Source organism: Sphingobium sp. MP9-4, assembly GCF_005281675.1.
GTDB classification, from domain to species: Bacteria; Pseudomonadota; Alphaproteobacteria; order Sphingomonadales; family Sphingomonadaceae; genus Sphingobium; species Sphingobium yanoikuyae.
The window spans coordinates 1-57,527 of record NZ_LUFI01000022.1 but is presented as its reverse complement, the minus strand read 5'-3'; the positions used below and the strand labels follow the sequence as shown (position 1 = coordinate 57,527).

Annotated in this window: 52 protein-coding genes and 1 pseudogene (1 of these 53 running past the window's edge); 33 read left to right on the top strand and 20 right to left on the bottom strand. The window is 61.0% G+C overall.

Annotation, left to right across the window (positions count from 1 at the left end):
• The 5 genes in view from A0U87_RS05620 to A0U87_RS05600 are tightly spaced (at most 57 nt apart) and all read left to right on the top strand, a layout consistent with a single transcriptional unit that may run on beyond the window.
• Positions 1-641: the 3' portion of a YncE family protein gene (locus A0U87_RS05620; protein ID WP_010335878.1), read on the top strand. It extends 376 nt beyond the left edge of the window; only the last 641 of its 1,017 coding nucleotides appear in the window; its start codon lies beyond the left edge, outside the window; its stop codon occupies positions 639-641.
• 27 nt (positions 642-668) lie between these two features.
• On the top strand, positions 669-1,424 hold the full coding sequence (locus tag A0U87_RS05615) for a phosphatase PAP2 family protein (RefSeq protein WP_017183063.1): 756 nt from the start codon (positions 669-671) through the stop codon (positions 1,422-1,424).
• Complete coding sequence (locus A0U87_RS05610) at positions 1,414-1,941, top strand: sigma-70 family RNA polymerase sigma factor (protein ID WP_010335880.1); 528 nt, start codon at positions 1,414-1,416, stop codon at positions 1,939-1,941. The genes A0U87_RS05615 and A0U87_RS05610 overlap by 11 nt, the downstream gene beginning before the upstream one ends.
• Positions 1,942-1,998: 57 nt before the next feature.
• Complete coding sequence (locus A0U87_RS05605) at positions 1,999-2,946, top strand: FecR domain-containing protein (RefSeq protein ID WP_017183064.1); 948 nt, start codon at positions 1,999-2,001, stop codon at positions 2,944-2,946.
• On the top strand, positions 2,852-5,239 hold the full coding sequence (locus A0U87_RS05600; RefSeq protein WP_234781520.1) for a TonB-dependent receptor: 2,388 nt from the start codon (positions 2,852-2,854) through the stop codon (positions 5,237-5,239). Before A0U87_RS05605 ends, A0U87_RS05600 begins: the two co-directional genes overlap by 95 nt.
• On the opposite strand, the gene A0U87_RS05595 is transcribed toward A0U87_RS05600, so the two are convergent.
• Entirely contained in the window at positions 5,211-6,269 is a 1,059-nt protein-coding gene (locus tag A0U87_RS05595) for an endonuclease/exonuclease/phosphatase family protein (RefSeq protein WP_037509330.1), read from the bottom strand. The two genes, A0U87_RS05600 and A0U87_RS05595, sit on opposite strands and share 29 nt — an antisense overlap.
• Positions 6,270-6,411: 142 nt before the next feature.
• On the opposite strand from A0U87_RS05595, the gene A0U87_RS05590 reads away from it, so the two are divergent.
• The 14 genes from A0U87_RS05590 (at position 6,412) to A0U87_RS05525 (ending at position 23,244) form a co-directional block, all read left to right on the top strand.
• Positions 6,412-7,185 (top strand): hypothetical protein, encoded by a 774-nt coding sequence (locus tag A0U87_RS05590; protein WP_037509331.1) that lies wholly within the window; start codon positions 6,412-6,414, stop codon positions 7,183-7,185.
• Complete coding sequence (locus A0U87_RS05585) at positions 7,182-7,925, top strand: polysaccharide deacetylase family protein (RefSeq protein ID WP_037509333.1); 744 nt, start codon at positions 7,182-7,184, stop codon at positions 7,923-7,925. The genes A0U87_RS05590 and A0U87_RS05585 overlap by 4 nt, the downstream gene beginning before the upstream one ends.
• A gap of 7 nt (positions 7,926-7,932) precedes the next feature.
• Positions 7,933-9,096 (top strand): glycosyltransferase, encoded by a 1,164-nt coding sequence (locus A0U87_RS05580; RefSeq protein WP_051887075.1) that lies wholly within the window; start codon positions 7,933-7,935, stop codon positions 9,094-9,096.
• A 41-nt stretch (positions 9,097-9,137) separates the two neighbouring features.
• Positions 9,138-10,094, top strand: a complete 957-nt coding sequence (locus A0U87_RS05575; RefSeq protein ID WP_230588555.1) for a hypothetical protein — start codon at positions 9,138-9,140, stop codon at positions 10,092-10,094.
• Positions 10,091-10,594 carry a DUF2141 domain-containing protein gene (locus tag A0U87_RS05570; protein WP_037509337.1) on the top strand — a complete coding sequence of 168 codons (504 nt, stop codon included), beginning with the start codon at positions 10,091-10,093 and terminating at the stop codon, positions 10,592-10,594. The genes A0U87_RS05575 and A0U87_RS05570 overlap by 4 nt, the downstream gene beginning before the upstream one ends.
• A 3-nt stretch (positions 10,595-10,597) precedes the next feature.
• Complete coding sequence (locus A0U87_RS05565) at positions 10,598-11,770, top strand: glycosyltransferase (protein WP_037509339.1); 1,173 nt, start codon at positions 10,598-10,600, stop codon at positions 11,768-11,770.
• 388 nt (positions 11,771-12,158) lie between these two features.
• The gene (locus A0U87_RS05560; RefSeq protein ID WP_010338368.1) at positions 12,159-12,698 is read left to right on the top strand and encodes a phosphatase PAP2 family protein; all 540 of its coding nucleotides are present in this window, start codon (positions 12,159-12,161) and stop codon (positions 12,696-12,698) included.
• Between the two features lie 109 nt (positions 12,699-12,807).
• Positions 12,808-13,800 (top strand): hypothetical protein, encoded by a 993-nt coding sequence (locus tag A0U87_RS05555; protein WP_010338369.1) that lies wholly within the window; start codon positions 12,808-12,810, stop codon positions 13,798-13,800.
• A complete protein-coding gene (locus A0U87_RS05550) occupies positions 13,800-16,919 on the top strand; it encodes an efflux RND transporter permease subunit (protein WP_010338370.1) in 3,120 nt (1,039 codons plus the stop codon). Before A0U87_RS05555 ends, A0U87_RS05550 begins: the two co-directional genes overlap by 1 nt.
• A complete protein-coding gene (locus A0U87_RS05545; RefSeq protein WP_029547837.1) occupies positions 16,916-18,322 on the top strand; it encodes an efflux transporter outer membrane subunit in 1,407 nt (468 codons plus the stop codon). The genes A0U87_RS05550 and A0U87_RS05545 overlap by 4 nt, the downstream gene beginning before the upstream one ends.
• A gap of 8 nt (positions 18,323-18,330) precedes the next feature.
• Positions 18,331-19,005 (top strand): response regulator transcription factor, encoded by a 675-nt coding sequence (locus A0U87_RS05540; protein WP_010338372.1) that lies wholly within the window; start codon positions 18,331-18,333, stop codon positions 19,003-19,005.
• Positions 19,005-20,333, top strand: coding sequence for an ATP-binding protein (locus A0U87_RS05535; RefSeq protein ID WP_010338374.1), 1,329 nt, complete (start codon positions 19,005-19,007; stop codon positions 20,331-20,333). Before A0U87_RS05540 ends, A0U87_RS05535 begins: the two co-directional genes overlap by 1 nt.
• 128 nt (positions 20,334-20,461) lie before the next feature.
• On the top strand, positions 20,462-22,648 hold the full coding sequence (locus tag A0U87_RS05530) for a TonB-dependent siderophore receptor (protein WP_037509342.1): 2,187 nt from the start codon (positions 20,462-20,464) through the stop codon (positions 22,646-22,648).
• A gap of 2 nt (positions 22,649-22,650) precedes the next feature.
• Positions 22,651-23,244, top strand: coding sequence for a type IV toxin-antitoxin system AbiEi family antitoxin domain-containing protein (locus tag A0U87_RS05525; protein WP_037509343.1), 594 nt, complete (start codon positions 22,651-22,653; stop codon positions 23,242-23,244).
• A gap of 55 nt (positions 23,245-23,299) precedes the next feature.
• Here the strand turns inward: A0U87_RS05525 and A0U87_RS05520 are convergent, their stop codons facing one another.
• Positions 23,300-24,103, bottom strand: a complete 804-nt coding sequence (locus tag A0U87_RS05520) for an alpha-hydroxy acid oxidase (RefSeq protein ID WP_137405280.1) — start codon at positions 24,101-24,103, stop codon at positions 23,300-23,302.
• 189 nt (positions 24,104-24,292) lie between these two features.
• Here A0U87_RS05520 and A0U87_RS05515 point away from each other — a divergent pair, with 189 nt between their 5' ends.
• Positions 24,293-24,925, top strand: a complete 633-nt coding sequence (locus A0U87_RS05515) for a tyrosine-type recombinase/integrase (RefSeq protein ID WP_010338379.1) — start codon at positions 24,293-24,295, stop codon at positions 24,923-24,925.
• Between the two features lie 135 nt (positions 24,926-25,060).
• Positions 25,061-25,315: pseudogene (locus tag A0U87_RS26645) on the top strand (hypothetical protein); the annotation flags it as partial.
• Here the strand turns inward: A0U87_RS26645 and A0U87_RS05505 are convergent.
• The 9 genes from A0U87_RS05505 to A0U87_RS05465 are packed head-to-tail and all read right to left on the bottom strand — an operon-like array spanning position 25,307 to position 32,216.
• Entirely contained in the window at positions 25,307-25,411 is a 105-nt protein-coding gene (locus A0U87_RS05505; RefSeq protein WP_080572849.1) for a DUF2474 family protein, read from the bottom strand. The pseudogene A0U87_RS26645 and the gene A0U87_RS05505 sit on opposite strands and share 9 nt — an antisense overlap.
• Positions 25,411-26,409 carry a cytochrome d ubiquinol oxidase subunit II gene (gene cydB, locus A0U87_RS05500; RefSeq protein WP_010338381.1) on the bottom strand — a complete coding sequence of 333 codons (999 nt, stop codon included), beginning with the start codon at positions 26,407-26,409 and terminating at the stop codon, positions 25,411-25,413. The genes A0U87_RS05505 and cydB overlap by 1 nt, the downstream gene beginning before the upstream one ends.
• Complete coding sequence (locus A0U87_RS05495; RefSeq protein WP_010338382.1) at positions 26,406-27,800, bottom strand: cytochrome ubiquinol oxidase subunit I; 1,395 nt, start codon at positions 27,798-27,800, stop codon at positions 26,406-26,408. The genes cydB and A0U87_RS05495 overlap by 4 nt, the downstream gene beginning before the upstream one ends.
• A gap of 12 nt (positions 27,801-27,812) precedes the next feature.
• On the bottom strand, positions 27,813-28,598 hold the full coding sequence (locus A0U87_RS05490; protein WP_010338383.1) for a sulfite exporter TauE/SafE family protein: 786 nt from the start codon (positions 28,596-28,598) through the stop codon (positions 27,813-27,815).
• Positions 28,599-28,601: 3 nt separating this feature from the next.
• Positions 28,602-30,185: a bifunctional protein tyrosine phosphatase family protein/NAD(P)/FAD-dependent oxidoreductase gene (locus A0U87_RS05485; RefSeq protein WP_029547838.1), complete on the bottom strand. Its 1,584-nt coding sequence runs from the start codon at positions 30,183-30,185 to the stop codon at positions 28,602-28,604.
• 37 nt (positions 30,186-30,222) lie between these two features.
• Complete coding sequence (locus tag A0U87_RS05480) at positions 30,223-30,633, bottom strand: DUF6691 family protein (protein WP_010338385.1); 411 nt, start codon at positions 30,631-30,633, stop codon at positions 30,223-30,225.
• Entirely contained in the window at positions 30,630-30,836 is a 207-nt protein-coding gene (locus A0U87_RS05475) for a DUF2892 domain-containing protein (protein WP_010338386.1), read from the bottom strand. Before A0U87_RS05475 ends, A0U87_RS05480 begins: the two co-directional genes overlap by 4 nt.
• Positions 30,837-30,852: 16 nt before the next feature.
• A complete protein-coding gene (locus A0U87_RS05470) occupies positions 30,853-31,302 on the bottom strand; it encodes a YeeE/YedE thiosulfate transporter family protein (RefSeq protein ID WP_063976448.1) in 450 nt (149 codons plus the stop codon).
• Positions 31,299-32,216, bottom strand: coding sequence for an MBL fold metallo-hydrolase (locus A0U87_RS05465; RefSeq protein ID WP_010338389.1), 918 nt, complete (start codon positions 32,214-32,216; stop codon positions 31,299-31,301). Before A0U87_RS05465 ends, A0U87_RS05470 begins: the two co-directional genes overlap by 4 nt.
• Positions 32,217-32,303: 87 nt before the next feature.
• Here A0U87_RS05465 and A0U87_RS05460 point away from each other — a divergent pair, with 87 nt between their 5' ends.
• On the top strand, positions 32,304-32,927 hold the full coding sequence (locus tag A0U87_RS05460) for a peroxiredoxin (RefSeq protein WP_010338390.1): 624 nt from the start codon (positions 32,304-32,306) through the stop codon (positions 32,925-32,927).
• Positions 32,924-33,316, top strand: a complete 393-nt coding sequence (locus tag A0U87_RS05455) for a metalloregulator ArsR/SmtB family transcription factor (protein WP_010338391.1) — start codon at positions 32,924-32,926, stop codon at positions 33,314-33,316. The genes A0U87_RS05460 and A0U87_RS05455 overlap by 4 nt, the downstream gene beginning before the upstream one ends.
• Positions 33,317-33,436: 120 nt before the next feature.
• On the opposite strand, the gene A0U87_RS05450 is transcribed toward A0U87_RS05455, so the two are convergent.
• On the bottom strand, positions 33,437-34,129 hold the full coding sequence (locus tag A0U87_RS05450; protein WP_010338392.1) for a VIT family protein: 693 nt from the start codon (positions 34,127-34,129) through the stop codon (positions 33,437-33,439).
• A 205-nt stretch (positions 34,130-34,334) separates the two neighbouring features.
• On the opposite strand from A0U87_RS05450, the gene A0U87_RS05445 reads away from it, so the two are divergent.
• The 7 genes from A0U87_RS05445 (at position 34,335) to A0U87_RS05415 (ending at position 42,564) form a co-directional block, all read left to right on the top strand.
• Entirely contained in the window at positions 34,335-35,015 is a 681-nt protein-coding gene (locus A0U87_RS05445) for a response regulator transcription factor (RefSeq protein ID WP_010338393.1), read from the top strand.
• Entirely contained in the window at positions 35,009-36,022 is a 1,014-nt protein-coding gene (locus tag A0U87_RS05440; RefSeq protein WP_010338394.1) for an ATP-binding protein, read from the top strand. Before A0U87_RS05445 ends, A0U87_RS05440 begins: the two co-directional genes overlap by 7 nt.
• Before the next feature lie 48 nt (positions 36,023-36,070).
• A complete protein-coding gene (locus A0U87_RS05435) occupies positions 36,071-37,180 on the top strand; it encodes an efflux RND transporter periplasmic adaptor subunit (RefSeq protein WP_036530305.1) in 1,110 nt (369 codons plus the stop codon).
• Positions 37,181-37,189: 9 nt separating this feature from the next.
• The gene (locus A0U87_RS05430; protein ID WP_036530303.1) at positions 37,190-40,279 is read left to right on the top strand and encodes a CusA/CzcA family heavy metal efflux RND transporter; all 3,090 of its coding nucleotides are present in this window, start codon (positions 37,190-37,192) and stop codon (positions 40,277-40,279) included.
• Complete coding sequence (locus A0U87_RS05425) at positions 40,272-40,571, top strand: DUF3240 family protein (RefSeq protein WP_010338397.1); 300 nt, start codon at positions 40,272-40,274, stop codon at positions 40,569-40,571. Before A0U87_RS05430 ends, A0U87_RS05425 begins: the two co-directional genes overlap by 8 nt.
• Positions 40,568-41,833: a TolC family protein gene (locus tag A0U87_RS05420; RefSeq protein WP_010338398.1), complete on the top strand. Its 1,266-nt coding sequence runs from the start codon at positions 40,568-40,570 to the stop codon at positions 41,831-41,833. Before A0U87_RS05425 ends, A0U87_RS05420 begins: the two co-directional genes overlap by 4 nt.
• A gap of 65 nt (positions 41,834-41,898) precedes the next feature.
• Complete coding sequence (locus A0U87_RS05415) at positions 41,899-42,564, top strand: cytochrome b/b6 domain-containing protein (RefSeq protein ID WP_036530300.1); 666 nt, start codon at positions 41,899-41,901, stop codon at positions 42,562-42,564.
• A gap of 70 nt (positions 42,565-42,634) precedes the next feature.
• Here A0U87_RS05415 and arsH read toward each other — a convergent pair whose 3' ends face one another.
• Together arsH and A0U87_RS05405 are read right to left on the bottom strand one after the other, a co-directional pair.
• Entirely contained in the window at positions 42,635-43,375 is a 741-nt protein-coding gene (arsH, locus tag A0U87_RS05410; RefSeq protein WP_036530299.1) for an arsenical resistance protein ArsH, read from the bottom strand.
• Entirely contained in the window at positions 43,372-43,806 is a 435-nt protein-coding gene (locus A0U87_RS05405; RefSeq protein ID WP_010338401.1) for a GNAT family N-acetyltransferase, read from the bottom strand. Before A0U87_RS05405 ends, arsH begins: the two co-directional genes overlap by 4 nt.
• A 36-nt stretch (positions 43,807-43,842) precedes the next feature.
• Between A0U87_RS05405 and A0U87_RS26425 the strand changes: the two genes are divergently transcribed.
• Positions 43,843-43,989, top strand: a complete 147-nt coding sequence (locus A0U87_RS26425) for a hypothetical protein (RefSeq protein ID WP_155276474.1) — start codon at positions 43,843-43,845, stop codon at positions 43,987-43,989.
• A 93-nt stretch (positions 43,990-44,082) separates the two neighbouring features.
• Here the strand turns inward: A0U87_RS26425 and A0U87_RS05400 are convergent, their stop codons facing one another.
• Positions 44,083-44,487, bottom strand: coding sequence for a hypothetical protein (locus tag A0U87_RS05400; protein WP_036530295.1), 405 nt, complete (start codon positions 44,485-44,487; stop codon positions 44,083-44,085).
• Positions 44,488-45,052: 565 nt separating this feature from the next.
• Here A0U87_RS05400 and A0U87_RS05395 point away from each other — a divergent pair.
• Complete coding sequence (locus A0U87_RS05395) at positions 45,053-46,444, top strand: hypothetical protein (RefSeq protein ID WP_137405279.1); 1,392 nt, start codon at positions 45,053-45,055, stop codon at positions 46,442-46,444.
• 20 nt (positions 46,445-46,464) lie between these two features.
• On the top strand, positions 46,465-46,674 hold the full coding sequence (locus A0U87_RS05390; protein ID WP_137405278.1) for a hypothetical protein: 210 nt from the start codon (positions 46,465-46,467) through the stop codon (positions 46,672-46,674).
• A gap of 98 nt (positions 46,675-46,772) precedes the next feature.
• On the opposite strand, the gene A0U87_RS05385 is transcribed toward A0U87_RS05390, so the two are convergent.
• The 5 genes from A0U87_RS05385 to A0U87_RS05365 form a co-directional block, all read right to left on the bottom strand.
• The gene (locus A0U87_RS05385) at positions 46,773-49,724 is read right to left on the bottom strand and encodes a hypothetical protein (RefSeq protein WP_206366581.1); all 2,952 of its coding nucleotides are present in this window, start codon (positions 49,722-49,724) and stop codon (positions 46,773-46,775) included.
• A 588-nt stretch (positions 49,725-50,312) separates the two neighbouring features.
• Positions 50,313-52,382, bottom strand: a complete 2,070-nt coding sequence (locus tag A0U87_RS05380; protein WP_063141537.1) for a hypothetical protein — start codon at positions 52,380-52,382, stop codon at positions 50,313-50,315.
• 146 nt (positions 52,383-52,528) lie between these two features.
• Entirely contained in the window at positions 52,529-55,579 is a 3,051-nt protein-coding gene (locus A0U87_RS05375) for a P-loop NTPase fold protein (protein WP_063141535.1), read from the bottom strand.
• 457 nt (positions 55,580-56,036) lie between these two features.
• On the bottom strand, positions 56,037-57,230 hold the full coding sequence (locus A0U87_RS05370) for an IS91 family transposase (RefSeq protein ID WP_137405276.1): 1,194 nt from the start codon (positions 57,228-57,230) through the stop codon (positions 56,037-56,039).
• Positions 57,231-57,234: 4 nt separating this feature from the next.
• Positions 57,235-57,527, bottom strand: a 293-nt coding sequence (locus tag A0U87_RS05365) for a tyrosine-type recombinase/integrase (RefSeq protein ID WP_170978358.1), incomplete at its 5' end; no start/stop codon positions are given.

Genomic DNA, 57,527 nt, shown 5'->3' with positions numbered 1-57,527 from the left:
CCCACGATGGCAAGCGCGCTTTCGTCATGAATGCGACAAGCGGCACGATATCGGTCGTCGATGTCCAGAGCATGAAAATCGAAAGAACAATCAAGGCGAAACCGGGCCTGGAATATGCGGTACTCGACCGGACCGGCACCATGTTCGTCAATAACGAGGATTTCAGCGAGATCGAACTGCTCGACACCATCACGGGAAAGATGGGACAGTCGATCCCGCTTCCTGGATGCGAGGGCCCCAGCGGCCTTGCTCTCGACGGGAAGTCTACCCGACTGATCGCCGCCTGCGCCAATGGCAAGGCCGCGATAGTGGATGCGCGAAGCCGCCGCTTGGTCAAGCTTGTAGACATTGGGCGGGGACCTGACGCAGTCCTGATCGACGAGACCCATAGACTGGCCTTCATTCCTTGCGGCAAGGATGGGGTACTCGATATCTTTTCGCTCGAGGGCCCTGAGGTCCGCAGGATTGGCCGCGTGGAAACCGAAATTGGCGCGCGCACCGGCGCGATAGATCCGGCCACGGGGACGATCTATCTTCCGGTCGCCAACATGGTATCGCCGCCGAGCGGCAGCGGACCTCTGCAGCCCATGCCAGGCAGTTTCCATGTGCTTGTGATATCGCGCCGCCAAATTGCGGGTTGATCGTCAAATACCTCAGCGAGGAACCTCATGCCCTCTGTCCTGCAGAAATTATCCGCCAGGCATCGTATCGACAGCTATATACTGGTCATGTTCCTTGCGGCAGCAGCGGGCATATTGCTCTTCCTGAAGCTTGGATCCGAAATATTGGAGGGCGACAGCTTCGCGATAGACCGATATCTTCTCCAGTGCCTGCGTCGCAGTTCGGATAGCGCAATTCCGATCGGCCCCGCCTGGCTCCGATCGGCAATGGTGGATATTTCCGCGCTGGGTGGCATCAATCTGCTGACGCTCATCACCCTGTTGGCATCGGGCTATCTTCTTGCTGCGCGAAAGCAGGTAACCGCCCTCTTTCTCCCGATCTCCATTGCGGCTGGCGCCGCGATGAGCGCGCTTTTCAAAATTGAATATGCAAGGCCGAGACCGGATATCGTCAAGCATCTGGTGGAGGTCAGCTCTGCCAGCTTTCCCAGCGGGCACGCGATGAACTCCGCTATCGTCTATCTTACGGTCGGCGCCTTGCTGGCCAGAGCCGAGCAGGCTCCTCGAGTACGGATCTACATCATCTCCGTGGCAATCTGCCTCACCCTGGCGATCGGCAGCTCTCGCATCTACCTGGGCGTTCACTGGCCGAGCGATGTGGTAGCGGGATGGTGCGTAGGAGCGAGTTGGGCGGCCATGGCGTTGCTGATCGCACATCGGCTGCCGGGCGCCAGAGCAGGCGTTGGGCCAGAATCTCTTTCCGGTTCGTCCGTTTATCTGTCAAATCGCGATCATGAGTCTTAGCGACGATAGCGATCTTGAGCTCATTTATGGCGTTCATCGTGCTGATTTACGTCGCTTTCTGATCGCGCGCGTCGGAGATGCTGCCGAAGCAGATGATCTGCTTCAGGAATTGTGGGTGCGTGCCAGGAATGTGGCGGCAGGGCCGATCGGCAATGGTCGCGCCTATCTTTACAAGATGGCCCAGAATCTCGTTCTTGATCGACTTCGCGAGCAGCAGCGGCGCATGGCTCGGGAGCGGCGCTGGAACGATCAGGAAACCGATTTCACGGCACCGGGCATCGACCCGGTCGATCGGTCGCAAACCGCCGAGGACCAGATCATCGCGCGCGAGGAAGTGCAGCGCATCAAAACGGCGCTCGAGACGCTGCCGGAAGGGGCAAGAAGGGCATTCGAACTGCACAAGCTTCGAGGGCTGACACATGGCGAGGTGGCTGCGCAGTTGGGCATCAGCAAGAGCGGCGTCGAAAAACATATGGCCGTCGCCATGAAATATCTTCGCCGCGCGCTCACGGACTGAGGTAATGCCGTCACGATATCGTCACACAGTGATCAAACAGGTGGAAGGGCAATCGCCATGACGGCGCGTGCGGATTTTGACGAAGCGATGCTTGACCAGGCGATTGCCTGGCAGGCGGCGCTCGAGCACGACGATGCGGATTGGGACGGCTATCTCGCGTGGCTGGAGGCAAACCCCCGGCACCGGGAAGCCTTTGATTCGATTGCCCTGGTCGATGCTGCTGTCCGCGAACATCGGGACGTTCTGAGCCATGAGCCTTCTCCTCCTGTCGCCGAAATCGATCCAAGACACCGTTGGAAGCCGAGACTGGTGATGGGCGGTGCTCTCGCCGCTTGCCTGGCGCTTGCCGTTGCGCTCCCGACATTCTGGCAGACATCCAGACCCATTGCCTACAGCAACGAAGGCTCGGCGCCGCGCATGATCGCTCTGGCCAGCGGCACCAGCGTCACCCTGTCGCCGGGAAGCGCCATTCTGGTATCGGCAAAGAATGACGGGCAAATCGAGCTTGCGAAGGGGGAGGCCTATTTTGACGTCCGCCACGATCCCTCGCGCGTCCTGACCGTATCGGCCGGCAACTATCGCGTTACCGATATTGGCACCCGCTTTTCGGTCAATCTTGCAAACTCTGCCTTGCGGGTCGGTGTCGCACAGGGGGCGGTTTCCGTCGCCGGCGCGCAGACCGCTTCGGCAGTCAGGGTCGATGCCGGCCATCAGTTGGTCGGCAAGGATGGTCTATTGACACTCAGCACGGTAGAGCCCTCCCAAGTGGGAAGCTGGCGCAGTGGCCGGCTGACCTATACGAATGCGCCGCTTGCAATGGTGGCTGGCGACATCGAACGATATTCGGGCAAGAGGATTTCTGTCGATTCCGCGCTGGAGAACAAGCATTTTTCGGGCATTCTTGTCATCGGTGACGGATCGAAACTTGCCAGCGACCTGGCGGCCGTCATGGGGCTCGAAGTGCGTCAGCAAGGCGATCTTGTGCATATTGCTGCTGGCCGGTGAGATTGGCCCGGAAACGGTTCTTGCACGCGCACCGGTAGTCAGTCTCGATATCGCGCCCGGGCCGCTCATGGCCGCGATGGACAAATTCTCCGCCTCGACGGGTATCTCCATCGGCTTCAAGGCCAATGTCACACAACTGAAAACGCGTGGTGTGAAAGGGCGCTTGTCGCCCGAGGAAGCCCTGGCGCGGTTGCTCGAAGGAACCGGACTTCAAGCGCTCAGGATCGGTGATCGCCTCTATCGTATCGAGCCCAAGCCGGCGGTAATCGCAGTCCGACAATCCCCTCGCACGCCTGCCCCCACAGTGGCGCCTGCGGCAAGTGAAATCATCGTGACCGCGCAGAAGCGGCCACAGCCGCTCGCGAATATCCCCTTATCAGTATCCGTGCTGTCGCTTGATCCGCTGGGGGGAGCGAGAAGTCCGACGTCCCGCGACATCAGCCTCGACATGGAAGGCCTGGCCATGACCAACATGGGACCAGGGCGTAACCGACAGTTTATCCGCGGGGTTGCCGACAGCCCATTCAACGGCCTGAGCCAATCGACGGTTGCAGTCCAGGTCGATGAGGCAAGGGTGACATTCAATGCGCCGGATCCCGATCTCCGGCTCATCGATGTCGATCGGATCGAAGTCCTCAAGGGACCGCAAGGGCCGCTCTATGGTTCGGGCGCACTGGGTGGCATCTATCACATCGTCACCAGAAAGGCCGAACTGGATGACAGCTATGCCCTGGCGCGACTGTCAGCTCAGGCCGTTCAGCATGGCGAATTGGGCACGGGCGCCGAGGGCATCATGAACCTGCCTGTCGTCGATGGCCGCCTGGCATTACGCGCCGTGGGCTATCGTCTTCTGGAAGGCGGCTGGATATCCAATGATGGTTCCGACAAGGCGACCAATTCAACGGAGACCGTCGGCGCGCGGATAGCGCTGCGATGGCAGCCCTCAGAGCGATGGACGGTCGATGCAGGCTTCATGCTGCAGGACATCAATGCGCGCGACAGCCAATATGTGCTTCAATCCGACGAAATGCTGTCGCGTGATCATCCCATTGCCGAGCCCACCGACAATGATTTCAAGCTGTGGCATGGCACCGTCAAAGGCAATATCGGTACGCTGGAACTGACGTCGGCGACCAGCTATGTCGAGCATGGTTTCGACTATATTCTCGATGCCAGCAGCGCTGCCGACCAGTTCGGATTGACGGGCCAGGTCCGGTTCGACGATGATCGTCGATATACGGTGCTGAACCAGGAACTGCGCATCGCACCTCAAGGCGAGCAGCATTGGCTTGCTGGCCTTTCCTACCTTCGGGCGACCACTCGAGGGGAGGCTTCCGTCACCCCGGAAGGGGGCGATCCCGCCATAGTGGAAATCTACGATCGGCAGGTTGTCGAATATGCGATATTCGGTGAAGCGACCTTGCCGCTCTTCAATCGCCTGGATGCGACGATCGGCGCGCGCCTGTTTCAGAGCATCACGCGCGATGGAACCGGTGACGAACCCAGGATCACGCCCGTTCGTGCGCGCAAGACCATCCTGTCTCCCAGCGCTGCAATCTCCTATCGATTGAACGGATCAGGTATTGTCTATCTCCGCTATGCAAGGGCGATGCGTCCTGGAGGTCTGGCGCCTGCGGAAACCACGTCGGCGCGCCAATTCGATGCGGACGAATTGAGCACCTTCGATCTTGGCTTTCGCAAGACTGCCTTTGATGGTCGCTGGTCCCTTTCAGCTAGCACCTATTACACGCTCTGGAACGACATCCAGTCGGACTATCTGCTCGAAGATGGGCTGGTCTCTACCCGCAATGCAGGCAAGGGACGGATCATCGGAGCCGAGATCGCTCTGGATTGGAATCTGGGCAATGGCTTTACCATTTCCGCCGGTGGCAGCGCGCAGTCGGCCTTGCTCACGCGTGCGGCCGATGGCGTCAAGCTCGATGATCGCAGCCTTCCCATAGCCCCGGCCTTCGCTGGCCGGGCATCTTTTGGCAAATCCTTCGCCTTGGCCGGTGGCTGGCAGGCCAGGACCGGGCTGCAGGCCAATTATATCGGGAAAGCAAGATTGTCCTTCGACGATGATCTGGACCGAAGCATGGGCAATTATGCGACCGCGTCCGCCCATGCAGAGGCGACGCGAGGCCACTGGACCCTCAGCGTCAATATGGACAATCTGTTCGATATTCGGGGTGACAGCTTCTCCTTCGGCAATCCTTTCGCGATCCGGGAGGAAGCGCAATATACGCCAATCCGACCTCGCACCCTTACACTCGCCCTGGCGCGATCCTGGTAAGAGGCTGGCGATTGCGCAATTGATAGGTCGCAGAATAACCCACATGGTCAGACAGCATGGTTCCGTCCGGTTCATGGCCGAACGGGACATCGATGCTGCTCAACTCGAGGTCGGTACGTCGGCCAGGTGTGAAAAACTGCCAGTCGCGGGCGCGCTTCCTTGAAAAACGCGCATCGGCCGAAAGAGCGATGCCACGACGGGCCGCTTCTCCATAGGCGTCGTCAATATCGCCATCCTGACACCATCTGGACTGAGCCCTGGAGAGCAGCATTTGCTTGCGCGCTGGAACGCTGCCCACATTAAAGTCCCCAGCAACGATCAGGGGCCGCGATGGATCATGCGCGCTCGTAATGAAGTTGGTGAGATAATCGACCTGCAATCGGTAGGCGGCCAGCGATCGGTCATCCTGGACCCGTGACGCACGCCTGCTGTTCAGATGCGTCGTGACGATATCGACCCTGTCCCATTGCCCGGGGAGAGCGACGCTGACCAGCAGCGCGCCCTTGTTTGCCAGACAATCAAATCCTGCACAGGCAAAGGCCGGGAAGGCCATTTTCCGGACGCCCGCAATCGGATAATCGGACAGGATCTGAAGCCCGCTTCCGACATATTTGCCGAGCGTTTCACCATGATACCATGCGGCAGCGTCTGTCAGAGCATGCGAGCCGGACGGCAGATTTCCCTGTCCAGGCATCTGCGCGCCCGGACCTTCCACTACATATCGGTAGCCCGCTGCCCGGCCGATCGCCCGAGCGTCAGTCGTAAAGGCTTCCTGCAGAACGATGATGTGAGGTTGCGTCCCATCCTCGCGCATGGTCCGCAAATGCTGCACAATCTGCGCGAATGCCTGTGTCCGCCCTCTTGCGACGGGCCAGGGCAGACCATGGATATTATAGGTCAGCACGGACAAATGCCCGTCGAAAGGCAGCGGGAGCCTGGGCGTCAGATCCGGCGATGACGGGGTCGGTGCCGCAGCGCCGAGCATGCCCATGAGCGAAGCTGCGATCAGAACTGCCTTCGAGGTCCGCAAATTGTGTCTCCCGTATTCGCCGCCTGCGACGATGCGAATGCACGGGCACCTCAGTTTCCATCACGGAAAAAATTGCTGGGCTTGAAGCTGAGGTCTCCATCTCACCACGCCGTCGAGGCACGCAACGGGGAGATGTGAGCTGATGATTATATCTGCGCATCATGCGTTCGGGATCGTGACGCTGGTCTTATTCGGAGCTTTTGAAGCCATGCCGGCTCGAGCCGCCAATGAAGATCCACGCTATGCTCCCCTACTGGTAGCGAGCAATGCCAGGCTCTTGCACGGGATACCGGTTGCGCACGCCCCCAAGACCTACGCGCTTGCCGTCGCGACGCCCACCGATCATTTCGATCTGGCACGGGTCAGATCCCGTTCGCTCAATCTGCTGCTTGGTCCTTCCAGCCTGCGTCTGTCCGCCAACCGTGCCGCATCCTTTGTTCATCAGGATGGAAGCGCTGATCAGGATCGCTGGTCCTTGAGAAGCATATCCTTCAATGCGGCCATACCATTGATGGATATGCTGAACCTGTCGCTGAACGGGGATTACGCGCATATGGGGCGACGCCTCCATGTCGTGGAGATCAACCCCCGCCGGTTGTCGACCAATATTGCCAGTATCGGGCTTGCCATCGACGATGCGCGGGGCTCTCGCCTTTCCTTGGACTATCGGTCCATCTCTCGCCCGTCACGGCATGATGCCCTTACTCGCCTGGCGGAGACGCTGGGGGGCGCCCCATTGACCGGTTCTGGCCCTGAGCTTGCCCTTGCCAGTCCGGCACCGGGGGTCTCCGGATCGATCGATTGGCGCCTTTGCGTCAGTGACATGCGTCGCCCCGCAATGGATCTCACCGGCCTGGAGGGATCAGCCATTGTCAACGATGCGCGCGCCCTGGCCAGCTTTCGCTATCATCTATGAAAGAGAAGCGACTTCTATTCTCGATCCACGACGTCGGACCAGCTTTTGAGGGCCAGGTGGATCGCCTCGTCGATCATGTCGCCCCCTATGTGCGGCTTGACCGGACCGCGATGCTGGTGGTCCCCAACCATTGGGGCGATCATCCTATTTCGGCGCGCTCACCCTTTGCTGGCCGGGTTCGCCGATGGGCGGAAAGCGGCGCGGAGATTTTCCTGCATGGCTGGTTTCACCGTGACGGAGCCAGCCACGGCGGCCTTGGCGCCCGGTTCAAGGCTCAGCACATGACAGCTGGCGAGGGAGAATTTCTCGGACTGGATCTCGCCACGGCCCGTCAGCGGCTTGCAGACGGGCGGGCCCTGATCGAGGAGATTACCGGTCAACCGATTGCCGGCTTTGTTGCGCCGGCCTGGCTGTATGGAGAACCCGCCCTGACAGCGCTTGAGGAACTCGGTTTCCCAATTGCGGAAGATCATATGAAGATTTGGTCACCCATGACTGGGCAAACTCTGGCGCGTGGACCGGTCATGACATGGGCCAGCCGGAGCAAACTCCGCATGGCATCATCCCTGGCGGTCGCATATCTCCTACCGCCGCTATTGCACCGGTCGGAGAATTTCAGGGTCGCCGTCCATCCCGGTGACACGACCCAGCCGGCTATCATGCTCAGCATCAATGATGTTCTGCAGCGGGCGGTCCTGACCCGCCGGCCGAGCCGCTATGGGCATTTGCTGGACGATTGAACCGAATATGCGCGTGCTGACATTTCTTCACAGCTTCGAAGCCGGCGGCGTGGAACGTATCGCGCTGCGTCTTGTCCGCGCCTGGCGGGGCGCCGGTATTGAAGCCCCTCTCTTCATGGGTCGGTCCGATGGCCCGATGCGGAACGAACTCGCCCGCGCGCTCGAATTCCATCAGCCACGCCAGCCCCCCTTTTCCACCAGGCGGTTCGAGACGCTGTGGATGATGATTACCCTGCCGGCCGTCATTCGGCGGCTCCAGCCTGATCTGCTATTTTGTGCCGGCAACAGCTACACGGTCGTTGCGCTGGCGATGAAATTGCTGCTTGGCAGGCGTTGTCCCCCTATTGTCGCCAAGATCAGCAATGATCTCGAGCGCAGGGATATGCCCATGCCGATCCGCACGCTGTATCGGCTATGGGTGCGCCTCCATGCCCGGTTCATCGATCATTTCGTGGGTATGGAACATGCAATGGAAAGGGAGATATCCTCCGCCATCCACATCCCATCGAGATGCATCTCCATCATAGCCGACCCTGCGATCGACCAGCGCCAACTCGAGACTTTACGAGCCGGTGCCACTGGCCGTCGACGGCAGGAAAATGAGGGCCTTCAATTCGTGGCGGTCGGAAGGCTTGTCCCGCAGAAGAATTTCGGGCTCATGCTTCGCGCCTTCGCCGTCGCTGCAACAACGCGCGATTGCCTGACGATATATGGAGACGGGCCGGAGCGCGAACGCCTGGCTGCGCTGGCCCTGCAACTAGGCATAGAAGATCGGGTTCGTTTCAAGGGCCATGTGCCCGATCCGGCGAGGCACCTCACCGGATTCGATATTTTCTTGCTATCGTCCAATTATGAGGGCGTACCAGCGGTGATCATCGAAGCGCTCGGCGCCGGACTTCCGATCATCGCGACCGATTGCAGTTCCGCCATGTCCGAACTCACGCAACATGGACGTCTGGCGACGCTCGTCCCTGTCGGCAATCTCTATGATCTGGCTGCTGCGATCGCTGCAGCCCGCCGCATGGATCAATGCGAGGATGCCAGCTATTCCCAGGCGAAACGTTTCACGATCGAACAGGCATGTGGCGATTATATCACCTGTTTTAAACATGTTACATACAACTCTATCTCCGAAAATAATTGCCATCCGCAAGCTGAGGTTCGGTCCTGAGTGCGCCGTCCCATGGGTGACGCAACTATCAAGAGACGATCATGACGGACCCGAATTCAGGTGGTTCAGTCCTTTCCTCAAATCTCGTTTTCCAGCCCACGGTGCCAGCCATTGGCACCATGATCTCGCCAGAGCCGCTGATACGGACAGGGCGCAACTGGACGATATGGGCGGGGCCGATCATCTCGCTGCTGATCCTGCTGGCGGTCCTGCAGCAGTTCAGGGGCCTGGACACGGCCCACCTCCTGCAGCTTCTGCCGACAACACCCATATTCTGGACCGCGTTCGCCGCCTATTATCTTGCCGGCCCGATCTCGGAATGGGTCATTTTTCGGCGACTCTGGCATATTCCAGCGGCGGGCTTCGGCGCGCTTCTTCGCAAGCTGGTGAGCAACGAGATTCTGCTGGGCTATCTTGGCGAGGTCTACTTTTACGCATGGGCCAGGCGTAGCGCCGACATCAGGTCCGCACCCTTTGCGGCGCTCAAGGACGTCACCATCCTGTCTGCGCTCGCCGGCAACGTCGTGACGCTGATCATGATGATCTTCGCCTTCCCGCTTCTGGGCAGCGGCGTCGCGGGGATTGGCAGATGGGAGATATCGGGATCCATCTTCTTCGTCCTGCTGACGTCCATGCTTGCCATGCTTTTGCGCAATCGGCTGTTCGCGCTGCCTCGGCACGAACTGTGGCTGATTTCCGCCATTCACGTGCTGCGTATCCTGGCCACGACATTGCTGGCCGCCATGATGTGGCACCTGCTGCTCCCCTCGGTGGACCTGAGCATGTGGATCATCCTTGGAACGATCAGACAGTTGCTTTCCAGGCTGCCCCTGCTTCCCAACAAGGACGTCGTCTTTGCGGGTGTGGCCGCTTTCTTGATCGGACGGGACAGCGACATTGTTTCGGCGATGGCTTTGATGGCCACGCTGATTCTTGCCGCGCATCTTGTTGTCGGTCTGCTTCTGGGAATGAACGGCCTGATCAAGGATCGGACATGATCCTGTTTGCCATGATGTCCGCTGCGCCGATCCCTTCATCGCCAGATCTGGGCAAGGCTGAGGGGCTCTGTCGGCCAAATGAAAGCGGGTCAGCCTTTCTCGTGTCGGTCGAGGGACTGAAGGACCGCAGGGGACGCCTCAAGCTTGAGCTCTACCCAGCAAATGACGCCGATTTTCTCGCCGACGACAATATCCTGATTTCGGAAGGTAAGGTGTTTCGGCGGGTCGAGGAAACCGTCCCCTCCCAGGGGTCAGTGACGCTGTGCATCCGGGCACCAGGCCCCGGCGTCTACGCGATCAGCTTGATGCATGATCGCGATGCCAACCGGAAATTCTCGCTCTCGATCGACGGCGTAGGTTTTGCGGGCAATCCCAAACTCGGATTGTCGAAACCGTCAGCGGCAAAGGCATCGGCGCGCGTAGGCGCCGCTCCGGCCCATATTCCCATCAGGCTCAATTACCGGCGCGGCCTGTTTTCCTTCGGACCTTTGGAGCGCTAGCCCATGCGAATTGTCGACGTTTGCGCTTTTTATGCGCCGCAGGGCGGCGGGGTTAAGACCTATGTAGAGCGGAAACTGCATGCCGGCGCAGCGGCGGGGCATGACATAATCATCCTTGCGCCGGGCGAGAAACTGGCGCGGCGGCCTGCGCGCGGCGGGAGCGTCGTGACCATTCCAGCCAAGCGTTTTCCGCTGGATCGGCGCTATCATTATTTCGATGATGAGGCAGCGCTGCATCGCATGCTGGACGCGCTTGCCCCCGACCTGGTCGAAGCATCGTCGCCATGGTCGAGTGCCTCCATGGTTGCACGCTGGCGCGGCGATGTCCCGCGCGCACTGGTAATGCATGCAGATCCTCTGTCGGCTTACGCCTATCGCTGGTTCGGCAATGTTGCGCCGCGGGCAGCCATCGACCGGGGCTTTGACTGGTACTGGCGACATTTGCGACGGCTCGGACAGGCTTTCGACATGGTCGTGAGCGCAAATGACAGTCTTTCCGCGCGCCTGCGCGCCGGGGGCGTCGGTTCGGTCTGTACCGTCCCCATGGGGGTAGAGCCCCATATTTTTACCCCGTCGCATCGCGACGCAGCTTTGAGGCGGCATCTTCTCGCGCGATGCGGCCTGGATGAAAATGGCCTGCTGCTGATGGGGGTCGGCCGGCATGCACCCGAGAAGCGATGGCCAATGGTCATACAGGCTGCGACGCTCGCCGGTTACCGTCGGCCCGTCGGCCTGGTGCTCCTGGGTGATGGTCGGGACAGCGCGCGGGTGCGCCGTGCAGCCGCGCACAACCCGCATATCCATCTGCTGGCGCCGACGACCGACCGGCGGCGACTCGCGAGCCTGCTGGCAAGCGCCGATGCCCTCGTCCACGGGTGCGAGGCAGAGACCTTCTGCATGACCGCCGCCGAAGCGCGCGCCAGCGGCGTCCCCGTGATCGTGCCCGATGAAGGAGGCGCTGCCGATCATGCGCGTTCAGGAATCGGTCTCCGTTTCCGTGCAGGTGACACGGCAAGTCTGGTTGAAGCGATAGAAAATTTCGCAGCTACCGATCCGGACATTTGGCGTAGTCGAGCCGCAACCGCGGCAGCTTCAGTCACCACGATGGACGAGCATTTTTCTTGGCTGTTCGAGGCCTATTCCTCGCTGCGAACTGCTGTGCGCCATGCAGCCTGAAACCTCCGCATCGAAAATGGCGCCCTTACCCGGCCAACCGCCCGCACAGCGCGGCCGCCTCCGCCGCAGAAATCTTGTGAGGTTCGATGTGGAACCCGAAAAGAAGCATCCCGTCCTATCTTCCCTCGAACCCGCCTTCCAGCGCCAATGCACCTGTCGGTGCTGGCCCCTCATGGTCAGGATCATATGGTGGGCGCTCAGAAACGATCGTTGATAGCGTAGGGCAGGAGAGGGGGATGGCGCCCTCCAGATCGTTATCGGACCATTAGTTTCAACGAGCGCAACAGCATTTCCCATAATTTTCGCTGCACAGGCATTTCTCGACTGAGGCACCCCTTGGATGACGCCGTCCTGCCGGCACGGGCATCCAGCCTGGCAGGGGATCTTCATGCGGCTTTTCATCGTAATTGCAGTATTTTGCTGTGTCCTGCTCACGCCGCGATTTGCTCAGGCGTCCGACCGGACGTGGCGCGATACCAGTAATATCGGTCGAGACGCGCTGGTGATTGCCGCGCTCGGCACGCCCCTCGTTCAGGAGGATTGGCAGGGCGCGCTTCAGGCAAGTGGAAGTGTCGGTGCCGCGACGCTGGTGTCTCTTGGACTGAAGGATATCTTTCCCGAAACCCGCCCGGATGGCAGCGACCGGCGGAGCTTTCCGTCCACCCATACCGCCACTTCCTTTGCGGCAGCTGCAACGCTCCAGAACCGCTACGGCTGGAAAGTCGGGCTTCCAGCCCATCTGGTTGCGACCATCGTCGGAATCTCTCGTGTCCAGGGTACCAAACATCACTGGTATGATGTCGCTGCCGGGGCCCTTCTGGGCGAAGCATCAGGCCTGCTTCTCACGACCAGGCGCAACAACAATATTCGAATGCTTCCCTGGAGCGATGGGCAGGGGGGCGGGATTGCAATGGCTTTGCGATTTTGAGGGCTGTAGCCACTTTTCCAGCAAAGATGGACAAATGGTATAGTTGGCGAGATTTGGACGCCAGACAAGTTCGATAGGGCTCGAACCGATCCATTTATCGGTGAGCAGCATGATCCGAACGACCTCTCTCCTATTTCTGCCATTGAGCGCGCTCGTAATGCTCGGCGCCTGCAGTCAGCAGGGCAAGCAGTCTTCTTCGCCTCCATCCCATGGTGAGGTTGTCGCGCATGAGACCGAACTGGTCAGGCTGACGCTGAAGCCCGAAGCTGTAAAAAGGCTCGGCATCGAGACGACCAGGGTTGGTGCGGGAACGGCTGCGCTGGCGCGAGAAACGAGCGGCGAAATCGTCGTTCCCAATGGGACTGGTGGCGTACCCACCGGTGCTCTCAGCAATCTGGCACAAATTGGTGCCAGCCAGGCGAGCGCCGACGGCGAGGTCGAGCGGACGCGCGCGCAGGTTCGGCTCGCGCGCATTGCGCTGGAACGCGCCAGCAGGCTCGTTGCAGAAGAAGCTGGAAGCGTCAGGGCGCGGGACGAGGCTGCGGCAGCGCTCGCAACAGCCCAGGCCCAGGCCCAGGTTGCGATCGAGCAACGACGCTTGCTCGGGCCCGCGGTTGCGTCGTTGGGCAACCAGTCACGTCTCTGGGTCCGCGTTTCCGTCGCCGGCACAGATGTTGCTGCCATCAACCGCAATGCATCCATCATCGTCGCGCCCCTGGGAACAACGCAGGGAGGACGCAAAGGGACACCGGTTCAAGCCCCGCCGTCGGCCAATGCAGTAGCTGGTACGGTCGACCTCTATTATGCGCTCGATAATAGCGACCAATTCTGGCGCGTGGGACAGCGCGTCGGCATTCGACTTCCCCTCGGCAAGACCCAGGAAGGGCTTTCCGTCCCAGCCAGTGCGATCGTGCGGGACATTTACGGCGGAGAATGGGTCTATCTCCAGACGGCGCCGGGCAATTTCATCCGGCAGCGCATCGAAGCCCTGTCGAGCGGGCAGGATGGCGCTGTCGTCATCCGCGGCCTGGCGCCTGAAGCACAGGTAGTTTCGGTCGGCGCCATGGAACTGTTCGGCACCGAATTCGGAGTGGCGCACTGATGCTCGCCTGGCTCGTCCGCAGCGCACTTCAGCAGCGCGTCATCGTTCTTGTTCTTGCCGCTATCCTGGTCGTGCTCGGACTGCGGGCATCGACCGATGTGCCGCTGGATGTCTTTCCAGAATTTGCGCCGCCGATCGTGGAGATTCAGACCGAAGCGCCAGGGCTCTCGACGGAGGAAGTCGAAAGCCTCATTACCGTTCCGATCGAAACCCAGGTGAATGGCGTGCCTGGTATAGCCACGCTGAGGTCCAAGTCGGTCCTGGGTCTTTCGTCCGTGGTCATTCTCCTGGAGCGCGGCGCGGATGTCTTCCGTGCAAGGCAGATGGTGCAGGAGCGGGTTACCCAGGCACAGGCTCGACTGCCTGCTGCCGCACGCCCTCCGATCATGCTGGCCCCGCTTTCGTCGACCAGCCGCGCCATGAAGATCGGCATTTCCTCGAAAAAGCTCGATCAGATGGAACTGTCCGAACTGGTTCGCTGGACTATTCGACCCAGGCTGATGTCCGTGCCTGGCGTCGCCAATGTCGCCATGTGGGGCATGCGCGATCGTCAGCTTCAGGTTCTCGTCGACCCTGACAAGCTACGTGCGGCTGGGGTCACTCTCAACGAACTGCGCCTGGCAACCGGTGATGCCGTCCTGGTGGGAGGCGGCGGCTTTGTCGACAACGCCAATCAGCGCCTCGCGGTGCAGCAGCCAAGCGCCGTTCAAACAGCCGACGACCTTGCTCGGACTGTCGTCAAATTGACCGGCGATGCACCGATCCGCGTAGGCGATGTTGCCCGGGTGACCGAGAGCTATGCCGCGCCGATCGGGAACGCGATCATTGATGATGGGCCAGGCATCATGCTCATCGTAGAGAAGCAGCCGACAGGCAACACTCTCGAACTCACGCGCTCGGTCGAAGCTGCCCTGGAGGAGCTCAAGCCCGGTTTGCAGGACGTCAAGGTCGACAGCAGCATCTTCCGACCTGCGACCTTCATCGAACGCTCGATCGACAATCTCACCCGCGCACTCGCGATTGGTTGCTTCCTCGTGGCGGTCGTTCTGTTTCTTTTTACCCGGGACTGGCGGCAGGCGATTATCAGTCTGGTCGCCATTCCCCTGTCGTTGCTCGGTGCCGGGCTCGTCCTGCTCTGGAGCGGGGCGACCATCAATACCATGGTTATTGCCGGTCTGGTGATCGCGCTTGGAGAGGTCGTCGACGATGCCATCATCGACGTCGAGAATATTGCCCGGCGGCTCCGCCTCAACCGCGAGGCCGATAATCCCAGGACGCCATTCGAAGTCGTACTGGCAGCGTCGCTAGAGGTGCGCTCTGCGGTGGTTTTCGCGTCGCTGATCGTGATGTTGGTCTTTCTCCCCATCTTCTTCCTGGGCGGGGTCGCGGGCACATTCTTCCAGCCGCTCGCCATTGCCTATGTCCTGGCGATCGCAGCATCGCTGCTGGTTGCGCTCGTCGTAACCCCTGCCCTTTGCCTGTTTCTGCTACCCAATGCTCCGGTCAAACATGAAGGTGACACGCGTTTCGTACGAGCGCTCAAGGGGCGTTATGGAGCAATGCTGCCTCGTATCATTGCCGCACCGCGTGCGGTTATGATCGTGATCGGAGCGGGCCTGCTTCTGGCGGGTGTTGGCTATGCGACTTTCAAGGATCAGTTCCTGCCGGAATTCCGCGAAACCGATTTCCTCATGCACTGGCTCGAAAAACCCGGAGCCTCCATCGAAGCCATGGATCGGATCACCATCCGGGTTTCCAAGGAGCTTCGTGCGATCCCGGGCGTCCGTAATTTCGGCGCACATATCGGGCGGGCGGAAGCGGCCGACGAGGTGGTCGGCCCGAACTTCACCGAGTTGTGGATAAGTCTCGACGAGAAGGCGGACTATGACGGCAGCGTGGCCAGGATCAAGGAGGTGATAGAAGGCTATCCTGGGCTCTTCCGGGATGTGCTCACCTATCTGCGCGAACGGATCAAGGAAGTTCTGTCCGGTGCAAGCGCGACGGTTGTGGTGCGGATCTTTGGCCCCGATCAGAATGAGCTTCGTGCTGCTGCGGACCGGATCAAGCAACAGGTAGCCGGAGTGGAAGGCGTAGCGGACCTCAAGGTCGAGCAGCAGGTTCTGGTCCCGCAGATCCGCATCCGTCCCCGCAGCGGCGATCTGGCAACCTTCGGCCTGACGCCGGGCGAGGTGCGCCGCCAGGCACAATCCCTCGTTGCCGGGCAGAAGCTTGGCGAGATTTACCGCGATCAGAAAGCCTTTGACGTGGCGCTCTGGGGAGAGGCAGCGACCAGAGGCGACATGCATGCCCTCGCTGATCTGATGATCCAGACGCCCAACGGCGGTGCGGTACGCCTGCGCGATGTGGCGGACGTGGCAGTGGTGCCTGCTCCCAATGAAATCAAGCGCGAGGATGGTCAACGACGCCTCGATGTGACGCTCAACGTCAGTGGTGCGGACCTGGGCACAGTCGCCCAGGCGGTTGAGTCCATCGTGGCCAGGACCCGCTTTGCTCAAGGCTATCATGCCAAGGTCCTTGGCGAATATGCAGCACTCAAGGAGTCGCGCCAGCGACTTTGGACGACCGGCCTATTCTGTCTTGTCGGGATATTGGTGCTGGTGTGGATGGAGTTCCGCTCTCACCGGATCACTGCGCTGGTTGCGGTCAGCCTTCCTTTCGCGCTGGTCGGTGGCGTTGTGGCGGTGGCGTTCACCGGCAGCCTCTTGTCGCTGGGATCACTCGTCGGCTTCGTCACCGTCATCGGCATCGCGGCACGCAACGGCATCATGCTCCTGTCGCATTATCACCATTTGCGTGTTCATGAGGGAGAGGCTTTTGGTCCATCGCTTGTTCTGCGCGGAGCAGAAGAGCGGCTGGTTCCCATCCTCATGACTGCAGCCTGCGCGGGCCTTGCGCTTGTGCCGCTGATCGTGGCGGGGAACGCGCCGGGCCATGAAATCGAACATCCCATGGCGATCGTCATTCTTGGTGGACTTGTATCATCCACGCTCCTCAATCTTTTCCTGATGCCTGCCCTCTACGCTCGGTACGGCGAGGATGCGGCTGGGCCGGCCGAGCCCTCGCCCCAAGATGCTCGCATGAAGGGAGCAGCAATATGAAAACGGCCATCCTTCACGCGTGCCTGATGACTGCTGGACTCCTGGCAAGCGGCTGTGTCTCCCAGCAAGGCGCGCCACCCGCATCGGGCCTTACCCAGGCTCCGCCTCCCTTTTCGCGTGGCGAACATGTGATCGACCGACCCTTGCCGGAAAACTGGTGGCAGCTTTTCAATGACAGCCAACTCGATGCGCTTGTTGAAGCGAGCCTCGCAGCTAATGCCGATCTTCGCGCAGCCTTTGCCAATCTCGAAGCAGCGCGCGCTGCGACCCGGCAGGCGGACGCAGCGCGACTTCCGCAACCGATCCTCGAAAGCAGCGCAGCGATCGACAATCCTGCAGGGCAGCCAAGCGCAGCCAATGTGTCGAGCAGTGATTATGATGCCGCAGCAACCATAAGCTGGGATATCGATCTGTTCGGTCGGCTGCGTGCGGGAGCGCTGGCCGCCCGCGCTGACGCGCAGGCGCAAGCGGCCGCGCTGGATGGTGTGCGCGTGGCCGTGGCGGCAGATACCGTGCTCGCTTACATCGATCTATGTGCGGCGCGTCAGAATGGGGCGGTGGCCTACAAGATTGTCGATGCGCAGGAACGCAATCTCAAGGCCGTTCGCGAACAATTGTCGGCAGGGGAAGTGTCTCCCCTTGAGGTCGCGCAAGCCGCCAGCCTGCTTGAAGCATCGAGAGCTACGATCCCGGCTTTCGATGCCGCTGCCGCCAGCGCAAGATTCCGGCTCGCAACGCTTCAGGGCTTGCCGCCTACCACCCCCCAGATGGCCAAGGTTGATTGCACGCTGCTGCCCAGAGCGAGCAGCGAAGTGCCAATAGGCGACGGTGCTGCACTGCTGGCACGTCGGCCCGATATTCGCGAAGCAGAGCGCAAGCTTGCTTCGGCAACAGCCAAGATCACCATCGCGCGGGCCGAACTCTATCCCAGGATCACGCTGGGCGGCGCATTGGGACTTCTGTCCGGCGCTTTTTCTGCCAGTGCCTCACCGCTAATTTCCTGGTCCTTCCCCAACCAGGCGCCGGCGCGCGCCAAGATCGCGCAGGCGCAGGCAGCCGAACGCGCTGCGCTGGCTTCGTTCGACAACGCCGTTCTGCGCGCCCTCAGGGAAGTCGAAACCGGACTTGCAGGCCTACAAAGCGAAGCCATCCGGAACCAGGCGCTTGATCGGGCAAGAGAGGCAGCAGGGCTTTACGCCCGTCGAACCAGTGCCCGGGCCAGGATTGGCGACGCGTCGCCATTGCTGGTGATCGATGCCGAACGAACCCTTGCAACGGCTGCTCTTCAAAAGGGACAGTCGGATCATCTGCTGGCACAATCCTATATCTCCCTGTTCCGTGCGCTGGGCGGTGGATGGCAGCGAGCACCTGAGCCGCTCGATCCGGTCAGGGTGATGGAGTAGAAGAACGCATGCATATCCTGATTATCGAAGACGATGGGGAAACACGCGAATTCCTCAGCCGAGGCCTCAAGGAAGTGGGGCATGCCGTGACCCTTGTGGAGGAAGGACGAGAGGGACTGTTCCAGGCAACGGACAGCAATTATGACGCGATCATCGTTGATCGCATGCTGCCAGGACTGGACGGTCTATCCCTGCTCAAGATGCTGCGCGCGACCGGCGACCTCACGCCCGTTCTCATGTTGACCGCAATTGGTCGAATAGCGGATCGGGTAGAGGGGCTCGAGGCAGGCGCCGACGACTATCTGGTCAAGCCCTTCGCCTTTTCCGAGCTCCTCGCCCGCTTGAATGCCCTTGGTCGACGGCAGGCACCGCAAGTCGAACAGTCCCGGCTGACCGTTGGCGACATCGATATCGACTTTCACAGGCGCACAGTGCATCGCGGAGGAAAGAAGGTCATTTTGCAACCGCGGGAATTCTCGCTGCTCGCCGAACTCATGCGCAATTCTCATCGCGTGGTTACCCGAACGATGCTGCTCGAACGCGTATGGGACTTCGACTTCGAGCCCAAGACCAATATCGTGGAGACCCATCTCAGTCGGCTTCGCTCGAAGCTGAATGCGGGCTTCGATGTCGATGCGATCGAGACGGTTCGCGGCGCGGGTTACATGATCAGGAGCAATTAATGCCCCGCCCATGGAAAACGACCTTTGGCCTTACGGCACTGGTTAGCCTGGCCTTCGTTCTGGCGACGCTTGTGATCGGGCTCTTGGCCTATGCGCTGACCCATGAGGCGATGGAGGTGCAACTGGACCATCGAACCGCCACCGAGACGAGCGCCTTGCTGGAGCGGGCGGGTGCTGGCGGAACCCCGGCACTGGCCGAACTCATTCATCAGCGCGATGCCGGGCACAGCACGGCAAGCCTCGGATATATTCTGGTCGATCCCCAAGGACGACGGCTGGCCGGCGCACTGGATGCGCAAATTCCGGCAAAGGCAGGATATTTCGAATTACTGCACTACGGGAAGGATGGCGCCATAGCCCAGGCACTCATCACCGATCTGCCCGACGGCAGCCGCCTTCTGGTGGCAGCAGATCGCACGGTGATTGACGAGATGGACATCACGATCCTGAAGCTGTTTTCGGCCTCATTTGCCGCCATGCTTCTTCTGGCTGTCGGGGGCGCCTGGACCGTTGGCGCTGTAACGCGCAGTCGATTGCGCCGATTCGACGATGCGGCCCAGGCCATTATCGGAGGAGACCTGACCCAGCGCATGCCGCTGGACGGATCTGACAACGAGTTCGACGGCGTCGCCAAGTCGCTCAATCATATGCTGGACCGCAATGCTGCCCTGGTCGAGAATCTTCGACAGGTGTCGAGCGATGTTGCGCATGACCTTCGAACGCCACTGACGCGCCTGAATAATCGTCTGGATGAAGCACTCGCCTTCAGCGGAGACAAGCGCACGCGCGCGATCGAGGCGGCAATAGCAGAATCCCATGAACTGCTCGAGGTCTTCTCGGCCATCCTTCGCATATCCGAAATCGAGGCGGGCACGCTCAAGCGAGATTTTCAGGAACTGGCGCTTGGAGATCTGGTCGAGGATGTGGTCGAAACCTATGCGCCCGATTTCGAGCTTTCAGGTCATGCGCTGCATTCGACCATCCATATGGGGCTTCGCATCCGGGGCGATGCCCGATTGCTGTCCCAACTCATCACCAACCTGCTGGATAATGCGCTGCGGCATACGCCGGCTGGCACGACGGTCGCGCTCAATCTGACTGCCAGCGAGGCTTTCGTTATTCTTGAAGTCTGCGATGATGGTCCCGGTGTTCCGGCAACCGAGCGTGATCGACTGTTCAGCCGTTTTACGCGGACCGAAGCCAGCCGCACCACCGACGGACATGGTCTGGGCCTGGCCCTTGTCTCTGCTGTCGCGCAAATCCATGGGGGCTGTGCGACCGTTCTGGACAAGCCCGGTTTTGCTGTAGAGGTTCGTCTCGCGCGATAAGTTACCGGAACATTGGGGGGCATATACAACATCCCAACCTTATCCCTGGGCCAGTTGCACGTCCCGACCGAAGCGCTAACCCCCCTCGCGAATGATAACTATTCGCATTAAATGAAGGGGATCTAACCTTGCAATATTCAGCGATTTTCCGATCGGCGCTGCTTGCGTCGACTGCGCCCGGCATCCTCCTTTCGCTGGTCTCCCCCTCACTCGCAATAGCCCAGGAGCAGGTTCTCGGGTCCGTAACGGTCACGGACACCGCGATCGATGATCGGGAAGCCGAAAGCTCCTACAAGGTCAGCCGCAGCATCAGCGCGACGCGCACGGATACGCCGCTGATCGATGTACCCCAGTCGGTCAATGTGGTGTCGGTCAAGCAGATCGAGGATCAGGCAGCCAACAGCATCGGTGACGCCATACGCTATGTCCCGGGCGTTTTCTCGGCCCAGGGCGAGGGTAATCGCGAAACGCTGGTGATCCGCGGCAATTCGACCACCGGCGACTTCTTCGTCGATGGCATGCGCGACGATATCCAGACCTATCGCGACCTCTATAACATCGAGAAGCTGGAAATCTTCAAAGGACCGAACGCGATGATCTTCGGCCGGGGCGGCGTAGGCGGCGTGGTCAATCGCGTTACCAAGGTTGCGGACTGGAATCTTCATCGTGCCTTCCGACTGGAAGGCGGAAGCTTCGAGCATAAGCGCGCCCAGTTTGATCTGGGCACGCCGATCAGCGATTTTGCAGCTGTCCGACTGACCGGTGTCTATCAGGACAGCGACAGCTATCGCGATGGCGTCAACTATAACCGCTGGGGCTTCAACCCGACCGGCTCATTCAAAATTGGTCCCGATACGACCATTTCGCTTGGATATGAGCATTTCGAGGATGAGCGCGTCGCCGATCGTGGCGTTCCCGCTCGGTTCGGCGCTTCGGCGACCAATATCGTTGGCCCGCTTCGCACGCCGCGCGGTCAGTTCTTCGGCGATCCGACCCAGAGCCCTACCGGTACGAATACCGACGCCGGTTCGCTGTTCATCGAACATAAGTTCAGCGACACGGTCTCGATCCGCAACCGCACCCGCTATGCCGACTATGACAAATATTATTCCAACGTCTTCCCCGGCGCGGTCAACGCAGCTGAAACGAGCGTGAGCATCTCGGCCTATCGTGCCACCACGCAACGCAAGAATTTCATCAACCAGACCGATTTCAATGCGATCTTCAATACCGGCTCCATTGAGCATACCCTGCTCGTGGGCGCTGAATATGGTCACCAAAAATCCGACAATATTCGGGAAGAAGGGCGTTTTGCAGGCAATGCAAGCTCGGTGACCGTGCCGATCTCGGCGTCTAATGTTCGTTTGCCCACCAGCTGGACCATGATTTCGAGCAGCACGAACAGCAACGGCGTGGCGGAGGTCGCGGCCGGCTATGTCCAGGACCAGATCGCCATCTCGCCCATGTTCGATATCGTCGTGGGCGTGCGCTACGAGCATTTCAAGACCACGCTGCACGATCGGCGCAGCCTCGCCTTCCGGACGAGCGGCAGCACCATATCTCCCGAATATTATGACGTGACCGACAATCTCTGGTCTCCGCGCGCCGGCCTCATCTTCAAGCCGGCCGAGAATGCCTCCATCTATGCAAGCTACTCGCGTACCTACCAGCCGCGTGGTGGCGACCAGTTGACCGGCCTTTCGCTTTCCAACGCCAGCCTGGCGCCGGAGAAGTTCCAGAACTACGAAATCGGTGCGAAGTGGGACATTCTCCCCACGTTCAACCTTGCCGCCGCCATCTATCAACTGGATCGCGACAATGTTCTGGCGCTGAGCGATCCCAATAATGCGGCCTCGCCGACGGTGCCGATCGGACGGCAGCGCACCAAGGGCATCGAACTCAGTGCTGCGGGCAGCATTACCAAGCAGCTCAGCATGGTCGGCGCCTACACCTATTCCGACGGCACCTTCCTCGACAATGTCTCGGGCACTGTCCAGGCAGGGAACATCCTGCCCAACATGCCCAAGCACAGCGCCTCGCTCTGGACCCGCTTCGATCCGATCGAACAGCTCGGCGCTGCGCTGGGCGTGATCTACCAGGGCAAGCGCTACGCCTCGACCGACAATTTCGTCGCGATGCCCGGCTATACGCGGCTCGATGGCGCCGTCTATTTCGACATCGCGCCAGAGCTGAGCCTGCAGGTGAATGTCGAGAATATCCTTGGCAAGCGTTACTATCTCTATGCCCATAGCAACAACAACATCACGCCAGGTTCACCGACTGCGGTGAAGGTCGGCCTCAGCGCGAAGTTCTGACCATGTCCAGCCGCTTCCTTCCTTTGAAGCGCTTCACAAGGGAGGAGCGGCTGGCAATTTGCCTTCTGCGTGGTGGCAGCAGTGCCAAAGTCGGAGAGGCCGCTATCCGGGCATTCGCAGCACTGGGTGAACACGCCACCGAGCGAGGCTTCGTGATAGCGACATTGTCCAGCCCATTTGTGAACCAGGATGAGATCCGGCTTCTTGGGGGCATAGCAGCATTCCAGCGCCAGATACCGCCGATGGACATCGGGCTGCCGGCGCACCTGCACGCATTGCTGGACGCGTGCGCAGCAGGCCTGACCCGGCGTGGCGGCAAACTTGATTTTCGTAATGTCGCCCGGTGCCCAGGTCTTCCTGAACAACGGGCAAAGAAGCGACAGGATCGTTCGATCCGGCTCATAAATCGCACATATGGCGCCCCCAAACAGGCAGTTGTCTTTGCGGTTTTGCGCGATCGTGACACGGCAACAATCGCCGATCTCGGCCGAATGGGCGTGTCTCGCTCGGTCGTCAGCAAGATGACCAAGCGTGGCTTGATCGAGAGGGTGGGCTACGGCGTTTATGCCTCGCCGGCCTCGAAGCGCCGAGGATAGTGCATATGTCGCGCCTAGAGGAACATGCGGCCGGACATTCGTCCGGCCTCACACATCAGTCTGAAGAGGTGACATAAGCAGGACCAAGTTCGTCCAGCGATTTCACGCCGACTTGCGCCATGGCGAGTTCGAACTCTGCCCGTATCATGTGAAGCATATGGGCAACGCCGGCCATGCCTGCCACCGCGAGGGCATGAAGTTGCGGCCTACCAATCATGACCGCGCTGGCACCAAGGCTAATCGCCTTGAGGACATCCGTGCCGGTACGCACACCGCTGTCGAGAAGGATCGGGCATTTTCCATCGATCGTACGCGCGATCGATGGAAGCGCTTTCATGGGCGTGATGAGACCGTCGGTGACGCGTCCGCCATGGTTCGACACGACAATGGCATCAACGCCATGATCAAGTGCCATGCGAGCGTCAGCAGGAGAAAGGATGCCTTTCAATATGATCGGCAAACTGGTCTGCTTGCGCAGCCACGCGATATCGTCCCAGGTTGGTGCGGCGTCGGCCAGCGCCGTTCCAAAGATGATCTGCCCGCCCGCAGCCGCGCTGTTCTGGACGCTGCGGGGCATTCCACGGAGATTGGCGGCCTCGACCCCTTCCGGCAGTGCGAATTCGGATCGCTTCATGGCCGCATCGATCGTTACCATGAGGACGCAATAGCCAGCAGCCTCGGCGCGTCGCACCAGTTCAAGCGAATGCCCTCGATCAGCCTGGAAATAGAGCTGGAACCAGAGCCGCGGCGTCTGGTCACGCTCCATGGCCTGGCGCGCGGCATGCGCAGCCCAGGCAATGTCCTCGAGAGGAATGCTGGAAAGAGTGCTCCCGTTCTGGGTATGTCGCTCAGATGGCAAAGCTCCGCATGGTGGGCGGCGACTTTATATTGGCAGCAGCCATGGCATGGCGGATCCTGGCAAAAGCTGTCGGTCACATCAATGACGCCAAATGTCTTGAGTTGGTCGGCACGAGCCCTATAGCAAGTCCTGCGCATCCTCGTCGGCAAGCGTTCTGCAGAAGGCCAATGTGGCCAAAGGAGAACGATCATGGAGATGCCTGAAACAGAACTCATCGCCACCAAGCGCCCGGTTTGGAATGCAGGAAGGACCGTGGGCGCCAAGCGGGCGCTGAAACCGAAGCAGATTTGGGAAATCCGTTTCTACCTCAATCAGCGCCGCCGCCTACGAGATCGGGCGCTGTTCGATCTGGCGATCGACAGCAAGCTTCGGGGCTGCGACCTCGTGCAGATCAAGATCGGCGACCTTGTAAGCGGCGGGCAGGTCCGAACGCGGGCAATCGTCATGCAGCAGAAAACAGGTCGGCCCGTTCAATTTGAGCTGCTGCCAGATGCTCGAGCGAGCTTGCTGGCATGGCTCGAACGCCGGGGCGGAACAGTGGACGATTATGTTTTCCCAAGCCGGGTTGATCACAATGGGCACCTGAGCACACGGCAGTATGCTCGGCTTGTCGACGAATGGGTGACAGGTGTCGGCTTGATGCGGAGCGAGTATGGCACGCACTCACTTCGCCGAACGAAGGCATCGATCATCTACAGGGCGACGGGCAACCTTCGCGCCGTTCAGATACTGCTCGGCCATAGCAAGATTGAGAACACGGTGCGCTATCTAGGGATCGACGTAGAGGACGCGCTTGCCCTTGCAGAAAACACGGAGATCTGAATCTGCTGGCGCCCGTGCCCAGGGCGTGCCGGGCACGGGCGCTGGGACATTCCCGACGTTCGCCTGTGACATGTTAAACGGCAGCCCTGATTACAAGCCGACGTTCCCGCACCTCCCGACGAACGGCCTCGGCATTATGCTCGGCTTGTAGATGAATGGTTGACAGGAGTTGGCCTGATGCGGAGCGAATACGGCACCCGCTCACTCCGCCGAGCGAAGGCATCGATCATATACAGGGCGACCGGCAATCTACGGGTTGTCCAGATCCTGCTCGGCCATAGCAAGATCGAGAATATGGTTAGCTATCTCGGGATCGACGTAGAAGACGCCCAAAAATACCGAAATTTGAGTGTTGGCCTCTCACCTATGGCGAGGGGCCATTTAGCGTAGCCACCAGCGGAGCATTCCGCCCACAAGCGCCAACGCGAAAACGCTAGCAGCCCAAATGCCGAAAAACCATCCAAGGCGACTCAGCCAGAGCGGCATCAATGATACCCCTCAATGCCAACCTTGCCCCGGAAAACCCAATAGGACCAGGCCGTATATGCCAGGATCACGGGCACCATGATCGAGGCTCCAACCAGCATGAACAACTGACTGCGGACGGGCGCTGCAGCTTCCCAGATCGTCACCCGCGCCGGAACGACATCGGGCCAGATCGAGACACCAAGGCCGACCAAGCATAGCCCGAACAGGGCCAACGCCCAGAAGAAAGGCTGCGCATCGCGCTTCAATCGGAGGCTACGATAAAACAGGAATGTTACGACGAGCGTGGCGAGCGGCACCTGCGCTGTCGCGACCACGCCCGGGAAACTCAGCCAGCGCTGAAAGTATTGCGTTTCGAGCCGCAGCGTTGCGAGGCTGATCACGCCGATCATGATGAGCAGGCCGATGCCAAGCCGCCCGGCATAGGTCACCGTCTGCCGTCGCAACCCGCCTTCAGTCTTCCAGTTGAGCCAACAAGCCCCGAGCAGGGCATAGCCGACTAGCAGCCCGACACCCGTCAGCAGACTGAACGGCGACAGCCATTCCCACCAACCCCCGGCATAGCTGCGCCCCTCGACCGTGATGCCCTGTAGCAGCGCGCCGAGCGCAATGCCTTGCGCGAAGGTGGCGACGACCGACCCTGTCGTGAACGCCTTGTCCCAGAAAGCACGGTGCGCCGGGTCGCGCCAGCGGAACTCGAATGCCACGCCGCGGAATACAAGGCCAAGCAGCATTGCGATCATCGGCGCGTAAAGCGCGGGAAGGATGATGGCATAGGCCAGCGGGAATGCGGCAAACAGGCCGCCCACGCCCATAACCAGCCAGGTTTCGTTTCCGTCCCAGACCGGAGCGATGCTGTTCATCGCGGTGTCCCGATCCTGCCCGACCTTGAAGAACGGAAACAGGATGCCGATGCCGAGATCGAAGCCGTCCATCACGACATAGGCGATGATAGCAAAGCCGATGATACAGGCCCAGATGACGGTGAGATCGATCATGACGAAGCTCCCTCGATGATAGCCGGCGCCGGGGTGATCCCCGCACTGCGAATGGGCGCATCACTGGGCGGCGGTTCATGTGCTTCAGGCGGCTTCTTCATGAGTTGAAGCAGATACCAGATGCCCATCCCGAAGACGGCGAAATAGACGACCACGAAGGCCAGCAGCGACGAGGCGACCGCAGGAGCATCCAGCGGTGAAGCGCTTTGGGCGGTCCTCAGCAGACCATAGATTGTGAAGGGTTGCCGTCCGACTTCCGTCACGATCCAGCCGGACAGCACTGCGATCAGTCCCGACGGCCCCATCAGCACAGCGAAGCGATGCAGCAGCGGCCAGTCGTAGAGCGCCTTGCGCCAGCGCGCGATGAGGCTCAGGATCCCGATCCCGAGCATCGCGAAACCGATCCCGACCATTACGCGAAAGGCCCAGAAGACGATACCGACGGGAGGACGATCAGCTGGTGGCACGGTGTCCAGGCCACTCAAGGGCGCATCGAGTTCGTGTTTGAGAATCAGCGACGACGCCTTGGGTATCTCGATGGCATAATACACCCGCTGTTCAGCGCTGTTGGGGATGCCGAACAGGATCAAAGGCGCACCGTGCGGGTGGCTCTGAAAATGGCCTTCCATCGCCATCACCTTCACCGGCTGGTGCTTGAGAGTATTGAGCCCGTGCATGTCGCCGGCGAAGATCTGGATCGGAGCAACGAGCGCCGCCATCCACATCGCCATAGAGAACATCTTGCGTGCGCCGGGATTGGTGCGGTCCTTTAAGAGATGCCATCCTCCGACGGCACCCACGATAAAAGCGGTCGTCAGATAGGCGGCAAGGACCGTGTGAAAGAGCCGATAGGGGAAGCTGGGATTGAAGATGATTGTCAGCCAGCTTGGCCCCGGCAGGAACTGGCCGTTGGCGCCGACCTCATAGCCAACGGGCGTTTGCATCCAGCTGTTGACCGACAGGATCCAGAATGCGGAAATAAAAGTCCCCAGCGCGACTGCAAGCGTCGCGACGAAGTGCAGCTTGCGCCCAACCTTGTTGATCCCGAACAACATGACCCCGAGGAATCCGGCTTCTAAGAAGAAGGCGGTCAGCACCTCATAGGCCATCAGCGGTCCGATGACAGGTCCCGCCTTGTCCGAGAACACTGACCAGTTGGTGCCGAACTGGTAGGACATGACAATGCCCGAGACGACGCCCATCGCGAACACGACGGCGAAGATCTTCAGCCAGTAGCGAAACAGGTTCGCATAGACGCCCTTGCCGGTCTTCAGCCACAGAGCTTCGAGCACGGCCAGATAGCTTGCCAGCCCGATGGAAAAGGCCGGGAAGAGGAAGTGAAAGCTCACCGTGAAGGCGAATTGCGCCCTTGCGAGAATGATGGCGTCCATGAATATCCCCGTTCAGCTGGCGAGTTCGGACCAGCTCTTGAATAGCATGTAGATGGCAACGACGAGCACGAAGACTGCGAAGAGGCTGTTCAACCGGCCCTTTTCGGCGGCCAGTACCTGCGATGCACGCGTGCCGATGACGCTCCCGACAATGCCGCCCACGATGAACACGCCGGCCAGACCCCAAAGGACGTAGCCCGAAAGCGCATAGTTGAGCGCTGTCGTCAGACCGAAGGCCGCGACCGCGACGAGCGAGGTGCCGATCGCGCGCAGGATGGGCATGTGGGTCGAGGCGATCAGCCCCGGCACAATGAGGAAACCGCCGCCGATCCCGAAGAAGCCGGAAAAGGCGCCGGTCCCGAGACCATAGCTGACAACCTTGCCGACATTCTCCCGATTGCATTGCGCGCCCTCGACGCCCTGGTCGCCGCGACCGCGAAACATCAAGACTGCCACAACGATCATCAGGATCGCGAACAGGAACAGCAGCTTGTGCCCATCGATGCTCTTGCCAAGCGTTGAACCGCCGAGCGCACCGACGACGCCGGCAGCAGCATAGATCCCCCCGCACCGCCAGTTCACGGTGCGGGCATGGGCATGGTTCCAGAGGCCAGTAAGCGCATTGGCCGCGACGGCCAATGCACTGGTGCCGATCGCCTCATGCGGATTGCGGACGCCTACGAGATAGAGCAGCAGCGGCACGGCGAGGATCGACCCGCCGCCCCCGACAAGCCCGAGGACAAAGCCCACCAGCGCGCCTGACAGTCCGCCGAGGGCATATTGAAGCGGCTCAAGCATGGCTCAGTGCGCCGCTTCGATCGCGTGCGGCGCGACCATCCATTCCCGGCCCTTGAGCATGCCATGCCAGTAAACCGGCGGCAGGATGGTGTCCTTGAGGAGCCAGGACAGGCGCGAGGGCCGCGTTCCGTCGATCAGCCAATTGGGAAAGCTGGGCAGCAATTTGCCGCCATAGCCGAACTCGGCGAGCACGATCTTGCCAGCCTCGACCGTTAGCGGACAGGAGCCATAGCCGTCATAGTCAGCGGTCGGCGGCTTGCCCTCGAGCACGGCAAGTACATTGACCGCGACAACCGGCGCCTGCTTGCGCGCCGCAGCGGCGGTCTTGGCATTCGAGGCGGAGCAGGCGTCGCCCAATGCAAATACATTAGGATAGCGCACATGTCGAAGCGTCGCCTCGTTGACTTCGATGAAGCCGGAGGCTGCTGCGAGGGAACTGGTGCGCACGAAATCCGGCGCGACCTGTGGCGGCACGACGTGAATCATGTCGAAGCGCTCTTCGACGCGTCCGGTGCCGTCGCTATCCTTGCGTTCGAAAGTCGCCACTTTTGCGGCGCCATCGATCGCGACGAGCTTCGATTCGAAGTTGAGGTGCGCGCCATAGCGCTCGACATATTCCATCAGTGCCGGGACATAGGCGGCAACGCCGAACAGCACCGCGCCGGCGGTGTGGAACTGGACGTCGATGTCTTTCAGGACGCCTGCCTTTTCCCAGCGATGACAGGAAAGGTACATCGCTTTTTGCGGCGCGCCGGCACACTTGATCGGCATTGCGGGCTGGGTGAACAGCGCCCGTCCGCCCTTGAATTGCTTCACCAGTCTGTTGGTGTAGGGCGCAAGATCATAGCCATAGTTGGACGTCACGCCGTTCTTGCCGATCGTATCGGCCAAGCCCGGAATAGCGTTCCAATCCAATTTGATACCCGGACAGGCAACGAGAACACGGTAGCGGACTTCGCCGCCATCACTGAGGATCACCTTGTTTTCGTCGGGGGCAAAATCCGAGGCTGCTGCGCGGATCCAGTTCACTCGGCTCGGCATGACCTGCGCTTCAGTGCGTCGTGTGAACTCTCTCTCGAAGACACCGGCGCCGACCATAGTCCAACCGGGCTGATAATAATGCTCCTCAGATGGCTCGATAACTGCAATATCGAGCTTCGGATTGCGCTTTAGAAGGCTTGCTGCCGTCGCAATCCCCGCTGCACCGCCGCCGACAATCACGACATCGTGAATATGGACTACAGGGGCCGATTGGCTCCGAGAGGAGGAGAGGTCATACAACTTCGTCGACCTCGCGCCGGAGCGGCAAAAGGCGAGAATCGGCCTAGGAAGGCGCGCTAGCGCACTTGCCATGGCCTCAACATTCGCATCGGTAATCGCCCCCGAGACTGCGGGCGCATGCGCGAACTCTAAGCCCAGTCGTTCGGCAGCTTCACGAAGCTCCGTAGCGGCAATCTGACCCTTCTCCTCGTTATCAGGTCGATTGCAGATGATCGCCTTGTAACCTTGGGCGGCGATTGCCGGAAGGTCGGCGAGATCAATCTGCGGGGAGATTGCAAAGTCCCGATTGAGCGGCTTGATGTCCATGGCTTCTCCTCGATCCCGCTCTGAAGCGGGCCTCTTTTCATTTTGTAATGATGCGGTGCGCGGTCATGCCGGCGAGCATGGCGGCGACGAAAATTCCGGCTTCAATTGGTGCGATGGCAAGGTCGGCGAGTGCGGGGCCGGGACATAGTCCCCCGATCGCCCAACCGATCCCGAACAATGACGCTCCGCCAAGCAACTTGGCATCCAGCAAGCTTGTACCGGGCAAGTCGAACGCCTCGCAGACGATCGGTCGCGGCATCCGCTTCTGGACCAACCAGGCGATCGCCATCGGCACCATCGCACCGACCATCACGAAGGCAAGCGTGGGATCCCAGGCCCCGAACAGATCGAGGAAGGCGCGCACCCGCGCGGGGTCAGCCATGCCGGATATGGTGAGCCCAGCTCCGAACAAGGTGCCCGCTAGCAACGAGATGGCAGGGACCTTCACTTCCCAGTGCCGCAGGTTGAAAGGCCGAGCGGGCGGTAGAGCGGACAGAAGCTGACCGCGCTTGTCAGAAGGAATATAACTGCGACGATCGCCAAGCCGACACCGAGGTCCCCGCTGATCGTTCCGGTCCACCAGAGATAACCGATCGCCAAGGCTGCGATGGTGCGCAGCATCCGATCGACCGTTCCCATATTCCTCTTCATGTCCGGTGTCCTCCGACTATCCGTTGATGAAACCGAAAGCGCGCATCAGCCCAACGGTGGCGAAGCCGCTGACCATGAAGGTCAGCGTTGCGACCATCGACCGGCGCGAAAGTCGGGAGAGACCGCAGACCCCGTGACCGCTCGTGCAGCCTGAACCAAGGCGCGTGCCGAAACCTACGAGCAGTCCGGCAATGACCAGTTGCAGGACTGATCCTGTAAAATGCGGTCTGATACTGCTGGAAGACAGTATGACGAGGAGCGCACCAAGCGGCAGTCCGGCGATGAACGCGAGCGCTATGGCGCGCGGTGTGCCCGTATCGGAAATTCCCGACGCGCGGGCCAACATACCGCTTACACCAGCGATGCGACCAAGTCCGAGCAGCATGATCGCTGCCGCAAGCCCGATCAGCAGGCCGCCAACCAACCCCGCGACGGGGGTGGCATTGGGGAAGCCGGGCAGCATCATACTGCGTTGACCGGAATCTTGAGGTACGTGACGCCATTGTCCTCGGCAGGCGGGAAATGACCGGCGCGCATGTTCACCTGGACAGAAGGCAGAATGAGGCGCGGCATCGCGAGCGTCTTGTCGCGGGCCTCGCGCATCGCGACAAATTCGTCTTCGCTTACCCCGTCATGGATATGGACGTTGGCTTGGCGCTCGGCCTCTACGGTCGTTTCCCAGACATAGTCCTTGCGCCCTTCCGGAAGATAATCGTGGCACATGAACAGCCGCGTTTCCGGCGGGAGCGACAGAAGCCGCATCGCAGATTGATAGAGGGTTCGGGCATCGCCACCGGGAAAATCAGCACGTGCCGTGCCGTAGTCGGGCATGAACATGGTATCGCCGACAAAGACGGCGTCGCCGATCACATAGGCGATACAGGCCGGCGTGTGCCCCGGCACATGCAGCACGGTTACATCAAGATTGCCGATCCGGAAGTGATCACCGTCTTTCCACAAATGATCGAAGTCGGAACCGTTGCGCTCGAAATCGGTGCCCGCGTTGAAAAGCTTACCAAATGCCTGCTGCACCGTGATGATTTGCTCGCCGATGGCGATTTGCCCGCCCAACTTCTCCTTCAGATATGGCGCAGCTGACAGGTGATCCGCGTGAGCGTGCGTCTCCAGGTGCCAGTCGATAGCAAGCCCCTTCTCCTCGACAAAAGCGACAAGCGCGTTTGCCGAGGAGAAGGAGGTGCGACCCGAGGCGGGGTCATAGTCCAGCACGCTGTCGATGATCGCAGCGTGGCGGCTCTCGGGATCATGAACAACATAGGTCACCGTGAAGGTCGGCTCGTCAAAGAACGCCTTGATCTGGGGGGTGTCCGTTTGAGCGGCTGAGATCTGCGATGAGGCGGCTGCAAGAGCGGAGTCGGCCACGGAAAACCTCACAAATTCACATTTACATATATCGTGTAATCGAATAATCTTGTTGCGTCAAGAGGGAGGAGCGTCGAAGGAGACGTCATGGAAATGGCCCAAAGAATTGAATCTCGCTCACCGCGCATTGGAGAGCCCGCGCCAGACTTTCGCGCCCGTTCGACCGGGGGCGAAATTCAGCTTTCAAAGTTGCGTGGACGATGGGTGATCTTTTTTTCCCATCCCGCTGACTTCACGCCAGTTTGCAGCACCGAATTCGCTGAACTCGCCCGTCGGCAGTCGGAATTTGATGCCCTTGAAACGTCGCTGTTGGGACTGTCAGTCGACAGCCTTTACTCGCACATGGCGTGGGTCAGAGCGATCCGAGAGACGCTCGGAGCGGATGTCCGCTTCCCGATAATCGAGGATCCGAGCATGGCGATTGGGCATGCCTATGGCATGGTTGACGAGCAATCTGCTGACAGCATGGCTATGCGTTCGACATTCTTCATCGATCCCGAAGGGGTCATAAGGGCGATCACATGCTACCCCCATAATGTTGGGCGATCGGTCGATGAGATGCTGCGGTTGCTTAAAGCACTGCAAGTGGTGGGCAGTGCCCAGAAACTTGCGCCTGAAGGATGGCGGGAAGGACAGCCTTTGCTCTGCCCACCATCTGACATCGCAGAAGATCGCCAGGACTGGTTTTGCCGCTTTGCGGACGCGCTATGAACGAGGCATTTTACGAGGACCGCGAAGCTGCGACCGTCGCGTCCGAAAAGCTCAAGGTCTTTGCGCAACCACAGCGCCTCATGATCCTCTCTTGCCTGTTACGCGGGGAGCGCAACGTATCGGAGATCGGCGAAGCGACAGACATTGTCCAACCAGCACTCAGCCAGCAGCTAGGGGAGTTACGCCGGGCCAATCTCGTTCAAACGAGAAAGGAGGCCAAACTCGTTTGGTACGCGCTTGCTGACGAGGGGGTCGCTTTGTGCGTCCGAACAATGGAAGCGATTTTCGGAGGCCTGGGTAAGGTCGAAGAAATCCGGCCGTCTGCCAAACCGGAGCGTCGTCCATCATTACCTGAAGGGGTGGCCGGATTTGCTCAAGTGCTTGATTAAGATATTTACGCGCTGTTTGCCTCGTTTGGCTTTGTAGCGAGTGCTGCGGTGGTCGCTGCAAGCGACACGCTCTTAACGTCGTAGAAGAAGTTTCATGTGCGCAGCTTTTGGGCCTTTGTCCTAAATTGCTTTCCCGACCAAGCTGCCAATGCCAGCGGTCAAACCCATGGCCAACGCCCCCCAGAACACCACACGACCGACAGGTTTGAGCGGGTTTGCACCGCCAGCGGCAGCTCCCACCCATCCCAGGAGCGCCAGGAACAGGAGCGATCCCAGCGCTTCGCCTGTTACGGTGAGCGACGCCGGCAGCAAAGCCGCAAGGATGAGAGGCAGCAGGGCTCCGGCCGTGAACGTCGAGGCAGACGTCAATGCCGCTGTGATCGGGCGTGCGGCAGTCATCTCGGTGATGTGGAGTTCTTCGCGAGCATGAGCACCCAGTGCATCATGCTCCATGAGTTGTTTCGCAACCTCATGCGAGGTCTTTTCGTCGACCCCTCGCTGAACATAGAAACCAGCCAACTCTGCCAATTCCGCATCGGGATTGTCAGCGATTTCCTGCTGCTCCCGGCGCAAGTCCGCCGCTTCGGTGTCAGACTGAGAGCTTACCGACACATATTCGCCCGCCGCCATCGACATCGCGCCGGCCACCAGACCCGCTATACCAGATATCAACATGGAAGAACGGGAGGCACCGGACGCAGCGACGCCGATCATCAGGCTAGCCGTGGATACGATGCCGTCGTTGGCGCCTAGCACCGCGGCACGAAGCCATCCGATACGAGAGACGAGATGGGTTTCCCGGTGGCTGCGCATCGTAATCCCCTTTGAAGCCAAGCCATTTCTTTGACCCGCATTATAGCCTGTTCGCTATCTCGTGCCAGTCCGGCAAGCTCGATCCGCACAAATTTGGAGGCGCGACGCCGTATCGGATCACAAGCGTCAGAAGAAATTCATATGGTCAGGACGATGTCAGATCGGTTCGGTAATATGCCGGGTAAAACCATCGCCGGATGAGAGCATGCGCATTCTGATCATTGAAGACAATCGCCACCTGGCAGATCTGACGGCGGAGGGCCTTACGCGTCGGAAATTCGTATGCGATTGTGCCTATTCGGCAGCGGAGGCGGATCTGGCTCTTGGGTCGGCTCAGTATGATGCACTCATCCTCGATCTGGGCTTGCCCGATGGTGACGGCGTACATTGGATCAAGAAGAGGCGTGACGCGGGCCTTGCGGTGCCGGTCCTGATGCTGACAGCCCGCAGTTCGCTCCAGCAGCGGGTCGATGGACTGGACGGCGGCGCTGACGACTATGTCGTCAAACCGGTAGAGGCGGATGAGCTGGCAGCGAGGATTCGGGCACTACTTCGCCGTCCGGGAGCTCGGGCAGCGCCCGTGTTGGAGGTGGGCAGCCTATCCTATGACACGAGCGCTCATCGCGCGCGGTATCAGGGTAAGGCCATCGATCTGTCACCTCGCGAGACCAGCCTGCTTGAGTTACTCATGCGGGAGGCTGGTGCAGTCGTTCGTCGATCTCGTATCGAAAATGCACTGTATAGTTTTCGAGACGAGATATCCCCTAATGCAGTGGATGCCGCAATCTCGCGGCTGCGTCGTCGACTTGAGGAATGCGGAGCTCGCAACATGCTCCATACGATCAAGGGGCTAGGCTACTTGCTAGAAGACCGGGAACCGTGCTGAAGCGACTTTCGGTTGGCCATCGGCTCATCGGTGGCCTGCTGCTGGTTGGCGCCATCGGTACGGTGTCGCTGATCTACGCTGTCCTCTCGGAATATGGCATACCGTTTAGCGCCTTGCTCGATCCGACCATGCGCGACGCGGCATCGACGGAACTGTTCGATCATGTTCTCATCCCACTGGTGGTGCTGATCCTGCCAATGGGCCTTGCAACCACATGGGTCATCAGAACGGCGTTCGAGCCCCTGAGCAAAGCGGCGCGTCATATCGAAACCGCACCGACCGAACGCGGGATGCAGATCGATGAAGCCGATATGCCTGCTGAAGCGAAACCGTTCGTGCGATCCATCAACAACCTGCTTCACCGACTCGACACCTCAGCTCAGCAACAGGCGGATTTTGCGTCTGACGTCGCCCACGAATTGCGGACGCCGTTGGCCATTTTGTCTCTAGAGCTTGATCGACGCGAGGGATCGGATGGAGATCCTCTGAAGGCGCAGGTCAGCGCCATGCGCCGTCTTGTGGATCAGCTCCTGCTACTGGCGCAGATCGACGCGGACGCCACCATGCCCATGACGCCTGAGCCACTCGATCTCGAGACATTGGCTGAAGACAGTGTCTCGTCCCTGGCAGCGACCGTCATCGCGCAAGGACGCGAGATCGCGATAGAGTCCGAAGGCCAGGTGCCAAAGATATACGGCCACAGGGAAGCGATCGGGGCGGGAATCCGAAACCTTATTGAAAATGCCGTCCGCGCGACGCCCATGGGTGGCACCGTGACGATCATATCCGGGCCCGGAGCGATCATCAGGGTGCGCGACCAAGGCGCCGGCCTCAGCGAAGAGAAGCTGGCGCAACTCATCCGCCGCCATCAGCGAGCAGACCATGCCAGCCCCCATGGCGCGGGTCTCGGCCTCTCCATAACCCATCGGATTATGAGCGCACATAACGGTCATATTCGAACGAGCGAGACCTTGAGAGAACTCATCCTGGATTTCCGCCTGCAGTAATTTCCCATCGTCAAGACGCCGTCAGGTTGAACCCGATATCGCGGCGAAATGGAAAACGGACGCAAATATCTGGTGGGCGGCGCCATTGTAGCCGTCGCAGTCGCGGGCTTGGGCTGGACTATGTTTCCTCGCTCGGAAACCGTCTCGGCGGGAACGCAGGTCAAGACCGAGAAAGCTGCCGGCATGCTTGCCGTGCTGCCGGACAGGGCGAGATTGCTCGGCATCAAGGCCTCTCCGGCATTGCCTGCATCAGAAGCGCCGATCGCCGATCTCCCCGCCACGATCAGTCCGCCCGCTAACGCGCGTGTAGCGGTGACCGCGACACTTCCGGGTGTGGTGATGCGCACCATGGTTGTGGAAGGCGACAGCGTACAGGCCGGGCAACCACTGGCCGTGGTTTCGAGCCGTGACATTCTGACGCTGGGCGCCGATCTCGCGCGTGCAAATGCACGGTTGGGTGTCGCGCAGACGAGTGCCGCCAGGCTGTCCCAACTGGACAAGGAAGGGGTGATTGCCGGAGCGCGAGCCGACGAAGCCCGCGCAGTGGCCATGGAGGCGCGTGCGGACGTTCGCGAGAAAAGCCGCATTCTCAGCCTTGTCGGCGGGCATGGGAGCAGCGGCACCTACACGCTGACAGCTCCGATCGCGGGCAGAATTACGCGTGCCAAGATCCAGACAGGCGACCCGTTGGACGGGACGACTGCTCCCTATGTGATCGATGCGAATGGCCGTTACGAAGTCGTCGCGCAGGTTCCCGAGCGGCTTGTTGGACAGATCAGACCCGGCATGACGGTCAAACTCGGCGCGCTTTCTGGCACCGTCACATCTGTCGGCAGCACCATCGACGCGATGACGCGATCTGCCTCGCTGAAGGCGAGCCTTCCCGCCGCTCCAGGGGTCATCGCAGGCGCCACGGGCAATGTCACGATATTCGGGCCTGCACCGAAAGGCGCAGTCGTCCTGCCTGCCGCGGCCGTAGTGGATACTGACGGCAAGTCGGTGGTCTTCGTGGCGGTCCGGGGCGGTTATGTTCAGCGCAGGGTGACAAAGGGCGGCGCGGTGGATGGCCAGGTCCTTCTCCTGACCGGCGTCAGCGTCGGTGAGAACGTCGTCACTACGGGCACAAGCGCGCTCAAAGCGCTCGCCATCTCGAAATAGGTCGGGCCCATGCTTCAGTCACTCGTCGCGAAGGCTCTGTCCTATCGCCTGCTCGTCGTAGCGCTTGCGCTGGCTGTCGCCGGCCTCGGCGCATGGGCCTTCGTTCAGCTACCCGTGGATGCTTATCCCAATATAGCGCAGACGCAGGTCAAGATCATTCTCAAGGCTCCCGGCATGACGCCGGAAGAGGTCGAAAGCCGCGTCATTGCCCCGATCGAGATGGAGATGCTGGGCATTCCCCGGCAGTCTATCCTGCGTTCGTCCGCCAAATATGCGATTGCCGATATCACCATCGACTTCACCGATGGCACAGATATCTACTGGGCGCGTCAGCAGGTGGCGGAGCGCCTGTCCGGAGTGATGGCGGATTTGCCGGCGAGCGTGTCGGGTGGCCTGGCGCCGATTTCCACGCCTCTGTCCGATATCTTCATGTTCACGATCGAGGGGCCGCTCAGCCTCCAGCAAAGGCGAGAGCTTCTCGACTGGACCATCCGTCCCGCGCTGCGGACGGTGCCCGGTGTCGCCGACGTCAACGCACTTGGTGGATATGTCCGTACCTTCGAGGTCCGGCCCGATCCTCTCGCCTTGGCCGGAGCCCATCTATCCGTTGCCGACATCAAGACGGCCATCGACGGTGGCAATCGCAACGACGGAGCCGGCCGCCTCGTCACTGGCGAAGAATCCCTGATCGTTCGGGCTGTCGGCGCGATCCGATCCGTGGCCGATCTCCAGTCGCTGGTCATAACGAGCCGTGACGGGCGCATCGTCCGCCTGGGGGATGTGGCGAGTGTCGGGACGGGCAGCCTGACGCGCTATGGCGCGGTATCCAAGAACGGCAAGGCAGAGGCGGTCGAGGGCCTTGTGATCGCTCTTCGCGGTGCCGATGCACGGCAGGTTGTGACCGGCGTCAAAGACCGTCTGGCCGAGGTCGAGCGTGGCCTGCCAGCCGGAACGCACATCGCGGTCTTCTACGATCGGTCCGATCTGATCGGCCGAGCGGTTGGAACGGTTGAGGAGGCGTTGCTGGAAGCGACCGTCCTGGTCGTAATCCTTCTGATCGTTTTCCTCGGTGACTGGCGAGCCGCCGCGATCGTGGCGGTCACACTGCCGATGGCCGCGCTGGTGACGTTCCTGTTCATGAGCATGGCCGGGTTGTCCGCGAATCTCATGAGCCTCGGTGGACTGGCCATTGCTATTGGCATGCTTGTGGATGGTGCGGTCGTTGTGGTGGAGAACGTCGTAGAGCGTCTGTCGCACCAACAGGATGACTCCCATCCGCGCCTTCACCAGGTCTTCCGCGCAACCAGCGACGTGACGGTGCCGGTATCGGCGGGCATCATCATCATCGCGCTTGTGTTCCTTCCTCTGCTCTCGCTGCAGGGGCTGGAAGGCAAGCTGTTCGCGCCGGTTGCCCTCACCATTGTCTTCGCCCTGGCAGGATCGCTCCTGCTCGCGCTGACGCTCGTTCCCGTTCTTGCCTCGTTCGGCTTGAAAAGCGGACATCATGGGGACCCATGGGTGATGCGCTGGCTAACGCCTCGCTACCGTGCGCTTCTGAATGGCGCGTTTGCGCGCAAGCGCCTGGTCTACGGCCTCTCGGCTCTCGGACTGGTCCTCGCCGGATTGGCCTATGGAGCAGTGGGCAAAACCTTCATGCCGACGATGGATGAAGGGTCAGTCATCGTGCAGCTGACGAAGCTGCCCTCCATCAGCCTGGCCCAGTCCGTCGAGGGCGACAAGGCGGTCGAGCGCGCGTTGATGGGTGTCCCCGAGGTGCAGGAAGTCATCGCGCGGGTTGGTGCTGACGAAATCGGGCTTGATCCGATGGGACCTAATGAGACCGACACCTTCGTCCGTCTGAAGCCGCAGTCCGAGTGGCGCGGCAGCAAGGAGTTCGTCCTGGAGCAGATCCGCAAGGCCGTCGACGGCCTGCCTGGCATCCAGCCCAGTTTCACCCAGCCGATCGAAATGCGTGTCTCGGAAATGCTGACCGGCGCCCGGGGCGACCTGGCTGTCAAGATTTTCGGACCGGATTCGGCGGTCCTCGCGGATCTTGCAGGTCGCGTGCAGCATGAGTTGGGCCAGGTGCGCGGCGCGACGGAAGTGTTGACGGTCGCGAACGACAGCGTGGACTACCTGCAGCTCGACATCGACCGAGCAGCCGCAGGCCGGTTTGGCATGCCGATCGATCAGTTACAGGACACCTTGCGCGCACAGGTGGAAGGCGTTCGGTCCGGTATCGTCGCCGAAGGTCAGAAGCGGATCCCGATCGTCATCCGCGGTGACGAAAGCATCCGCAATGATGCGACCCGGTTTGAAGACCTGCAGATCATGACGCCGGGTGGAACGCTCGCCCGGGTCAGCGACATGGCGCAGGTGAAGCATACGCAGGGTCCGGTGAAGCTCGACCATGAGAATGGTTCCCGCTTCGCTCTGGTCCAGGCCTTCGTCTCTGGTCGTGATCTGGTGGGCTATGTGGACGAGGCGAAGGCCGCAGTCGCGAGCAAGGTGCCGCTCCCGCCCGGCTATCGCATCGTGTGGGGTGGCCAGTTCGAAAATCAGCAGCGTGCATCGGCTCGGCTCATGATGGTCATTCCCGTCGCGCTGCTCCTTATCTTCTTCGTCCTGCTCGCCACCTTGCGTTCGCTGCGGGCCGCCACGCTGATCCTGGTCAACATTCCCTTCGCCATGGTCGGCGGCCTGATCTCGCTCTGGGCATCGGGAGAGTATCTGTCAGTGCCTGCTTCCGTCGGCTTCATTGCTCTGCTTGGCATCGCGGTGCTGAACGGCTTGGTGCTGGTCTCCTATTTCCGCCAACTCCGTCAGGAGGGGCAGAGCATGACGCAGACGGTGCGCCTGGGTGCCGAGCGACGCCTCCGCCCCGTCCTAATGACCGCGAGTATTACCGCTTTCGGCCTGGTCCCCCTGCTGTTCGCGACCGGTCCGGGATCCGAAATACAGCGCCCGCTTGCCATTGTGGTCATCGGCGGGCTGGTCACGTCCACGTTGCTCACTCTGGTACTTCTCCCGATCCTTTTCGAAAGGTTCGGAGAGGGCCGCGGCGAGCAGGATTTCGAAGAGGTGCTGGCCAATGGCTGAGCTTCTGCTGGTCCTCCACTGTTCCCCTCCGGATGCGGGAACTCTGGTGGAGGCTATTCGAACCGTTGCGTCCGCGCCGATCCATCGCCGTGAGGAAGCCGTTCTCGGTCGCGACTTCAGCGACGCCGGAACGCATGAGCAGGTAAGAGGAGTCCTCCATCGGATCGCATTCGAGCTCGTCGTCGAGGATTCCATGATCCCCGCCATAATCGCTGCGGTTGCCTCATCGCGCCGCAAACAACCTGTGCGCTGGCACTCCTTGCCGATCATCGAGCGCGGGAGGATTTCATGAAGAAGCTGACTGCCCTCTTGCCGCTATCCATCTCGATAGCGACTGCGCTCGCAACTGCCGCGCACGCGCAAGCGACTGGTCTTCAATGGTCCTTGCCGCCTGAGGAGCAGGTGGTGAAGGCGCTTGACGGTCATCCGACCGTCGAGGCAGCGGGCAAGCGCGTCGGCGCTGCATCGGCGGCGAGCGATATGCTCCGCGTTGGCCCTCACGAGGTCCAGCTCACCGGAAGCTACATCAATCGCGACGTGCGGCTGGAGCGGAATTATACGGAGTTCGACGGCACGGTCAGCCGATCTTTTCGCTTGCCCGGGAAGGCTGCCCTGGATCGCGAGGCAGGCCAGCTTGGTGTCGAAGTCGCGCAAAACCGGATGGAAGATACGCGCCATCAGGCGGCCTTGTATCTGTCGCAGCTCTGGTACGACTGGCTGACGGCAAGCGAGCTCAACCGCACGGATCAATCGAACGTCGCATTACTCGAACGCGGTCTCGCTGCCGTGAAGAGGCGAGTGCAGTTACGCGATGCATCGATGCTTGACACCGACCAGGCCCAGGCGGCGCTCGATCAGGCCAAGGGTGTCGCGGCAGCCAGCCTGGCTGATATGAAACAGGCGCGAGCGCTGCTGCAATCGAACTTCCCCGATCTGGCCCTGCCGTCGGACGCACCATCCTTGGCTGATCCAGTCCTGCCTTCTCAGGACCTGACTGCACTTCATGATCTGGTGATCCAGCGCAGTCATGAAATTGGGGCTGCTGATCGCGAAGCTCTGCGTCTTGAAGTCGTCGCACGGCGGGCGAAGGCTGATCGCTTGCCGGACCCACAGCTGGGCGTCCGGGCCTTTAGCGAGCGTTCTGGCATTGAACGCGGTGTCGGTGTCGTCTTCTCGATCCCATTGGGAGGACGATACCGGAAATTCCAGCAGGATCAGGCGGAAGCCAATGCCTCCGCTGCCTCTATGGATCTCGCGCAAGCGCGCCGGATGGTGCTGGCGATGGCCGATACTGATATGGCGAACGCCTCTGGCCGCTACGTCGCTTGGCAGCGGCTTCAGGGTGCTGCCAGAAGTTCGCTCGACGCCGCCACACGGACGGAGCGCGGGTACGAAGGGGGCATTATCGACCTGTCCGATCTGCTCTATTCCCGACGGCAAGCACATGATGCGGACCGGCTGGCCATAGACGCGCGCAGCTCTGCGACACGAGCTATCGTGAAATTACTCATCGATTCTCATACGATATGGCAAGGTAACGAGAAGGAGCCATGAGGGCGTAGGTTGGCAATCGCTGTAGAGAATGAAGTCATCTTCCCATTCACGCGGAGGAATCTGAAATGCAGAGTTCAAAACCTGGAATCCCAGTCCGGCCCCTAAAAGACTCAGCCCGAGCAAAGGCGAAATGGGACCCCGTTGTTAAGGTGACCCATTGGTCAATCGTTCTTGCTGTCATCGGGAATGCAATTTTCACGGAAGAGGGTTCGGGGCCGCACGTCTGGGTGGGATACGCCCTCGCAACCGTTTTGGCGTTTAGACTGCTCTGGGGTTTCGTTGGACCCAAAGAGGCACGGTTCACAGCGTTCCCACCGAGTCCGCGTAAAGCGCTTGCCCATATCCCGGAGATTAGAGCCGGACACAATGAAATCCATCCATCGCACAATCCGTTAGGTGCATTGATGGTCTACGCTATTTGGGGAACGCTTAGCATCATCATAGCGACCGGCATTGGCATGGCTGGTCTGCCCTCCACGAAATGGATTAGCGAGGCTCCGTCCCACGCCGTTGGTCGGGGCACAGATGACAGGGACAGCGTCTTACTCAAAGGTTCTGAGCGGAAAGAGATAGGCGATGACGCAGAGGACGAGCCCTTGAAGGAAGTGCACGAGTCAGCGGTAAATTTGCTGTACGTTCTGATTGCCCTCCACCTTGCCGGAGTTGTTTTCGAAACGAGGAGGAGTGGGAAGTATATCCTTACAGCGATGCTTCCCGGCCGAGCACAATAGGATGGAGGTGATGCTGCAACGTGGCGATGGCGGCTCGGCTTTCCGATTAGTCGATGATTGAAGTGCTGGCCTACAGAACGGCTTGGACCGCAAGATCGGTGGCAGCTTCATGCTTTGCCTGTACAGCCTTCCGTTCGGAATAGCGGTTGACGAGCTGGCCGGCGTGCGGGCGGGTCAGGATCGTGAACCGCACCAGTTCCTCCATCACGTCGACGATGCGGTCATAATAGCTCGACGGCTTCATGCGGCCGGCCTCGTCGAATTCCTTGAACGCCATCGCCACGCTCGACTGGTTGGGGATCGTGATCATGCGCATCCAGCGGCCAAGCAGGCGCAGCGTGTTGACCGCGTTGAACGACTGCGAGCCGCCCGACACCTGCATGACCGCGAGCGTGCGACCCTGGGTCGGCCGCATGCCGCCGAACTCCAGCGGCGGATGGTCGATCTGCGCCTTCATGATGCCGGTGATCTGGCCGTGCCGCTCGGGGCTGCACCAAACCATGCCTTCGGACCAGAGCGCGTGCTGGCGCAGCTCATGGACCGCCGGATGATCGTCACCCTTCACCTGATCTGGGAGCGGCAGGTCGCTGGGATCGAATATCCGCACCTCCGCGCCGAAGAGGATCAGCAGTCGTGCCGCTTCCTCAGCCGCGAGCCGGCTGAACGAGCGTTCGCGCAGCGACCCGTACAGCAGCAGGATGCGAGGCGGCGGCTGATCGTCGCCCATGCCGGCGGCGGGCCGGGTGATCGCGATGCCGCGATCGAGTGCTGGCAGATGGTCGGCGTCGGGTACGTCACGAAGGCGCGTCATCCAAGATCCTTGACGAGATAGGTCGCGCGCGGACCGCACAGCGACGTGAACTGCGCGGTCGCTGCGATGAAGGCCGGCGCGGCGTCGCGATCGGCATCGGTGTAACCAAGCCTGCGAAAGAACTCCCCGGTGCCGCTGGTCAGGAGGTGCAGCCGCTCGACCGCGCCATCAGCAACGCCTTCAAGGCGTTCGACCAGCATCCGGCCATATCCTTTGCCGCGCCGGGTCGGCAGCACGACCAGCGAGCGGAGCAGCCGGTCGGTGCCGCTACCTTCCAGGCCGATGAACCCGATCAGCTCTTCATCGTCGGACAGGCTGAAGAACATCTGGTCGGGACCGCCGAGATCGTCGGTCGGGAGCTGCGCGGCGCCGAGCGCGAGCCGCAGGACATCATCGGCGTGGCGAGCCTCCGAGAAATATACCTGCGTCATGCCGCCGCTCCCGCTTCATACCAGGGACGGGTCCGCTTGACGATCGCCCAGCCACAAATGGAACTGGCGCAGGAGGATGCGACTTCGCGCAGTCATGCGAAGTGGCGAACCCGGCAAAACCAGGCAGCGATTATCATGATGGTAATCCTCGGCAGGCCTGGCAGCCGCAAGAGCGCGCATTGAGCCAAGCCAAATCGGACGCAGGTGCATGACAGCGAAGGAGGCGGACGCGATACACGCACCCGTCCCCTCAGCCCCTCATGCGACGACGAACGATCAGATTGCCGGAAGCCCCCTCAGGGGTGGACGCAGATAGGGTGGCGCTGTCGAAGCTCGCAGCACCAGAGGGCGCGTGCCGAGCGCCAGCACGAACAGAATCGCAGCCGCCAACAGAATTGGGTCCGCAGCAGCGAGGGACGGCGCCGACAAGCCTGAGAAGGCGCAAGGCTGTTCTGCCTTGCCCTGATGACCGTCGCTACCGGATTTCCCATGTTCAAGGCCGGGGATCGTAATGACCATCGTCATCGGCCCGGTACCCGAGCAAATGCTGACCACGATCCGCCCGTTCGAAACGGTTGGCATGAACCCCGCCGGCATGACGATCTTCATCATCAGCGCGAGTACAAGCACCGCGCAGGCAAGGGGCCGATTGGCAAGGACAAGATTGCGAAGTCGATGCACCGATTGCGCTCTTAGCTACGAGACGCGCTTCTGTCATGTGCCATTGATGGTGAGACAATCTGCCCATTTTTAAGCGTTGGCCGCTTTTGGGGAACCCGGCCGTTCGCGTTCCCGCTCATAAAAGGCAATTTCTGGTCGACTGCTGCCGGAAGCTCGTGGGACAAAGCAGCCGTTTCTAGAGGATGCATAGGACGTCAGCTCCGCCCAGGAGCAGACATTCGGCATCCGCTTGATCTACATGTGAACCATGAGAGGCTCAGCCGCCGCGTCGACCCCCGGCGCGGTATTCGGGGTCCGAGGGAGATGGCCGGCGCACAACATAGTCATTTGCAGAACGCAATTCCGAAGGCGCGGGTTGTCTCACTACGGATCTCGCGCTCCTTAGGCTGCGCGATTATTCCCGTTTTCAAAAGTGGATCGAAGGAAAAGTTTCGATACATGAAGAAGTGCAGAAATGATAAACAAGTCCATTATGATGATTCGGTCGATTAAAGACGTTAGCGCTCTTGTAATTTGACCATTAAATTGGCACATTGATTTTCGATTATCGACATTGGGGAATGTCATGAAAATCTGGGGTTTGTTGGCAGTGTCGGGCGTGCTTATGGCGTCCGGGTGTGCTTTTCCGACGCATGTTCAACGGTTCGGGGTAGAGTATAACGAAGCGCTCGCCTCGATGGCGAACGAGCAGACGCTTCTGAATGTGCTGCGCGCCAGCAAGGGTATGCCTGCTCACTTCACGTCGGTTTCCAGGTTCACAGGCACATTGTCCATGAAAGCCTCAGGCAGCATGAATGGACAGCTCAAAGGATCGGGGTTGACGAGCGCTAGCGCTGAGGGAGTTCCGACCAAGACGACGAACACCACGCAGGTCGTAAGTGGCGGTGCAACCACGACAACGACCGCCGTGGAAACCACCTCTGGCTTCGCACGGTCAGTCGTAGAAGGTGTTGACCTTTACACCCCTCAAATTGGTGGCGAGCTCAATTCCGGCACGGCTTTTGACGTGCAGGTCTTCGATCAGCAGAAATTCTATCAGGGGATTCTCTCCTCCGTTCCCTTTTCGACGGTTGAGTTGCTAATGAATCAGGGATTCGAGCGTGATCTCGTTGCCAACCTCTTAATAGCGCGTGTCGATTTCTATGTGCAGGACCCTGCGACCAAGAGTAAGACGGGCGTTGCGGTCGCGACCTATATCAACGATGTGGCGGATCGTGTCCGATTTCAGAAGCTGATGGATTGCAACCAGCTTGATGTTGCCGAAACGCGCGGATCCGACACCAAGCTTGTTCCGATCAAGCGTCTCGAGCTCGGCACGGCCGCGGGTCAGGAACGTCTGACACTTTCCCAACTTTCACTGTTCGACGGCGATAAGTTCGGCCTATCAGACAGTGCAGGCATCAGCGCGAATGGCTCGACGGATGACACCGTGTATGTCGTCAAGCCGGGTGCGAAAAGTCGCATAGCCCAACTCGTCCCGCGCAGTTGTGCAAGCAGGCCGGAAGATGAGAACGAGGTGCCTTCGCAAGCTGTCTATCTGGGAGAGGGGATGGGCCTGACTGCAGTAACCATCAAAGGAGTTACGAGCGCACAGAAGACCCCGTTGGTTATGGAGATCGTCTTCCGCTCGCCGGAGGGGGCCGTGCGCGCCGTTGGGGATATTGTTCGCGAGTGGGCCCTCAAACGGCCGAACACTCTCACAGTCGGCGTCTGTCCCGCCTCGGCAGCTGGCCCCGATTGCGAAGGGAGCGCCAAAATCCGGGAGCCGATATTTTCGCTGGCGCCAAAGCGAGATCGAACCGAACTGATTGGAACTCGCTTCATGAATGAGGACTACAGCGTTCCGGCTGGCGCGTTCCGCTCAATGCAGGTCATCACAATCCTTCAGCAACTTATCAACTTGCAGAAGGAATCGTCCGAGCGCGCGCTTAGCATCCCTGTGCGCGCTGTACCCTAATCCACTTCAGAGAGTAAGATATGGCTGACAAAAAAGTCGCGATGGTCGAAGCCGAGAAGTTGATGACGAAGGCTCTGCATGACCTCATGCTCGCCGCGCCCGTCAAGGATGGCTTCTGCCGCTTCTATGGAAGCTACGTCGTGGTGAATGACAAGGCGCGCTTTCCTGATGGAACCCTTCACACGTGCGTCGCAACGGATACCTTCGGGCCGGCGGAAGCCGAGCAGTAAAGCGAACTGGCTGCTCGCATCTTTTAGTTCCGCGGACGAGCAAGAGATGGTTATTGAGCTACGCAGCCCTTATCCCAAATGACGGCACCCTAGGCAGGTCAACCGTCGATGAGATAGCCTGACATTTTCAGTGTCGCCGACTCAAGTTCTTCAAGATTGAGGCCTAGGGTAGGATGGGCGACGAACGTGAATAACCAGGACGCATAGGGGCTAATACCCGCATAAAGGTCATTCTCAGAAAAGTCAGGATCGACGAGGCGGCCGGCTCCTGCAATGGGTGTCCATCCCCGGAATAGCACTGGGCGATGGCTAAAAGCTGTCGCGGTCCCATTGCCTGCGTAGATGAGTTCCGATCCCATTTGTAACATCGTCCAGGGAATTTGTGTCTGGCCCTCTGCGATCTGTGCTCCTGCGAAAAGAATCTCCATGCCCGTAATTCGTAATCCTGGCATGCTGCTGAGCAAGGCTGCATATCGCGGATGGTCGCGGCGTATCGTGAACGATAGGATGGCATTGGCCTTGAAATCGCGCCAGGTTTCCTCGTCCACTATTTCGCGGAGATTGATCGAAAGCTGGCCTGTTTCCAATCGTCGCCGCGCTGCGTAACGGTTCTTGGCTGCTGCCCACTGCGTCACGGCAACCCGCATGTGCTCGCCCGCTATGAGGGACATATTGAGCGCAGAGACGGTCGCTATTGCAGGACGACCAAAATGGTAAGCGAGCGCCTTCTTTTCGGCATGAACCATCTGTGCTGCCATTGAGAGCGTGTCGAGGTAGATGCGGTTCATCGCTGCGACCACTACTGGTTCCGCCGGGTCGATTTTTCCGCTTAATGCGCTGGCCAGAGCGTCACATGCAATCTGAGCCGACGCGACGCGTGCCTGATACTCCACTAGTTGAACCAGCATCGCATTGTAATCAACGATCGCTTGATTGCGTGTCTCCACCGCTTTCAAATACGCATATCCCGCCTCACGATAAACCGCCGCCTCAGGAATGTCCGTAAAGTCCGCCGCGACCTTGTCAAACTGCGCGCGCTCCATCTTGAACTGAGGAAGCCGCCGCTGCTCGGGCGTCAGGCGCGCTACCCCTTCCTGAATCTTATTGATGGAGTCGATAACGCGTTCGCCCTTCTCTCCGACCTCCTTCAAGTCGTCCTGGATGATCTTCCGATTGTCCCAAAGTTCATCAATGCTGCCGTCGTGCGCGGAATAGTCTTGGTAAAGTTTGTTGCCTGCGGCGACTGCACCGATGAGCGCTGTTCCGCCGCTTGCCACCCCGACTACGATCGTGGCGACAGCAGTCAGAGTACCGACCAGATCGCACCGATCGTGCTTGCTCCTGATCGCGGCAGTGAGTTCAGCCTCCTTCAGCATCAGAAATGCGAGAGCCGCGTTCACTTGTGCGTCCATTCCTTCGAGACTCTTCAGCAGATTCCGGGCGTCGTTTTCGACACGATCCTCCTCAATCGAAAGGACCGTCACCTGCTGTTCAGCCGAGCCAACCGCCTTCCGGATTTCGCTCCGCTTGGCCTCAGCGCTCGCAGCCTCGTCCCAGTAGCTGTTGAAGCTTCTCTCGATCTCGAAGGCCGGTCCGATGACATAGTCCTTCACGAGCGCGGCATAGCTGTCGAAGGAGATGAGCGGCGCCCATTCGGGGCTGCATCCATAAAAGTCGAGGCCGAGCGCGAGCTTGCGGGCCATCGCGTAGGCCCGCGCCAGGATTGCGTGCCTGACGGGGCCGTCTGCACGGGCAACATCGCAAATCTTGAGAAGAAAGCTTACTTTCTCGCGCACGGCTTCCAACTCGGAGCCCTGTGCTCGTCGAAACTCGTCTTCGACACTGAGACAGATCAATTCGAGGGCGGCGTCGGAATAGAGCGCACCAATGGACGCATAGCTGACCTCGACGGTAGTCAAACTACCGTCCGTCGAGACTTCGATGGCTTGCCGTTCGGCAACCTCTGCAGCACGTGGATCGCCTGAATCACCTGCCGGTCCGTCAGGCCCAGACCGGCTTCCCGATCTAGAGCAACGCAACGTTCGATATCCGCCGCCCAACCTCTCCTGGGCGATCACCAAGGAATGCTGACGAAATGCTGTCAGCGCAATCTGCCGACCCGGTCCTTCACTCGGTACTGCATCGAACAGGGACTGGATCAGCGGCGCTTCCGGCGTCCCCACATTCATGAGGCCGAAGCCCCCGCCGCCACGTGGCCCGCCGATGCCGCCGCCAGGCTCGCATTCATATACTTCGATGACGCCTCCCGGGCCGCCGGGCCCGCCAGCACCCGGCGCCCCAGCATTGGCGGCTTCGCTCGAAGCACCGCCCGCGACAGCGATCCGATCCGTCACAAGACCTTCAATCGACACCAAGTGAAGTTCGACCGAGCCGCCATTACCGCCACGACCTCGGCGCCCCGGAAGGCCCGCATCACCCCCGCGGCCACCTTTCCCGCCCCTTGCCCTTGGCTCGTCTCGACCTTCGCGAACTCTCGCGCCCCCGGATCCTCCAGAGCCAGTTGTGCCATTGCCGCCATCTTGTCCGCGGCCTCCGGCGCCGCCGCACGTCACGATCGTCGGCGTCCCAACAATCACTTCCGCAGTGATTTTTACATTGCCGCCATCGCCGCCCCGTCCGCCGTCTTCACCATCAGCGCCAGTCAGGCCCGCCTCGCGCGGCAGTTCCTTGACGAGGTCAGCTGGCATGTCTGGAACACCCTTGTCGCCCGACGCGTCGATGATCGCGCCGTCTTGGAAGGTGAAGGTGCGGCAGATCACGACGAGATCCTTGCCAGAAGTCCGGATATTCTTCGCAATCGTGACCTCGTCAGCCATGATTAGCGTAGCTCTGTCCAAGGCGATCACTTCGTCAAGAAGAACCGGAACAGCCGAGACTATCGTTCGTAATGCTTCAGTTTCGGACCGACTTGTGAGTTGATTACGTGCAATCCCCATCTGTTTGTCTCCACGGGAAAGGACAGAGCAAGCGTTAAAAACTGCAGGTTGATTGCGAATCGGATAATTAAAATAACAATATTCGAAATTCAATTGCCGTGAAATAAGCAATTCGCTAAATCGGCGAGCCGCGCAGCTATGACGAGGGCAAGAAGATCGAGTGCCGCAAGCGCCTCATCGCGACCGGTCAGCAACTTGCTCGACGCTCCGCTCCACCCTGCCGACATTCAGGACCGTGACTGCGCGCCTGGCCTTATCGAGCGATGCCGGGACGCTTATCCATCGCTCGACGGCAGGTTTCGACAGTACCGGACGTCTATCGACGCGGCTGTGAAAGACCGACTCTGGTCGGCTGCCGCCGGAAGCGGAATGCAGTGTCGTGAGACTTTGCTGCCATTCCATTCAGCGTCCACCAATGGCAGCTTCTGGCGAAACTGGACATGCACCTGATGATTGCCGCTCAGCAATGACCTGGTGGGGGCCTAAAATCACGGGAAATTGACCCATGTTGAACTCCCCCTGGCTTTGACGAGCGAGGGGTCATGGAGTGTTGGACATGGCGTTATTGATCGTTATCCGGCGGTGGCATTTTTGCGATCATCTATTCAGTCGGGCCATGCGTGGAGCGTGAAAAGATAGTTCAAATCGATTGTGGGTGAAGTCTCCACGCCAAAAGTGCGTTCAGATGTCCATCGCCGACGGGATGACGCCAAGCACAAACCCCTGCTCGGCGACGCTGCACCGGACGCCGCCGCCCTCCGGCCAGCAGAACAGGCCGAGGCTCCAGAAGAGGCGCTCCACGTGCCTGCTGAGCGTCGTCACGACGTTCAGGTCGAGCGCGCCCTCCTCCGTGTAGCAGGCCGCCAGGTCGCGACCGAACAGCGTAATCCAGCTGCCCAGACCGTAGACCGCGAGCCGCTTGGGCAGATCGTCGCCCTCGAACGGCTGCCCCTCGGCCAGGCCGTCCCGATGGCCGACCCAGTCGGCCGCGTGGCCCAGCACCGCGGCCACCGTCTCGAGCCCCGCTAGGAAGGTGTCGTTGACGTCGCTCGGGTCGGTCATCCTCGACCGGGCGAGGGCGATCTCGGCCTTCGCGTGCTCGAAGCTGTCGATCACCAGGTCGGCGTATGCCGCGCCTTGCGCCGGCGATACGAACGCCGCCTGCTTCGCGCTCCAATAGATCGACGGCGCTCGCGCCACCGCGAGATGCAGCTCGCGGCCCATTTCGTCAGGCTTGAAGGTGGTGTCCTCGCCGAACCGCGAGCTGTTAGCTATGCCCGAGAGCATCGAGACCAGCAGATGAAGGCTCGTCGCCCTCGCGTCCGGGTCGTCGGAAATCCAACCCTCCGCGACGCCTGCGTCAATCACGAGATGTCTTTTGCGCTTCCCGTCGCGCAGCACGGTAACAGGCATCGCGACGCCGGCACCGTATGCGAGGGCACCGCTTGCGACCGGCGGGAGGTCCGGGTCGCCGCGGTCGAGCTTGGAAAGAGCGTCCGGGTAGTCGGCGGCGATCGTGACGCCGTCCAGATCCTGCAGCGGAACGTCGTGGGACAGGGCGCCGACCACCGCCTGGAGGACGTCGGCGTATTCCTTCGCGAGGACGTCGTCGCCGAAGTCGTGCAGCGTCACCCGGTATGAGAACCGCTCCCACTCGAACTGGCGCGGTACCGCGGGCGCGAACTCGCGTGGCGCCAGCGATCGCGCCTTCTCCGCATCCGCCACCGCCTCGGCGATACCTTCGGCCATCGCCTTCGCCGGGCCGCTTCCGATCGTCGCCGCGAAGCAGTCCTCATCTCGCGAACGCGCGCTGATGAAGAAGCCCTGGCAGGCCGCCGCGGCCTCGACGCCGAACGTTGAGAGATCGACCGGCTCGCTGGGGTCGAGGCGCCCCACGAGCATTCGGTCGGTCGATAGCGGGAGCAGGACCAGCGTCGCGTCGGCTTCCCCGGTGAACAGAAGCGCCTCCAGCCTGCCATCGCCGGCCCGGGACAGGGCGACCCCGTCCGGCAGGATGAGGTCCGCTCCAGCTTCAACCGTCCAGGTGAAGCGCGAGAGTATACCCACCCAGCCATGGTCATCGAGCGGCTTCGCGACCATGTCGTTGTGGCTGTCACGCACCATCGTGCCCAGCCCGCCGAACAGCCCCGGCAGCAGCGGCGACAGCACGGCCGCGACCTGCGCGGCGAACTCATCGCCGCGCTCGCGCATCACGAACGTCAGGAGCCGCTCGCTGAACGCCGCCGGGATGCCGGCCGGCACCAGCTTCTGCGCAGAATCCCGGATCGCCTCCGTGACCGACGACGCCAGCGCTGGCCCGGAGAACCCGAGCATGCCCGCAAGGCGCGCCGGGTCCGTGAACAGGCTCTCGATCTCCTGGAAAAGGCTTGTCACGCCGCTCGACAGGGTCTTTCGCAGATGCGCCGTCCGCATGACGAGGTGGGTGACCGTCCGCGCGGCGTGCTCCGGGTCGATCACGGTTCCCGGATCGGAGAGGCGCAGCTCCTTCACGCCTCGGCTGAAGCTCTTCTCGAACTCGGTGATGGCATCGTCCAGCGTGACCTCGCCAGGAGCGCCCTTGCGGGAGTAGAACCAGTCCTCCACGCCGACGTCGGCGATGCCGACCAGGCGTGCGGGCGAGCCCTGCCGATGAAGCCACGTGCGTTCCGCGCCGTCGCCTGAGCCGTTTGACTCGGACAGGAAGCCGCGCTGCAGAAATCTTGGAACGTAGTGCTGACGCTTTCCCGCCATCGGTAATCCCTCGCTAATCACGCCAATATGGGGTCGGAGCGCGCCGGCAGCACGTCGCAGCACGCGCGAATCTCTCGATCTACGTTGGACGCATCGTTTAATCCATCGGTCGCCAGTGACATCCGTGCACTGAATGTCTCCGGACTTCAGATCCTGTCGAGACGGAACGAGTATCGGCTGACGAGGTCTAGTGCGCGCAGAAGGCCGTCCTGCTCCACGGAGATGCCGCGGCTGGACAGGATGAACAGACCCAGCCGTAAAGCATCGCCCGCGGGCGAACGGATGAGCTCCAGCACCTCCGCCGTCGCCGAACTGGTTTCCTCCAATATTTCTTCGTCAAAGACGCCCTGCGCCCAGCCGCCGAGCTCGGTCACGTCCGTCGCGTCGATCGATCGAATGCCCCGCGCCAAGATCGACATCTCGGATGTCCTGAGACCCGTCTCCCATGCCAACACGAGAATGACCGCCCAATACGGCGCAGTTTCCCTGCCCGCCCTGAGGTAGTCGTCGAGGAGGTGCTCCGCGACCGAGACGCGGATCAGCCTGTAGATGTTCACCATGCGCTTCACGGCTCGCGGCGACCGCGACGCGATCGGTTGCATCGCCTCGATCAGCTGGGCCTCCTCGACGGTGAGCTTGAGCTGACGGCCCGCAGCCGTCTCCAGTTCGGCTTCGGACGGGCGATGGGGCTCAAGCCTCGGAAAGGCGCCGTGCCGGTCGTCCAGCGGGACCGGTTCGAACTCCTCGTCGTCTTCCTCCTCGTCGGGCCGCTCATCGTCGAGGCGCAGCAGCGACCGAACGTAGTCGACATATGGCGATCGGTCCGTCGCGCCCGGTGACAGCGTTCGGACCCAGAACGGTATCTGGAATATCTTCTCCAGATAGTCCGCCGGCGCGATTGCCGCGTCCTCGTTCGCCATGGCCTGATGCTGCGACCTGAGCGCGGATTCGAGCCACCGCACGTCCACCGCCGCCACGACCACGAAGCAGGGAAACGCTAGCATGAGATGGATCGCTTCGAGAACCTGGACCACCTGCTGTTCGCTGCACCGGTCGAGGTCGTCGATGTAGATCACGATGCGCTCTATTCCGCCTCCCTCTCCCGACCGCCTCATCTGCTGGATGATATGGTTTAGCTGCCAGAAGCAGCGTCTGACCGTTCCGAGCGTGCCCAGTCGCCCACGCAGTTCCGTGACGTCCGCCGAATCGCGCAGAAGGTATTCTAGCATCATCGCCGGCGGAGGCGACGCGCCGTCCGCCGCCTGCCCGTAGCGCTCGAGTATCGGCGTGCCGCGATCGATCTGCTCCTTCGCCTCGCTCTTGTTCCGCTCGCTTTCCTGCAGCTGCTTCCTGGCCGCGTTCAAGGCAGCCATGCTCTTCGTCCGGGCATCCTCGTATTTCTTTCGGAACAGCGCGGCTCCCCGCAGGAGCGGAAGCACCACGGTTCGCATCGCGTAGCCAAGCGAGGCCATCGTCAGCAGGGCGCCGGGCAACCAGGCCAGATACGGCGCGAGCCTCCCAAGCAACGGCGTCGCGTAGATCGCCACCACGATGCCTACCGCGATGCAGACGGCCAATCCAATGAACGCGATGGACAGTCTCCGGACGCTCGACTGGCTCCTGACCCACGTCCCGGCGAATACCAGGAGCTGCCGCGTCGGCGAAGCTGCCTCGGCGTATTTCTTCGCGAGTTCGGCGCCGGGCTGGCCAGAATCAACCAAGAGCGCCTGGCGCACGGCGTCGATCGCGGAATCGGACTTCGTCTCCCCTGACCCACCTTTCTTCTTGTCGTCGTCCTCGTCGTCGCCCGCGTCCGTCGCGCTGAGCATGTCGCTGAACGTGTCGAGCATGGCATCGACGATGCCGCCGACCCCCTCGGCCTCTGCCTTGGCGTCGGTCACGGCCTTGCGGGCCGACAATATCTCGGCCTCGCTCTCCTCGAGCTTCATCTTCGCCAGCGTCAGCGCGCTAGCCTCGCGCCCGACACGCGCGGCTACCTCCTTCACGAGAAGCGCACCGCGCTCGGCATCCCTCTGCGCGCCGCCGCCGCCTGCCGCGATCTGATCAAACAGCTCGGCGGTTAGGGACGCCCAGAGATTCTCGCTGTCGGCGAAGGTCCACGCGTTGAACTCGAGCTGCATGACCCCAGTGACACGCGCCAAACCGACGTCGCGCGAGATCCCATCATCCTCACGAGCAGGTGCCAGCTCGATCTGTCGGTCGATCTCCTGCTTCAGCTCGGCGATCAGGGTGCTCTTCCCCGACCCCCACGAGCCGAAGACGCCGATCGCCAGCGGCGGCTCAGCCGCCTCCAGGAGGATGAGGTCTGCAAGCGCTCTCGCGTCCGCGGACGTGCCGAACACGTCGCCGCCTGCCCGCACGCGATCGCTCGCGTATCCCGCCCGCTGCTGGCTTGGGGTGGGTGGGATTGCGTCGATCCGCGCGATTTCGCTCTGCCAGCCCTCGGCCGGCCCGCGACGGAGAGCCTGGTCCGTGAGCATGTTTGTCACGGCCTGCCGGAAAGCCTCCCCAGCGAGGTCCTGACCCAGCACCCCGCCCACCGCCTTTCTGCCAATGTGGTTCGCGAGCAGCGCGCCCATTAGATGGCAGTAGTCGGTGGGTCCCCGCCCCGCCATCGTTCGTGCGCGAATGGCCGCGGATTCGGTCAGAACGGACACCGCGTCCCACATCAGCTTTGCCTCGGGCCGCTTCCTCGCTGACATTCTCGCTGAAGAGCGTGCGCGCGCGGTCAGATCGATGCCGGCGTTGCGGAGATGGCGGGCGACCTTCTGCAGCGACCCGCTGACGTTGGCATCGAAGGGCGTGATCAGGATTGCGCTCACCAAATCGGTGGAGTTGACCTCCGGCAGATCCGTGGCTCGCTCTGCGGCAAGGGTGGCGGCTGCATCAAGAACCCGCGAAATGTCGCGGTTGACGTAAAGGCTCCCGGTGCCGGGCCAGCGCCATCGCTGCAAGGCCCTTACCGTCGTGGACGCTCCTGCCAGGGCGAAGATCGGATCGACCAGCGTGATATCAACGACTGGCAGTGGCCCTTTCGACCTGAGAAGTCCGAGACGTCTGGCTTTGGACACGACGGCGTTGCGGCTGACCGCAAGCTCTTTCCCGATGTCCGCGGCACTTACGTTCTCGTTCCACCGACGCCTCAGCACGGCCTCGGCCTCATCGCTCCACTGCACTCATTTTCCTTTCGACCAGCTGACCTCAGCCAAACACTATCACCACGTCGTTCACGGTCCAGAGTTGCAACATCTTGGAGCAGCCTATCCTGACGGAACGATTTATGGGCAGCTTCCGCCAGGAGCAGACGTTCGCGGTAGCTGAATTGAAAGACCGGCTTTGTGAAGGGTTTCGGGCGCTTGCGTACGAAAGCCTCCAGTGCAGGAACCCGCGGGCCCCACGCGCTGGTCTATGGGTAAAGCGGCTTTGGGGTGGTTCGGACGGGTAAGCGACGCTGATCCGCAAGTGTCGGTTCTGGCCGGATCAACGTGACTTTGTGCGGCATCAGAGTGCGGACGGTGGTGGTTTTGCTGGTCGGTGTGCCCTGCGCTGGGCTCGATTCCGGAATGGGCATGCACTGGGTCATCGGCCAGGACGCCATGGGCGCGACCGTCGTGCAGCCTGAGCCATGCCGGATCATGGCGCATTCCCCCGGATTGGCGATGCCGATGATGGCGGTGCGCGGGGCTGGCACCAGCGGGCGAAGGCCTCGATGATGGTCATGGGCCCGCCGCAACATGGGCATGGCGGGCGATGGTCGGGAGGTTCGTCGGGTTCGGGCTCCTCGACCGGTACAGCAACGCCCAGCAGTTTGCGGGCCAGCGCCATGGTGTCCTTGTGGGTCGAACTGGCGAGCAGGCCGTAATGCCGGATGCGGTGGAAGCCGCGCGGCAGAACGTGGATCAGGAAGCGGCGGACGAACTCGTCGGTCGCCAGCGTCATGACCTGCTGGCGTTCAGCAGCAGGGCGGCGATAGTCTTTGTAGCGGAACGTCACGCCGGTCTCGTCGAAGCCGAGGAGCCGCCGGTTCGAGATGGCAACCCGGTGCGTGTAGCGCGAGAGATAGGCCAGCACCGCCTGCGGCCCGGCGAAGGGCGGCTTGGCATAGACCACCCAGCGCTTCTTCCGGATCGGTGAGAGATGCCGCAGGAAGGCCTTGCGTGTCGCGAGGCCAGCCAAGGTGCTGAAGAAGACCAGCTTGCCGGCATCGAACAATGCCAACAGGCGAGTGAGGAACAGACGGCGGAACAAGGCGCCCAGCACGCGCACCGGCAGCAGGAATGCGGGGCGCGACGACATCCAGCGCTTGCCGTCGAGCGCGATGCCACCGCCAGGCACGATCATGTGCACGTGCGGATGGTGGGTCAGTGCCGATCCCCATGTGTGCAGCACGGCGGTGATGCCGATCCGCGCGCCAAGGTGCTTGGGATCGGCGGCGATGATCAGCATCGTGTCCGCGGCTGCGCGGAACAGCAGGTCATAGACCACCGCCTTGTTCTGGAAGGCGATGTCTGCGACCTCGTTAGGCAGGGTGAACACGACGTGGAAGTAGCCAACCGGCAACAGGTCAGCCTCGCGCGCGGCCAGCCAGGTGCGCGCGGCGGCGCCTTGGCACTTGGGGCAGTGCCGGTTGCGGCACGAGTTATAGGCGACCCGCCAGTGCCCGCAGTCGTCGCAGGCCTCGACGTGACCGCCCAGCGCGGCGGTGCGGCAGTTCTCGATGGCCGTCATGACCTTGAGCTGGCCGAGGCTGAGATGCCCGGCATGGGCCGCGCGATAGGCCGGCCCGCTGCTCCGGAAGATATCGGCGACCTCGAGTGAGGTGCGCACCGGCTCAACCGGGAGGTGCCCTGCCTTCCATCACGGCCATGATCTGGTCGAGCGGGCTGGCCACCGCCCGCATCGTCTTGCTCGAGACCTGGGTATAGATGCCGGTCGTGTTGATGTTCACGTGTCCCAGCAGCACCTGGATGACCCGGATATCGACGCCTTGCTCGAGCAGGTGAGTGGCGAACGAGTGGCGCAGTGTATGCGGGCTTACCCGCTTGTGGATCTCGGCGCGCTCGGCCGCTTCCTGCACGACGCGGTGCAACTGGCGAGCCGAGACCGGATCCGTGCCACTGCGGC

What these genes read in the sequence shown, in the direction of transcription:
- A0U87_RS05615 (WP_017183063.1), top strand. Translation starts at nt 669, where the DNA reads ATGCCCTCTGTCCTGCAGAAATTATCCGCCAGGCATCGTATCGACAGC.
- A0U87_RS05610 (WP_010335880.1), top strand. Translation starts at nt 1,414, where the DNA reads ATGAGTCTTAGCGACGATAGCGATCTTGAGCTCATTTATGGCGTTCAT.
- A0U87_RS05605 (WP_017183064.1), top strand. Translation starts at nt 1,999, where the DNA reads ATGACGGCGCGTGCGGATTTTGACGAAGCGATGCTTGACCAGGCGATT.
- A0U87_RS05590 (WP_037509331.1), top strand. Translation starts at nt 6,412, where the DNA reads ATGATTATATCTGCGCATCATGCGTTCGGGATCGTGACGCTGGTCTTA.
- A0U87_RS05585 (WP_037509333.1), top strand. Translation starts at nt 7,182, where the DNA reads ATGAAAGAGAAGCGACTTCTATTCTCGATCCACGACGTCGGACCAGCT.
- A0U87_RS05580 (WP_051887075.1), top strand. Translation starts at nt 7,933, where the DNA reads ATGCGCGTGCTGACATTTCTTCACAGCTTCGAAGCCGGCGGCGTGGAA.
- A0U87_RS05575 (WP_230588555.1), top strand. Translation starts at nt 9,138, where the DNA reads ATGACGGACCCGAATTCAGGTGGTTCAGTCCTTTCCTCAAATCTCGTT.
- A0U87_RS05570 (WP_037509337.1), top strand. Translation starts at nt 10,091, where the DNA reads ATGATCCTGTTTGCCATGATGTCCGCTGCGCCGATCCCTTCATCGCCA.
- A0U87_RS05565 (WP_037509339.1), top strand. Translation starts at nt 10,598, where the DNA reads ATGCGAATTGTCGACGTTTGCGCTTTTTATGCGCCGCAGGGCGGCGGG.
- A0U87_RS05560 (WP_010338368.1), top strand. Translation starts at nt 12,159, where the DNA reads ATGCGGCTTTTCATCGTAATTGCAGTATTTTGCTGTGTCCTGCTCACG.
- A0U87_RS05555 (WP_010338369.1), top strand. Translation starts at nt 12,808, where the DNA reads ATGATCCGAACGACCTCTCTCCTATTTCTGCCATTGAGCGCGCTCGTA.
- A0U87_RS05550 (WP_010338370.1), top strand. Translation starts at nt 13,800, where the DNA reads ATGCTCGCCTGGCTCGTCCGCAGCGCACTTCAGCAGCGCGTCATCGTT.
- A0U87_RS05545 (WP_029547837.1), top strand. Translation starts at nt 16,916, where the DNA reads ATGAAAACGGCCATCCTTCACGCGTGCCTGATGACTGCTGGACTCCTG.
- A0U87_RS05540 (WP_010338372.1), top strand. Translation starts at nt 18,331, where the DNA reads ATGCATATCCTGATTATCGAAGACGATGGGGAAACACGCGAATTCCTC.
- A0U87_RS05535 (WP_010338374.1), top strand. Translation starts at nt 19,005, where the DNA reads ATGCCCCGCCCATGGAAAACGACCTTTGGCCTTACGGCACTGGTTAGC.
- A0U87_RS05525 (WP_037509343.1), top strand. Translation starts at nt 22,651, where the DNA reads ATGTCCAGCCGCTTCCTTCCTTTGAAGCGCTTCACAAGGGAGGAGCGG.
- A0U87_RS05515 (WP_010338379.1), top strand. Translation starts at nt 24,293, where the DNA reads ATGGAGATGCCTGAAACAGAACTCATCGCCACCAAGCGCCCGGTTTGG.
- A0U87_RS05505 (WP_080572849.1), bottom strand. Translation starts at nt 25,411, where the DNA reads ATGCCGCTCTGGCTGAGTCGCCTTGGATGGTTTTTCGGCATTTGGGCT.
- cydB (WP_010338381.1), bottom strand. Translation starts at nt 26,409, where the DNA reads ATGATCGATCTCACCGTCATCTGGGCCTGTATCATCGGCTTTGCTATC.
- A0U87_RS05495 (WP_010338382.1), bottom strand. Translation starts at nt 27,800, where the DNA reads ATGGACGCCATCATTCTCGCAAGGGCGCAATTCGCCTTCACGGTGAGC.
- A0U87_RS05490 (WP_010338383.1), bottom strand. Translation starts at nt 28,598, where the DNA reads ATGCTTGAGCCGCTTCAATATGCCCTCGGCGGACTGTCAGGCGCGCTG.
- A0U87_RS05485 (WP_029547838.1), bottom strand. Translation starts at nt 30,185, where the DNA reads ATGGACATCAAGCCGCTCAATCGGGACTTTGCAATCTCCCCGCAGATT.
- A0U87_RS05475 (WP_010338386.1), bottom strand. Translation starts at nt 30,836, where the DNA reads ATGAAGAGGAATATGGGAACGGTCGATCGGATGCTGCGCACCATCGCA.
- A0U87_RS05470 (WP_063976448.1), bottom strand. Translation starts at nt 31,302, where the DNA reads ATGATGCTGCCCGGCTTCCCCAATGCCACCCCCGTCGCGGGGTTGGTT.
- A0U87_RS05460 (WP_010338390.1), top strand. Translation starts at nt 32,304, where the DNA reads ATGGAAATGGCCCAAAGAATTGAATCTCGCTCACCGCGCATTGGAGAG.
- A0U87_RS05455 (WP_010338391.1), top strand. Translation starts at nt 32,924, where the DNA reads ATGAACGAGGCATTTTACGAGGACCGCGAAGCTGCGACCGTCGCGTCC.
- A0U87_RS05450 (WP_010338392.1), bottom strand. Translation starts at nt 34,129, where the DNA reads ATGCGCAGCCACCGGGAAACCCATCTCGTCTCTCGTATCGGATGGCTT.
- A0U87_RS05445 (WP_010338393.1), top strand. Translation starts at nt 34,335, where the DNA reads ATGCGCATTCTGATCATTGAAGACAATCGCCACCTGGCAGATCTGACG.
- A0U87_RS05435 (WP_036530305.1), top strand. Translation starts at nt 36,071, where the DNA reads ATGGAAAACGGACGCAAATATCTGGTGGGCGGCGCCATTGTAGCCGTC.
- A0U87_RS05430 (WP_036530303.1), top strand. Translation starts at nt 37,190, where the DNA reads ATGCTTCAGTCACTCGTCGCGAAGGCTCTGTCCTATCGCCTGCTCGTC.
- A0U87_RS05425 (WP_010338397.1), top strand. Translation starts at nt 40,272, where the DNA reads ATGGCTGAGCTTCTGCTGGTCCTCCACTGTTCCCCTCCGGATGCGGGA.
- A0U87_RS05420 (WP_010338398.1), top strand. Translation starts at nt 40,568, where the DNA reads ATGAAGAAGCTGACTGCCCTCTTGCCGCTATCCATCTCGATAGCGACT.
- A0U87_RS05415 (WP_036530300.1), top strand. Translation starts at nt 41,899, where the DNA reads ATGCAGAGTTCAAAACCTGGAATCCCAGTCCGGCCCCTAAAAGACTCA.
- arsH (WP_036530299.1), bottom strand. Translation starts at nt 43,375, where the DNA reads ATGACGCGCCTTCGTGACGTACCCGACGCCGACCATCTGCCAGCACTC.
- A0U87_RS05405 (WP_010338401.1), bottom strand. Translation starts at nt 43,806, where the DNA reads ATGACGCAGGTATATTTCTCGGAGGCTCGCCACGCCGATGATGTCCTG.
- A0U87_RS05395 (WP_137405279.1), top strand. Translation starts at nt 45,053, where the DNA reads ATGAAAATCTGGGGTTTGTTGGCAGTGTCGGGCGTGCTTATGGCGTCC.
- A0U87_RS05390 (WP_137405278.1), top strand. Translation starts at nt 46,465, where the DNA reads ATGGCTGACAAAAAAGTCGCGATGGTCGAAGCCGAGAAGTTGATGACG.
- A0U87_RS05380 (WP_063141537.1), bottom strand. Translation starts at nt 52,382, where the DNA reads ATGGCGGGAAAGCGTCAGCACTACGTTCCAAGATTTCTGCAGCGCGGC.